Consider the following 51,330-nt stretch of genomic DNA (forward strand, 5'->3'; position numbering starts at 1 on the left):
AGGTCCAGCGTGGCCTCGATCGCCGCGCGCAGCGAACGGTGCCGGGCGGGCAGGTCGCGTGGCCCGTCGGTGAGGTAGCGCAGCCGGTGCGTGAGGCGCTTGGCCAGGTCCGCCGGGCTCATCAGCCGCACCCAGCCCGCCGCCAGTTCGATCGCCAGCGGCAGGTGCTCGACCTTCTGGCAGATGGTGTGCACCGCGTCGTCGGCGAACTCCAGCCCGGCTCGTCGCACGAACAGTGCGGCCGCCGCCTCACGGGACAGGCCGCTCAACGCGAGCACGTGTTCGTCGCGCACCCGCAGCGGCCGCTGGCTCGTGACCACGACGGTCAGGCCGGGGCAGCGGCGCGGTAGCGCGGCGAGTTCCGCTGCGGCGTCCACCAGTTGCTCGAACCGGTCGACCACCAGCACCACCCGCCGGTCGCGCAGGTGCGCGGCCACCCGGTCCGGCGGCGCCAGGCGGGACGGACCACAGCCCAGCGCGTCCGCCACGAGATCACCGACCAGCGCCACGTCGCTGACGGCGGACAGGTCGAGCGTGCACACCACCAGATCGGTGCGCCCGCCGAGCAACGCGGCCAGTTCGGCGGCGAGGCGCGACTTGCCGGCGCCCGCCGGGCCGGTGATCGAGACGAACCGGTGCCGTGCCCTCAGCACCAGGTCCAGCAACGACCGCAGCTCGTCCTTCCGCCCGACCAGGCCGTCCGTGCCGGCAGGTACCGAGGAGGCCGACGGCGTCGAAGGACGTGCCGCGGCGAGGAACGCGGTCAGATCGTCGCCGGTCAGCTTGAGCGCCGTTGCCATCAGCCGCGCCGACTGCGGTCGCGGAGCCCTCCTGCCCCGCTCCAGGTCCCGCAACGCGCGGTCGCTGATCCCGCTGAGCCGCGCGAGTTCCACCTGGCTCAGCGCGGCGGCGGCCCGGTGACGGTGCAGCAGTTCGGCGAACGCGGACACCGGGCCGACCGTAGCGGAAGTTCACCGGAAACTCCGGCGGATTAACTGGCTTCCGCCCGGACCTGGCAGTCATCGTCGGTGCCGGACGTCGGGGGACATGTCCAGGATTTCGTTGGGGAGGACGGAATTGTCGTACTCATCAAGACGGGTGGTGCTCGCCCTCGCCGTAGCGGCGCTCGCTTCCGCGGGGCTGGCCACACCCGCGACGGCGGCACAGGGTGAGATCCGCGTGGGCACGGGGGCGAAGACCATCGCGGGCCGATACGTCGTGGTGCTCAAGGAGAACGCGGACGCCGCCGACATCGTCACCGAGAACGGTGGCGGTGAGGTGCGGGAGACCTGGCGGCACGCGCTCAAGGGGTTCGCGCTCGGGGCCGGCGAGACCACGGCCAGGCGGATCGCGGCGGACCCGCGCGTCGCCTACGTCGAACAGGACGCCGAGATCACCGCGGACGCGACCCAGCCGACGCCGTCGGCATTGTGGGGCCTCGACCGGCTCGACCAGATCACCGGGAGGTCCAACGGCCAGTACGTCTCCGCCGGTGCCGGTGCCCGCGACGTGCGCGCATACGTGATCGACAGCGGTGTCCGCACGACGCACACCGACTTCGGCGGCCGCGCGAGCTGGGGCACGAACACCACCGGCGACAACAACAACACCGACTGCAACGGCCACGGCACCCACGTGGCGGGCACCATCGGCGGCACCACGCACGGCGTCGCGAAGTCCGTGCGGCTGGTGGCGGTGAAGGTCCTCGACTGCTCGGGTTCGGGCACCATCGCCGGTGTCATCAGCGGTGTCAACTGGGTGACCCAGAACGCCGTGCGCCCTGCCGTGGCGAACATGAGCCTCGGCGGCGGTGCCAGCGCGGCGCTGGACGCGGCGGTCGAAGCCTCGATCGCCGCGGGCATCACGTACACGGTCGCCGCGGGCAACTCGAACCGCGACGCCTGCCAGACCTCGCCGGCCCGCGCGCCGAACGCGATCACCGTCGGTGCCACCGACCGCAACGACGTGCGACCGACGAACTGGACCAGCGGCGGCAGCAACTTCGGCAGCTGTGTGGACGTCTTCGCCCCCGGCGACGACATCACCTCGGCGTCGAACACCAGCGACACCGCCACCAGGTCGCTCAGCGGAACGTCGATGGCCGCGCCGCACGCGGCCGGTGTCGCCGCGCTGTACCTGCAGCGCAACGCGAACGCCTCGACGACCACCGTGTGGTTCGAGATGGCGCTCGTCGAGGCCACCAGGGACGTCGTGGTGAACCCGGGCCCGGGCTCGCCGAACCTGCTGCTCAACTCCCGCTACACCTTCGGCGGGCCGGACGGCGACTACAACGACGACCAGCGCACGGACACCACCGTGTGGCGTCCGTCGACGGGCCAGTGGTTCGTGCGCAACCAGTTCACCCAGCTCTGGGGCCAGCAGGGCGACGTCCCGGTGCCGGGTGACTACAACGGTGACGGCGCGTCCGACGTGGCGGTGTGGCGTCCGTCCACCGGTCAGTGGTTCGTGAACGGCCAGTTCACCGTCGCGTGGGGTCAGCAGGGTGACGTTCCCGTGCAGGGCGACTACAACGGCGACCAGATCACCGACGTGGCGGTGTGGCGTCCGTCGACGGGCCAATGGTTCGTGCACAACCAGTTCACCCGGCAGTGGGGTCAGCAGGGCGACGTCCCGGTGCCCGCCGACTACGACGGTGACGGTGCGGCGCAGGCCGCCGTGTGGCGTCCGTCCACCGGGACCTGGCACTACATCGGCGCGTTCGGTGTCGTCGTGTCCGTCCAATGGGGACAGAACGGTGACGTTCCCGTGATAGGCGACTACAACGGCAACGGCGGGTTGGACCTGACGGTGTGGCGTCCGTCGACCGGTGAGTGGCACGTGCGCGGCGTCAGCTCGACGCAGTGGGGCCAGCAGGGCGACGTCCCGGTGCCCGGCGACTACAACGGCGACGGGGTGGGTGACCTGGCGGTCTGGCGTCCATCGACCGGGCAGTGGTTCGTGCGCAACCAGTTCACCGTCGCGTGGGGCGTGCAGGGGGACGAACCCCTGGCGTCATGACGACGGAGCCGGGGCCGCCTTCCTCGTGAAGGCGGCCCCGGCCGACGTCAGCGTGCCGTTCTGGCGTGAGGTCGTCTGACTGGTCCCGGTCCTCACCTCGTGTGCGAGCTGGTTGCCGCCGCGTCGGGTGGTGTTCGCCCGGAAGAAGCACTCTTTCCACCGGCGGCGGCTAGACACTGTGCGTGCCCACCGCTCGCGCCGGCGTGGGTTCGCGTGTGAGCGCAGAGAAGGGGATCAGATGAAGCGATCGACGTTGTCCGTTGTGCTGGCATTGCTCGTGACCGTCGTGGCGAGCCCGCTGCCGGGTGCCGTTGCCGCGCCAGGCCGGGTGCAGCCGCTCGAACGCGCGCACGCGCACAACGACTACGAGCACGACCGCCCGCTGGCCGACGCCCGCGACCGCGGGTTCACGTCGGTGGAGGCCGACGTGTGGCTGGTGGACGGCGAACTCCGGGTGGCGCACGACCTGGTCGACGCGCGGCCGGGCCGCACGCTGAGCAGCCTCTACCTCCAGCCGCTCGCCCAGGTCGTGCGCGCGAACGGGGGTGGCGTCTACCCGCACTGGCGCGGTTCGTTCCAGCTGCTCGTCGACATCAAGAGCGACGGTCCGGCGACCTACAAGGCCGTGGACGAGGCGCTGCGCGAGTTCCGTCCCATGCTCACCCAGTGGGTCAACGGCCACGAGCGACGTGGCGCGGTCGAGGTGGTCATCAGCGGGAACCGGCCGCGTGAGGACATGCTCGCCCAGCGGATCCGGCGGGCCGGGTACGACGGGCGGCTGAGCGATCTGGGCAGTGGTGTTCCCGCCACGTTCATGCCGCTCGTCAGCGACAACTGGACGAAGAACTTCACCTGGCAGGGAGTCGGCGCCATGCCCGTGGCCGAGCGGGAGAAGCTGCGCCGCATCGTGTCGCAGGCACACGCCGCCGGCTACCGGGTGCGGTTCTGGGCAACCCCGGACGTGGCGGGGGAGGCGCGGAACGCGGTGTGGCGTGAGCTGCTCGCGGCCGGTGTCGACCACATCAACACCGACGACCTCGCGGGGTTGCGGGAGTTCCTCCTCGCGAACGACCCGGCTGAGCGCCGCAGGGGCTGAACCGGGGGCAGGGCTGCACCGATCCGGCGGGGCCCTGCCCACTGCGCGGCCGGCAGTGGGGTCAACGCGCTGCGGCGGGATGAGAAACGTCGGAAACTGGCCGCGCCACGCACACCTCGTGACTGGAGCCCGCTCAGGCTCGAGTGCGCGACATCGGACATTCGCACAGGTGGCGAGCGTCTGTGCCTACGGCTGCCCGTCCGTCAGGTGCACGTGCTCGAAGCCCGGCGAGAAACCGGCGACATGATCCGGTGTGCCGTGGTGCGGCCGGGCCGGGGTGAATCGGCCTTCGGCAACGGCCACGTCGTACGCGCCGCCGATCGGGTACTCCGTGAGGATTCCGGTGACGCGGTGCTCGGCTGCCCAGGCGAGCCCTGCTTCACGGCTCGTGAACGCGCCTGCGGCATGACGTGCGCGGTCCCCGTGGAAGATCCAGATCATCGGCTGCGGATTGCCGCCATCGCTCGTCCCGATGCCACCGTCGTTCATTGCCCAGTCATACCTGGACACCTGTGAACGCAGCCAGTGGGTACTGCGAGGCGGAGCCGTGCGCGCGGCATCGCGGTGGCGCCCAGTTCAGCTGGAAGGTCACCGCTCCGCGGTACCAGCGGGCGTCAACGACCCGCTGATCGCGGAGACCAGCTCGTAGCTGCGACGACGGTCCGCGTGGTGGTAGACCGGCGAGGTGATCATCAGCTCGGACGTGCCGGTCTCGTCGAGAACGCTCTGGAGCTTGCGCGAGATGGTCTCGGGCCCGCCGACCAGCACGCGGCCGTCGTCGGGGAGCGCGGCCGCGTCCTGCGGGCTGGGCAGCAGGATCCGGTCGCCTTCCCGGCGGCTGCGCACCTTGGTCCTGATCGGCCCGGCGAGCCACTCGGCCCGTTCGCCGTCGTCCGCGCAGATCACCGCGACGCTGACCAGATCGGCCTCGCAGGTCAGTCCAGGGCTGAGGTGCCGGGCGAACGCGAACCGCACGCCCAGCTCCGCGGCCAGCACCGAGGTGCCCGGCGACGAGCCCAGCAGCCACGGTTCCTGCACGTTGCCGCCCTGCACCGGCACCGCGGCGGTGTCCGCCGGGTTCAGCAACGCCAGCAGTTCTGCTAGTTGCGCGCGGTACGGCCGGTCGGTGCGGCGCAGTGCCGCGACCACCGACGACGGACCGCCCGGCGCACGTCCGATGCCGAGGTCTATCCGGCCGGGGTGCAGGGCCGCTAGCGTGCCGAACTGCTCGGCCACCACCAGCGGCGGGTGGTGGGGCAGCAGCACGCCGCCCGCGCCGATTCGCAGGCGTTCGGTGACGGCCGCGAGGTGGGCCACGAGCACGGCTGGTGCGGAGCTGGCGACCCCTCGCATGCCGTGGTGCTCCGGTACCCAGTACCGGTGGAACCCCAGCTCTTCCGCCAGCTCCGCGAGATCGGTGGTGTTGCGCAACGCCTCGCGCGGCGTCGAACCCCGCACGACCGGAGACGTGTCCAGCACCGACAAGCGCAGCCCCATGTCTCCAACGTCAGGGCACTAACAGCGTTCGTCGGTCTGTCCGGAGTAGACGTTGCCGTCGCCCCATACCTCGCCGTAGGCGCGAGTGCACTTGGTGAGCGTGCTGGTGCCCTTGGACCAGACGTGCTGCTTGTTGCGCCCGTTGACGTTGCTGCCGTAGTCGCGGTCGCCGTTCACGACCATCGCGGCGCTGGAGCTGAAGCCACCGGGCTGCGCGGCGTAGGAGTCCCACACGTAGGTGTACGCCCAGTTCTTGCCGCAACCCTTGAACTGCTTGACCGAGGCGATGGTCGTGCCGTTCTTCTTCACGTACCCGGTGGAGCCGATCTGCACGGTGCTCTCGCATCCCGGCGCCGACTCGGCCTGGGCCGTGCCCACGCAGGCCAGTGCCGACAGCGCCACCGCGGGAAGGAACAACATCACTTTGCGCATGCCCCACGGTGGCGCGAGCCGGTTAGCCGGCGGTAAATCGTCATGGCTGGGCCGCGAGATCCGAGGGATGCGTCGCCAGCGGCGTCACCTGCACCCGCATGTACTCCCACAGCGGTAACGACGACAGGAACGCGTGCAGCTCGTCGTTGGACGGCACGTCGAAGACACCGATGTCGCTGTGCTGTCCGACGACGCGCCACAGGTGGGGCCAGACGCCCAGCTTCTGCAGCTCCAGCTCGCGGTCCTTCTCGGCGCGCACCAACTCGGCGCGGTCGTTGGGATCCATGTCGTGGGGCAGGGAAACGTCCATCCGCACGTGGAAGAGCACGGTCACCTCCTGGTGAAGGCCGCGACGGCTGCGGGATCCAGCTCGAGCCCTGGGCCGACCGGCGGGTGCAGGTAGCCGCCGTCTGGCGCAGCGGCATGGCAGGCGGCTCCTCATGCCGCCGTCGTGACGGGGAATACCCGCAGCGGCCGCGTTCGAAGCGATGCCTCAGGCCCCGGTGACGCCGTCGATGCCCTCGCGCAGGAAGTCCGCGTGGCCGTTGTGCCGCGCGTACTCGTGGCAGAGGTGGTTCATCACCAGCCGCAACGACACCTGCTCGCCCCAGCGCGGCTGGTAGCCCGAGACGTCCAGCGACTCGGCCTCGCGCTCGATCCGGCGCGAGTGCCCGACCTCTGCCTGCCAGGCCTCGAACGCCTCGGACCTCGTCGAGCCCGAAGCGTCGTAGGCGACCTGGTAATCGCCCTCGTCCGACCACACGAGCGGGATGTCCTCGCCGTTGATGACCTTGCGGAACCAGGTGCGCTCCACCTCGGCCATGTGCCGGACGAGGCCGAGCAGCGTGAGCGTGGACGGGGGCATCGAGCGGCGGCGCAGGTCGTCGTCGGACAGGCCCTCGCACTTCATCGCGAGGGTGGCGCGGTGGAAGTCGAGGAACGCGCGCAGGGTCTCGCGTTCGCCTGCGCGCAGCGGAGGGCTGGGGCGTTCGGTGGTCACGTGATCAGTCTGCCCTGGGCCGTTCGGGTGACGCGGGCAACCGGCGGCAGCGGTGCCGCGTGGTCGTGACGTCTTCAGCTGATTCGGGGGGATCATCATGCGCGGACGCGCTTTCATCACGGCGATCGGCTTGGCCGGCACGGTTCTGGCGGCGCCGGGGGTGGCCGCGGCGGACCCGGCGCCCTGCACCTGGGCCGTGTCCAAGGTGGCGGTGCCCGATGGGTACGAACCGACCTTCACCAGGGTGAGGGGCACGGACAGCCACGGCAACTACGCCGGCATCTCGTTGCGGATGTCGGCCAACACCGACGACCTGATCATCTGGACCGGCGGCGTGCCGCGGGTGGTCCACGAGCTGCGGCACCTGCTGTGGTTGTCGATGGCCGGCCAGAACTCGTCGGGCACCGTGCTGGTCAGCGGCCGGATCGTCGCCGAGGAGCGGTGGGCGGTCGCGACGTACTCGTCTTCGGGCGTGATCACCGAGTACGCGGCTCCGGACGGCTACCGCCTCTCCGCTGCGACCGCCATCAACGAACGTGGTGACGTGCTCGCCTCAGGCGAGCGGATCTCGGACGGTCAGGAGGTCGGGATCCTGTGGTCCACGATCGCGGTCGCGCCGCAGATCGTCGACACGTCCGCCGGCACGCCCCAAGACCTGGACGACGACGGCACCGTGCTGCTGCGCGGCCGCGAAGGCAAGCCGGGAGCTCTGTGGCGGTCCGGAAAGGTGACGCTGCTCGCCGACGAGGGCAAGCCCACCTACGTCCAGGCGCTCCGGGGTGGCAAGGCGGTCGGCTACCAGGTCGACGGCACGTGGCCGGAGTCGCAGGCCCTGCTGTGGGACCGCGACGGCGCCGTCCGGCACGTCGAGGACGGTGGCACCGCGTTCGCCATCAACGCGAACGGGCTGATCACGGGTGAACGGTCCACAATGGTCGGACGAGCGTCGGTCTGGCGGGACACGACCTTCCTGGGTGAACTGCCTTACATCACCGACATCCCGTACATCTCCGAGTTGGTCGTCGTGGGTGACGACAACGATCTCTTCGGCGACGCGGGCTACTACGGGCCACTGCGCTGGACGTGTGCCTAGTCCCGTGTGAGGCGCCACATCACCACCCCCTCCGATCGGCGCTAACGTTGCCGTGAGGAGAGGGGTGGCTGATGACGCAGCAGCTCGACGAGGCCGAGTCGGTGTTCGCGGCGGCCCGCCCGAGGCTGTTCGGCATCGCGTACCGCATGACCGGCAGCGTGGCCGACGCCGAGGACCTGGTGCAGGAGGTGTGGGTGCGCTGGCAGCTCGCGAACCGCGCCGCCGTGCTCAACCCCGAGGCGTACCTGGCCACCGCGATCACCCGGCTCGCGATCAACGAGTCGCAGACCGCGCGGGCCCGCCGCGAGACCTACGTCGGGCCGTGGCTGCCCGAACCCGTCGACACCTCCGCGGACCCGCAGGTCGGGGCGGAGCAGGGCGCGGTGCTCGAACTCGCGGTGCTGATGCTGCTGGAGAAGCTGACCCCGACCGAACGTGCCGCGTACGTGCTGCGCGAGGCGTTCGACTACCCCTACCGGGAGATCGCCGAGATCGTGCAGACCAGCGAGGTCGCGACGCGGCAGCTGGTCAGCAGGGCGCGCAAGCACCTCGCGGACGAACGCCGGGTGCCCGTCGGGCGCGCGGACCAGCGCAAGCTGCTGGAGGCGTTCGTGGCGGCGGCGCAAGCCGGTGACCTGGCGGCGCTCGAGAAGCTGTTCGCGCAGGACGTCGTGAGCTACTCCGACAGCAACGGCGCGATCCGCGCGGCCGGTCGCCCGCTGTTCGGCGCGGCCTCCCTGGCGAAGATCATCTCGGGCTGGGCGCCGTCGTTCTGGGCCGGTGCGGAAGCGTCGTTCGTCGAGGCGAACGGGCTCACCGCCGTGCGGCTGCGCAAGGACGACGGCACCTACGCGGTGATCACCGTGACGGCGTCCGCGGAAGGCATCGACCAGGTGTTGTGGCTGGTCAACCCCGAGAAGCTGGCCGCGTTCCAGTAGGCCTGTCACAACTTCAGGGCCTGTCCTGTCTTAGCTCGTGAACACCCGCACAGGGAACACGAGAGGGATGGAACCCATGAGGATCGTTGTCATCGGCGGCACCGGTTTGATCGGCAGCCAGGTCGTGAAGCGGCTCGGTGAGCACGGCCACGACGCCGTGCCCGCGTCCCCGAACAGCGGCGTGAACACGCTGACCGGAGAGGGCGTCGAGGAGGTGCTGAAGGGCGCCGACGTGCTGGTCGACGTGTCGAACTCGCCGTCGTTCGCCGACGACGACGTCATGAACTTCTTCACCACCGCCACGACGAACCTGACGAAGGCCGCTGCCGAGGCGGGCGTCGGCCACTACGTCGCGCTGTCGATCGTCGGCACGGACGAGCTGCCCGAGTCCGGCTACCTGCGCGCGAAGGTGGCGCAGGAGAAGCTCATCGAGGAGTCGGGTCTGACGTACTCGATCATCCGCGCCACCCAGTTCTTCGAGTTCGCGGGTGCCATCGCGAACTCCGCCGAGCGGGACGGCGCCGTGCACCTCCCGCACGGTGGCGTCCAGCCGATCGCCGCGTCCGACGTCGCCGCGGTGGTCGCGCGGACGGCCGCGACCGAGCCGGTCAACGGTGTGCTGGAGATCGGTGGTCCGGAAGAGCTCACAATGGACGGTTGGGTTCGCACGGTGCTGACGCAGCGCAAGGACCCGCGCGAGGTCATCGGCGACCCGAAAGCGCAGTACTTCGGCACGTTGCTGACCGGCAAGCAGCTCGTGCCGAACGCGGGCGCGCAGCTGCAGCCGACCAGCCTGCGGGACTGGCTCGCCGCGGGGAACTGACGCGTGTTCGCGGCGGGTGGGGATCGGGCCCACCCGCCCCGTGCGTCTCAGAACTTCGCGTCGCGCAGCTGGCGGCGCGAAGTCACCCCGACCTTGCCGAACACCTTGCGCAGGTGCCATTCCACGGTCCGAGGGCTGATGAACAACCGCGTGCCGATCTCCGGGTTCGAGTAGCCCTCCCGAGCCAGCCGCGCGATCTGGTACTCCTGCGCGGTCAGTTCGTCCGTGGGGTCGGCGGTCCGCTTGCGCGCCGTCTCGCCGGTCGCCTGCAGTTCCCGCATCGCGCGGTCGGCGAACGTCGGCATCCCGCACGCCGTCAGCGTTTCGTGCGCGGTGCGGAGGTGCTCGCGGGCCTCGACCCGTTGTCCCTCACGCCGCAACCACTCGCCGTACAGCAGGTGTGCGCGGCCCAGTTCACCGCGCAGGGCCGTCCGCTCGAAGCAGGCGATCGACTCGGCGAACGCCGAGGAATCCCCGTTCAGCGCCCGTAGACGGGCCTTGACGCCCAACGACCACTGCGTGTCGACCCACGGCGCCGAACGCTCCAGAGCCTCGGCGACCAGGGCCGTGTCGCCGGTGCGGGAGGCGGCCTCGGCCAGTTCGGACGCGACCAGGCAGCTGTAGACCAGGGTGTCGGACGCCCACACGCGCAGCGCGGCGGCGCGGGCGAGGTCGTGGCGGCCCAGTCCGTTGTGGAGGATCGCGGCGGTCCAGTCGGCGATCACGGCCAGCCGTCCCTGGCCCGCCGCCAGCGCTTCCGCCCGCGCGGTTGCCATGTCCTCACCGCGGTAGGCGGCTTGCAGCAGCACCGCGTAGCCGACCGGCGGGGTGCCGGTGACCTCCGAGATGCGCTGGTCCTCCTCGATCAACGCCTGCGCGGCGGCGGGTTCGCCGGCGAGGAGTTCGTTGTCCGCCAGGAAGTTCAGTGCGAACTGCAACTGCACGAGCGCGCCGGCGTCGCGGGACAGCCGGACCTGCTGCTGGGCGAACGCCCGGCGCGTGTCGAAGTCCCACAGCTCGGTCGCGACGATCCCGCCCGCGCGGTTGCCGAACAGCCAGGGCACGCGGCTGATGTCGTCGGCGCCGACCTTCAACGCGCGCAGGTCGTCCAGCGCACGGGTCATGGGCGCGACGGCCGCCGCGTAGCCGGAGGTGATGCGGGTCGTCAGCGCGTCGAGCACCAGGTCCATGGCGCAGGGCGGGGTGCGGGCCGGGGGAGCGGTGCGGGCGGCGTCGGCCAGCGGCGCGCCGGCCCAGATCGCGGCCGAGAGGGCCTCCAGGTGCGTCTCGCGGGCCAGGTCGGCGTCGAACGGCGCGAGCCTGCGGGCCGCGCTGAACAGCAGCGGCGCGGCGTCGGCGACCCGGCGCTGGTCGAACGCGATGTGCCCGCGCAGGTGCTCGACCTGGGCGCTGCGGTGCTCGTCCGGTGGTCCCGCGTCGACGGCGGACAGCAGTCGCAACGAGGCGTCCAGCGCGCCCGCGTCACGCTTGGCCCGCGCGGCGGCGAGCTCGCGGGAAGCCCGGCGGCCGGGTTCCGGCGTCAGCACGGCGGCCTGTTCGAGGAACGCGGCGGCGGCCAGCAGCCCGCCACGGGCCTGGGCACGACCGGCCGAGTTCTCCAGATCGGCGGCGACTTCTTCGTCCGGTGCGGCGGTGCCCTGCGCCCGGTGCCACGCACGCCGGTCCGGGTCGATGGCCGGATCCGTCACGTCGGCGAGCGCCCGGTGCACGCGCAGCCGGTCCACCGCGGACGCCGAGCGGTAGACGGCGGAGCGCACCAGCGGGTGCCGGAACTGGACGCGGGCACCGAACTCGATCAACCCGGTGCCCAGTGCGGCGGCCGCCGGGTCCGCACCCAGCCCGAGCAGGCCCGCCGCCTGCCACAGCAGGGTCGCGTCGCCGAGCGGCTCGGCCGCGGCGGTCAGCATCAGCAGCCGGGTGTCGGCGGGCAGCGGCGCGATCTGGCGGACGAAGCTCTGCTCGATGCGGCTGGTCAGCGGCCCCGGGTCCAGCCCGTCCGCCGCCTCGCGCGGCAGTTCCAGCAACGCCAGCGGGTTGCCGCGGGCCTCGGCGACGATCCGGTCGCGCACCCGGCCGTCCACCGGTCCCTTGATCACCGACTCCAGCAACGCGCGGGCGTCGGCGTCGTCCAGGCCGCGCACGAACAGCTCGGGCAGCCCGTCGAGGTAGTCGTTGCCCTCGCGCAGCACGAAGACCAGCGCGATCCGTTCGGCGAGCAGCCTGCGGGCGACGAACCCGAGCACCGCCGACGACATCGGGTCGAGCCACTGCGCGTCGTCCACCAGGCACACCAGCGGCTGCTCGTCGGCGACCTCGGCGAGCAGCGTCAGCACCGCCAGACCCACCATGAACCGCGTCGGCCGCGGCCCGGAGGCCATCCCGAACGCCGTGCCGAGTGCCTCGCGCTGCGGTGCCGGGAGCCGGTCCAGCCGGTCGAGGAACGGCACGCACAGCTGGTGCAGCCCCGCGTACGGGAACGCGCTCTCGGACTCGACCCCGGCGGCCCGCGTCACGCGGAAACCCGAGGCCCGCGCCGACACCCGGTCGAGCAGCGCGGTCTTGCCGATGCCGGCCTCACCCCGCAGGACCAGCACCTGACCGGCACCGGACCGCGCCCGCGTGAGCAACCGGTCCAGCGTCTCGCCCTCAGCACGTCTGCCGAGCAGACCTTCGTCCGACACGGGTCCGAGCCTACGGGCCAGGGGGTGACCAGGGTGTTCCACGGGTTCGAGCGACCCCCTTGCGGGAGCAGTCTCATGTCATCGACAGAACGAAGGAGATGAACCCCGATGGACTACAAGCTCGAGGTGACCGTCATCCCGGTCAGCGACATCGACCGGGCCGTTCACTTCTACAAGGCGCTGGGCTGGCGCTTCGACGCCGAGTTCGCCGACGACGAGGGCTACCGCCTGGTCCAGTTCACGCCGACCGGCTCACCCGCGTCGATCATCTTCGGCACCGGCGTCTCGAACGCCGCACCCGGCAGCGTCGAGGGCCTGCACCTGATCGTCGAGGACGTCGAGGCCGCCCGCGAGGACCTGATCGGCCGCGGCGTGCAGGTCAGCGAGGTCTTCCACGACAAGACCGGCGTCTTCCACCACGCCGGCACCACCGGCCGGGTCGCCGGCCCGGACCCCGCCCGCACCAGCTACGGCTCGTTCGCCTCGTTCAGCGACCCGGACGGCAACGGCTGGGTGCTCCAGGAGGTCACGACGCGCCTCCCGGGACGTGTGTGATGACCTCGCACTACGACGTGATCGTCATCGGCGGCGGCTCACCCGGCGAGCACTTCGCCGCCGCCGTCGCCGAGGGCGGGCTGCGGGTGGCGGTGGTCGAACGCGAGTTGCTCGGCGGCGAGTGCTCCTTCTGGGCGTGCATCCCGTCCAAGACCCTGCTGCGTGCCGGTGAGGCCGTGGCGGCCGCGAAGGAGGTCCCCGGCGCCAGTGAGGCGGTCACCGGCGGCATCGACGTGAAGGCCGTGCTCGACTGGCGCGACTTCATGGTGTCGTCCTACGACGACACGGGCGGCGAGAAATGGGCCGAGAGCGCCGGAATCGACGTGCTGCGCGGCCACGGCGAGATCGCCGGACCGGGGACCGTCGCGGTCGGCGACCAGACCTACACCGCCGACCACATCGTGATCGCCACCGGCTCGTCGGCCTTCCTCCCGCCGATCCCGGGCCTGAGCGACCTGGAGGTGTGGACGAACCGCGAGGCCACCGGCGTTCGTGAGATCCCGCGCCGGCTGCTGGTCCTGGGCGGCGGACCTGTGGGAGTCGAGATGGCGCAGGCGTTCCTGAGCCTCGGCTCCGAGGTCGCCCTGGTCGAGGGCGACGACCGGCTGCTGCCCCGCGAACCGGAGGCAGCCGGCCGGGCGCTCACCGAGGCACTGGCCGCGGACGGCGTCGAACTGCACCTCGGCGTGCGCGCCACCGCGGCCCGGTTCGAGGACGACGAGTACGTGCTCGACCTCCCGGACGGCACCCGGCTGCGCGGCGACAAGCTCCTCGTCGCTACCGGCCGCCGCCCGCGGGTCGACGGCATCGGACTTGAAACCGTTGGTGTCGAGGCGAATCCACGCGGCATCGCCACCGACGGGCGGATGAACGTGGCGGACGGCATCTGGGCGGTCGGCGACGTCACGGGCCAGTGGAACCTGACCCACGTCGGCAAGTACCAGGGCCGCGTCGCCGCCGCGAACATCCTCGGCACGCCGGCCGAGGTCGACTACAGCGCCGTTCCTCGCGTCGTGTTCACCTCTCCGGAGGTCGCTGCGGTCGGTGCGGCAGAAGGGAAGTACACCGCGACCGCCCACTTGTCCGGTGTCGCGCGCACAGCCACCTACACCCGTGAGTACGCCACGAAGCCCGGATTCCTGACTCTCGTGTCCGACGGCGAAGTCCTCACCGGCGCCTACGCCGTCGGCCCGGAGGCGGGCGAGTGGTTGCAGCAGGCCACCGTCGCGATCCGCGCGAAGGTCCCGCTGTCCGTGCTGCTCGACGTCATCCAGCCGTTCCCCACCTTTTCGGAGGCGTTCCTCAACGCACTCCGCGACCTCGCGAAGGAAGCAGCGAAGTGAAGAAGCTCGAACAGATCGACATGAAGCTCGAAGTCACCGTCATCCCCGTCACGGACGTGGAGCGCGCCAAGGAGTTCTACCGCGGCCTCGGCTGGCGCCAGGACGTCACCCCGCCGTGGGTCGTGCAGTTCACCCCTTACGGATCCGGCGCGTCCATCCACTTCGGCGAGGGCGTCACGACCGCGGAACCCGGCTCCGGCAGACACTTCCTGGTCGTCGCGGACGTCGTCGAGACGCACGAGGCCCTGCTGGCGGCGGGGATCAAGGTCGGCCCGCTGTTCCACGGCGGCCCGGACGGCCCCGTCGAAGGCGCGGACCCCGAGCGCCGCAGCTACTTCACCCGCGCCGAGTTCGCCGACCCGGACGGCAACACGTGGATCCTGCAGGAGGTCACGACCCGCCTGCCCGGCCGCGTCGACTCCGACGACACGTCCTACGGCTCGATCACCGACCTGGCTGCGGCGTTGCGCAGGGCCGCGGTGGCCCACGGCGAGCACGAGACGCGCAACGGCGGCGAGTACGACGAGAACTGGCCCGACTGGTACGCCGAGCACATGGTCAAAGAGCAGACGGGCGAACAGCTCCCGCAGTAGGTTCGGGCGGGTGGACGAGGAAATCGCGAGAGCGCTGCGCGGAACGCCGAGCACCTTGGCGTTCCGCGCGCTTTGTGCTGCCGTGACGAGGTCCGGCGAGGATCTTCTTGCGTGGTGCGAAGAACAGCTGGCCTCCTGGCCGGACGAGACCCGCCAGGCTCCGTACCCGTGGATCGCCGCACTGGAAGCCGGTTTCATCAGACCGGTGTGGCCGCTGGTCCGCTCGCTCGACCTCGGCAGCGGTGTCCGTCAGGGGATGCGCGCACTGGCGCTTCCCGATCCGCGGACCTGTGCCGAGGTGCGTGCGGTCACCGACCTGAAGCTCGCCCCGTTCGGCCACCGCCAGGTGGCGGCGTTCGCCGAGACAGCGGACCACTGGCGGAACCTGCGTTCGGTGGAGGTCGCGGGACTGTGGGAGTTCGACGCGGAACCGATGGCGCGGTTCGCGGCGAGCGACGCGGTGGCCCGGCTGGAGTCGCTGACGGTCGTGCGGGTGCGGGAGAGCCTGTGGGGCCTCGACAACCCACCACTGCGCATCGAGCGGCCGACCGGGCTGAAACACGCGGGTCTGCTCGCGGATGACCTGCTCCACCTGCTGCGCAACGGTTTCGCACCGGACCTGACCTCCGTCACCGTGCTCGTGCGGAGCGTCGGCGAGGCAAGCGAGCTGGCCGGGTTCGAAGGACTCGCCGCACTGGAGCGGCTCGAGATCGGGTTCCGCTGCGGCAAGGACGCGGTCGAGCAGGACGAGATCGCGTCCGAGGAGTTCTTCTCCCGCGCGCGACTGACGAACCTCCGCAGCCTCACCGTGCACGGGTCGCACCTGAACAGGGGTGGTGCGCGCGGCCTGATCGCGGCCGAAGCCGTGCTGCGGCAGCTCACCGAACTGACCCTTGCGGACCTGCCGGGCGGCGACGACGTGATCGCTCTTGTCCTGGGCGCCACCGACGCCGCGATCATCGAGAAGCTCGCCCTGACCGGCCTCGTTGCCACCGACCGCAGCGCCGACGCGTTCGCCGCCGAGTACCCGAGGCTGCGGCACCTGGACCTGAACGGGAACTACCTCGGTCCCGCAGGTGTGCGAAAGCTGCTCGCCGCCCGCTTGCCCGTGCTCGAACACCTCGACCTCGGTTGCGTGAGCGGGACGCCGCACTACAGCCGTGCGCGGCCACAGCCGATCGGCGACGCGGGCGCTCAGGCCGTGGCACGGCACAAGGGCTTGAAGCGGCTGAACCTCGCGGCCACGGGTCTCACACCAGCGGGCCTCCGTTCGGTGCTGGAGCTGCCGCTCGAGTTCCTGGACGTGTCGAGCAACCCGCTGGGCGACCTGCCGTCGTTGCCGGCAGCGCCCGCCTAGCGCACCCTCCGGACGCTGGTGCTGGACGACTGCGCGTTCGGTGACCCGGCGTTGCTGCCGCCGAACGCTCCGCTGCTGGAAAGCCTCTCCCTGGCGCACAACAACATCGGCTCCGATAGCGCGCGTGCACTCGCCGCCTGGCCGGTGCTGCCGCAGCTGTGGGAACTGAACCTGCACGAGAACGTCATCGGTGACGACGGCCTGGTGGATCTGGCCAGATCCCGCGCGGCACAACGACTTCTCGAACTGGACCTGGAACAGGACGTCTGGACCGCGCACCGCCGCCGCCACAGCGCGCCGCTTCCCGCCGAGGTCGTGGCGCCGGAGTCGTTCCCGAACCTGGACGCGCTGTACCTGGGCGTGATCGACGACTACCACGGCCATCGCAGCTCGTGCGGCTTTCCCCGTGACCGGCTCGAAGAACTGATCAGGACCGGACGTCCCGAGCTGGCCGCGTTCCTCTCGCACGTCGACCTCATCGCGTACCTCCCCGGCGAGAACGAGGACTGGGACCCGAGAACGGAGGACTACCGCTCCGAACGCCTGGCCCGGTACGCCGAGGCGTTCGCCGCCGCCGAGCAGTTCGCCCGCGAGGTGATGCCGGGTGACCCTAGGGGTCGTCCCTGATGTGCCAAGGTGTCGCCGCCGCTTACCTTCCTGCACAAGCGAGGGAGGCCGCGATGAAGGCGATCGTCCAGGACAGGTATGGCTCTGCGGACGTGTTGGAACTGCAGGAGGTCGAACGCCCCGTGCCCGCCGCCGGCGAGGTGCTGGTGCGGGTGCGGGCGTCGTCGGTGAACGCCGCCGACTGGCACATCATGCGCGGTGACCCGTACTTCGCGCGGCTGTTCCTGGGCTTGAAGGGGCCGAAGACGCGGATCCGGGGGATGGACTTCGCGGGCGTGGTCGAGGAGACCGGGCCGGGTGTGGGCGGCATGGTGCAGGTCGGGGACGAGGTGTTCGGCGAGGTCGAGGGGTCCTTCGCCGAATACGTCCGGGTGCCCGCGAACCTGGTCCAGCACAAGCCGTCCAACCTCACGTTCGAGCAGGCGGCGACGCTCCCGCTGGCGGGCAACACGGCGTGGATGGGGCTGAAGGACCTGCGGGCCGGGCAGAAGGTGCTGATCAACGGCGCGTCCGGCGGGGTGGGGCTGCTGGCGGTGCAGGTCGCCAAGGCGCGCAAGGCGGTCGTGACCGGGGTGTGCAGCACGCGCAACGTCGAGCAGGTCCGCTCGGTCGGCGCCGACCACGTCGTCGACTACGAGACCACGGACTTCACGCGTTCCGGGCAACGCTACGACCTCGTCTTCGACCTGGTGGGGAACAGGTCCATGGGCGAGTTGCGGGCGCTGCTCGCCGACGACGGCACGCTGGTGCTGTCCGGCGGCGGCAGCTTCACCGGGGGAGTGCTGTTCGGGCCGTACCGGCTGATCATCCAGGGCAAGCTGCTCGCGTCGTTCTCGCGGCAGCGGCTCGTGGTGCTGGAGGCCAAGCCCAGCAGGGACAACCTGGCCGCGCTGGCGGAGCTCGCGCAGTCGGGGCAGCTCGTGCCGGTGATCGAGCGGACCTACCCGCTGACCGACGTGGCCGACGCCATCCGGCACGTCGAGTCGGAGCACGCGCGAGCGAAGGTCGTCGTCACGGCCTGAGCATCTGTCCGGACCGCTCAGCGGTAAATCCCTGGCTTTTTCGCGGGCCGTGCGCCGACCATTCGGCCATGGTCGAGGTTCGAGTCACCGGCGGCACGGTTCGCGGCACCGCTGAGCAGGGGATGGCGGTGTTCCGCGGCGTCCCGTTCGCGGCGCCGCCGGTCGGGGAGTTCCGTTTCGCCGCACCGCAACCGGTCTTGGCGTGGGACGGCGTGCGAGAGGTGCTGGCGTTCGGGCCGCCGCCACCGCAGGCCGCGGTGTTCGGCATGGACGGCATGGGCGCCGCCGGTGACGAGTGGCTGACGGTGAACGTCTGGTCGCCCGACGTCGCCGGCGACCTGCCGGTGATGGTGTGGATCCAGGGCGGCGCCTACACGGTCGGCATGTCCGGCCTGCCCGAGTACGACGGCGCGCGGCTCGCGTCCGGCGGTGTCGTCGTGGTGACGTTCAACTACCGCGTCGGCATCGAGGGGTTCGCGCTGATCGAGGGCGCCCCCGCGAACCGCGGCCTGCTGGACCAGGTCGCGGCGCTCGAGTGGGTGCGCGACAACATCCGTGCGTTCGGTGGTGATCCGGCCCGCGTGACGGTCTTCGGCCAGTCGGCGGGCGGTGGTTCGGTGGCGGCGTTGCTGGCGATGCCCCGCGCCGCGGGCCTGTTCCACCGCGCGATCGCGAGCAGCGTGCCGGGCACGTTCTTCTCGCCGGAACTGGCCGCGGACATCGCTGCCGCGTGCGCTGCCGAGCTCGGGTTGCGCCCCACCGCCGCCGATTTGTCCACTGTGGAACCGGAACTGCTGCCCTCCGCGGGCGACGAGGTCATGGCCAAGATGCGGCAGTTCGAGCGGTGGGGCCAGGCCGCGCACAAGATGGTCCCGTTCGCGCCGGTGGTCGACGGCGACGTCCTGCCGATGACGCCGTGGGAGGCGCTGAAGTCGGGCTCCGGCCGCGATGTCGAGCTGATCACCGGGCACACACGCCACGAGCAGCGGCTTCTGTCCGTGTTGGAGGGTCTGATCGGCAGCGTGACGCCGGAGCAGGCGTCGGAGGCGCTGGAGGTGTTCGCGCCGGGCCTCGCGTATCCGGAGGTGGAGCCGGAGGAGCTGTTCGAGGTGGTCTGCTCGGACTGGCTGTTCCGGATGCCGTCGCTGCACCTCGCGGAGGCGCAGGTGGCGGCGGGCGGCCGCGCGCACGTCTACGTGGTGGCCTTCGAGCCGACCGAGGTGTTCCGCGCGTGCCACGGGGTCGACGTGCCGCTGGTGTTCGGCAACCTCGACCGCGGGCAGGCGGCCGCGGTGCTCGGCGAGATCACGCCGGAGGTGGAGGCGGTGTCGGCCCGGATGCGGGCGGCGTGGACGGGGTTCGCCGTGAACGGTGACCCCGGCTGGCTCGCCTACTCCGCCGACCGCACCACGCGGGTCTTCGACGTCCAGGACGAGGTCACCGCGTACCCGGAAGAACGTTCGCGGTTGATCTGGCAGGACCACACGTGGGAATACCTGCCCCTGCGAGGCGTTGTACGCGCCGGAAGGGAGGTTCGATGAACAACGAACTCTCGGTGCACGACAGCACGATGTTCAACGCCTACCAGCCGAACGGTGAGCCGGCGGCGGATCGCTGGGTGACGGCGATGCGCCTGTTCGACGCCGATCACGTCGAGACGCCTGCCGAGAGGTGGGAGCGCGCGCAGCTGCTGTTCGAGTCCCGCGACTACGTGAAGGCCGCGGAACTGCTGGCTGCTGTCGCCGGCGAGGTGCCGTTCCAGACGGACCTCCACCTGCTGCTCGCCCGCGCCTACTACCACTCGGCGCAGCTGAACAAGGCCGAGGCGCAACTCCGCGTGATCGTGGACCGCGCCCCCGTCGAGCACTACGCCCACCTGCTGCTCGGCCGCACGCTGGAGCGGCAGGGCCGGCCGGAGGAGGCCGCGCCCTGGCTCCGCCTCGCCGCCGCGTTCGGTGGGGAACTAGCCGAGGTCTAGCTTGGCGAACGTGCGCAGGAGGCCCGGTGCGACCCGGCTGGCGAGCCGGGCCGCCCTGGCCTCCGCCGTCACCGGCACGACGGGCTTGTTGCGGCGCACCGCTCGCACGATCTCGCGCGCCACGCCTTCGGGGCCGAAGCCACGCTGGCCGTAGATCCGGGACGCTCGGTCCTGCTTGCGGCGCTCCTCCTCGGAGCTGACACCGGAGAACGTCGTGGTCGCGGTGATGTTCGTGTTCACCACTCCCGGGCAGATCGCGCTGACGCCGATGGCGTGCGGCGCCAGCTCGGCTCGCAGGCAGTCCGACAGCATGAACACCGCCGCCTTGCTGGTGGCGTACGCGGAGAGGATCTTCGACGGCAGGTAGGCCGCCGCCGAGGACAGGTTCACGATGTGGCCGCCCTCGCCGCGTTCGACCATCAGCTCGCCGAACGCCCGGCAGCCGTGCACGACACCCCACAGGTTGACGTCCAGCACCCGTTGCCACTGCTCGGTCGAGGTCGACAGGAACGACCCGGAGTGGCCGATGCCGGCGTTGTTCACGACCACGTCGGGCACTCCGTGCTCGTCCGCGACCTGCCGCGCCCAGGCCCGTACCGCCTCCTCTGAGCGCACGTCGACCTCGTAGGCGTGGCCGTCCACCATGCCCGCCGTCTCCTTTGCCGCGGCGAAGTCCACATCGGACACCACGACCCGAGCACCCGCCTTGGCGAACGCCACCGCGGTCGCCCGCCCGATGCCGCTGCCACCACCCGTGATCACGACGAGTTCGCGCTTCGGCGTGGAGTCCGAGACGAACTCGCTGATCATCCGGGCGAGCGGCTCCGGGTGGCTCAGCGGCGCCCAGTGCCCGGCCGCGATCTTCCTGCGCGTGAGCGACGGCACCCAGCTTTCGAGGTCCAGCGGTTCGGTGCGGATGTAGCGGTCGTGGACCGGCTGGACGACCTGCACCGGCATGGGTGCGAAACGCTGCCGCGGCGACCGCATGACCTGCCGGATGTTGGCTCGGTACAACGAGATCCCGCGCACCGCGTCGGAGGTGATCGTGCGCGCGGGCTTGACCTCGACGCCCTCCAGCCGCCGCAGCACGCCTCCCCAGCGCGGGCCGAGGTAGAGCCGCCAGAACAGGGGCGCGACCACCGGCAGCTGGAACGCGCCGATGTACCAGGATCGCAGCAACTGCCGGAGGCGGGCGATCGACAACCCCTTCCGCGACCAGTGCGCCATGTGGTCGAGGCACGGTCCGGAGATGGAGGTGAACGTGGCGATCCGCGCGCCGGGCGTGGTCACCGCCTCCCAGGACTGGATCGACCCCCAGTCGTGGCCGACCAGGTGCACCGGCTCGTCCGGGCTGACCGCGTCGATCACCGCGAACAGGTCCGCCGCCAGCCGTTCGAGCCGGTAACCGTCCTCAGTGGACGGCGGCGTCGACTCACCGGCGCCGCGCACGTCGTACGTGACGACGCGGAAGTCCTTCTCCAGGAAGGCGGCCACGCGGTCCCAGACCTCATGCGTGTCCGGATACCCGTGCACCAGGACCACCGTCGGGCCGGACGTGCCGCGCACCTGCACGGCGAGTTCGACTTCCCCGGAACGCACCTTCACATGTCCTCCAAGACGAGTCGGTCACCGGTGGGCCGGTCCACGCAGATCCGCACGCCGCCGACGTCGCACGTGCCGCAGAACCCCTGCCGGCAGGAGTAGGCGACCGACGGCCGGAAGTCCCTGATCACGTCGAGCGCCGACCGGTCGGCCGGCACGTCGAGGGATACCCCGCTGCGCCGCAGCTCGACCGCGAACGGCCGCCCGTCGACGATCGGCGGAGGGCTGAAGCGTTCGAAGTGCAGCCAGCGCGACGAGAACTCGGCTCGCACCTGGTCGAGCATCGACGCCGGTCCACAGCAGTACACGGCGCCTCGCGGCGATGCGTCCCCGAGCAGCGCCGGGCCGCGTCCGATCCGCACGTCGACGCGGCCGGCTGGGAGCTCGTCCAGGAACGGCATCGCCGCCGTCGACCGCCCGCAGTACACGAGCCGCCAGTCGAGGCCCGCCCGCGCGGCCGCGTGCACCATCGGCAGGATCGCGGTGATCCCGATGCCGCCCGCCACGAACACGACGGGCCCGATCCCGGCGAACGGGAAGGCGTTGCGCGGTCCCCGCACCTGGATCCGGTCGCCGACCCGCAGGGCCTGCACCTCGCGCGAACCGGCGCCGACCTCGCGGACCGCGATCCGGTAGGTGTCCTCGCCCGGATCACCGCACAACGAGTACTGGCGGCGCAGCCCGGACGGCAGGTGCAGGTCGAGGTGGCAGCCGGGTTGCCAGGCGGGCAGTGCCGGCCCGCCGAAGCGGAGGGAGACCACGCCCTCCGCGACCTGTGAGCGTTCGACGACGTCGAGCCACAACGCATCGCGCGCGGCACCGGGTCGCGCCCGGCCGCCGAACCGCGTGACCGCGGCGTCGTAGAGGTTCCCGAACCGGGTCAGGCCGGTGAGCATCAGTGCGCCTCGCGGGCGGCGGGGGAGGAGGCGAGGTACGCGATCGCCTGCGCCGTCGACCCTTCCTGCTTCGGGTGGTAAGCCGGGTGGAAGTACCGCAGGAACGCCCGGAAGACCTCCGGCAGCTTCGGCAGCAAGCCGCGCCTGGCAGCCCGCGCGAACTCCCGCCAGGTGAGCCGCACCGTCGTGGTCCGGTCCGCGCGCACCATGAACCGCGCCCCGCGCACCCACAGCCAGAACAGCACCGGCGCGACCAGCAGCATCGCCCGCGCCCGCCGCACGTACCGGCGGTCGAGGTGGCACATCAGGTCGTACGCGACGCTGCGGTGCTCGACCTCCTCGGCGGCGTGCCAGCGCAGCAGGTCCAGCATCACCGGGTGGATGCCCGCCCGGTCGAGCGCGCCGGCGTTCAGCATCCAGTCGCCCAGGTAGGCCGTGAAGTGCTCGACGGCGGCGACGATCGCGACCCGTTCGATCAGTTGTTCGCGCGCCTGTTCCCCGGTCAGCCCGGCCTGGGGGCCGAGGATCCGCTGGAAGACGTGCTCCATCTGCCGGGTGAACGGCCGCGGGTCCAGTCCGTTGGCGAGCAGGTGGTCCAGGACCTCGCTGTGCGCCTCGGCGTGCATGGCCTCCTGCCCGATGAACCCGAGCACGTCCTCGCGCAGCGTGTCGTCGGAGATCAGCGGCACGGCCTGCTGGAACGTCCGCACGAACCACCGCTCGCCCTCGGGCAGCAGCAGGTGCAGGACGTTCATGACGTGCGTGGTCACCGGCTCGTCCGGCACCCAGTGCATCGGCAGGGTCGACCAGTCGAACTGCACGTCACGCGGCTGCAGAACGAGGTTGTCCGGCTCCATCGCAGTACCTCCGCCAATTACTACGCCTGCGTAGCTTTGTGAAAGCTACGCCACCGTAGCAATATGGCGGGGTGAACACAACGCGTCGCAAGTACGCCCGCCGCCTGCCGCCGGAGCAGCGCCGCGAGCAGCTGCTGGACGCCGCGCTGAGCCTCATCCCGGCCGGGTTCGACACCGTGACCATGGAGTCGGTCGCGAAACACGCCGAAGTCACCAAGCCCGTGCTCTACGACCTGTTCGCCAACCGGGGCGAGCTCATCAGCGCCCTGCTCGAACGCGAGGCCGGCCGCGCCACCGAACAGGTCCTGGCCGCCCTGCCCACGGACTTCGCCACCCGGACCCCGGACGACGCCTTCGCCGACGCCGTCCGGGTCTTCGTGAACGCCGTGGTCGAGGCCCCTGACCGCTGGCGCCTCGTGCTGCTCCCGCCGGAGGGCACCCCGCCCGAGTTCCGCGACCAGGTCGAGCTGGTCCGCGCCGGCGTGCTGGCCCAGATCGAGGACCTCGCCGCCCTGGGCCTGAAGGAGCTCGGCCGCCTCGACGACCTCGACTCGGCCCTGCTGGGCCACGCGATGCTCGCCCTCGCCGAGATGTCCGGCCGCCTCGTGCTCACCGACCCGGAGAAGTTCACGCCGGACCGGCTGGCGGCCTTCGTGACCCGGATCGCCCACGGCCTGCGCTGAGCGTCCGGGACGTCGTCACCGCCTGGTGCGCACGTGCGTGAGCAGCGCCAGCCCGGTCGGGTCGGGGCCCGCGGACACGTCGCAGCCCGGCAGCAACGCCCGGACGGCGCGCTCGTCGCGTTCGACCACCGACCAGTCCATCAGGTACTCGAGCGACCACCGGAACGGGTTGCCGGTCGTGCTGCTGGAGAAGTAGAACGTGCCGCCGGGACGGCAGAGCCTGGTCAGCACGGCCTCGGTCAGCCGCACGGCCGCCTTGTCGTTGAGGTAGTCGTACAGGCCGTTGACCAGCACCAGGTCGAACGGCCCGAGCTCGGCGAGCTTCGGCAGCGCGCGGAACACGTTGCCGGGAACCGCGGTCGTGACCTCGCCCAGCAGCCCGAGCCGCTTCTGCGCCAGTTCCAGCGCGTCCGGGTCGACGTCGGTGAGCACGAACCGGTCGCCGGGCCGCAGGATGCCCGGCGGGATGAGCCGCAGGTCGGGGGCGGCGCCGGACGCGATCAGCAGCACCGAACGCGGGCCGCCCCGCGGCGCGGTCAGGCAGTCGCTGATCAGCCGGGCCTGGTGCATCACCCGGTTGCGCTGCTGCTGGGTGATCGCGGAGCCCTGCAGGTGCGCCTCGACGTGCCAGCCGAGCGTGCCGGCCTGGGAGTTGTTCGCCTGCGCCATCACGTGTTCGACCAGCTGGAAGTCACTCGGATAGCCGCGCGCCCACTCGTTCTCGTCACGCGTGAAGGGGGAGCGTGAACACTTCGAGCGCGCGGGCTGGACGATCGCGGCGATGTCCTCGTCCGGCACGCCCGCGAGCACGGCCGCGCCGATCTGCGTGCTGAGCGTGCGCAAACGGCCACCGACCAGCATGTGCGCCGACGGGTCCGCGAGGTCGAACTCCCTCTCACTGCGCAGGAAGCCGTCGACGGCGTCGTTCAGCCGGTGCAGGACGTCGGTGCTGTGCGGGAGCACGGTCATCAACCACTTCCTCGGTGCGGCAACGGGTTCCAGAGACTGTCAGGCCGAGCGGCTGATCAACAGGGTCTTTCGGGTAATACGGGGAAAACCCCGACCCGGTTCGCCGGAGATCGCCCAGTCGCGTGACGTCAGCGACTCGCCGCGGTGACGGCCTCCGCGATCGCCTGGTGACCGGCGGGCGTCGGATGAACGTCGGTGCGGTCGCAGAAGTAGGTGAGCGTGCACACCTTGGCGACCGAGGCCGGGATCTGGCCGTACTTCGGGTCCTGCGTCAGCTCGGTCAGCGCGCCGTAGCCGCCGGTCGAGCTCGTGACGTCGGCGAACTTCGCGCCGAACCTGCCGTACTGGGCCGCGATCTTCGTGTTGAAGTCCTGGAACATCGTGACCGACAGCCGGGCGAGGTTCTTGCCGTTCGGGAACGACGGGTTCACCCAGGCGCCGAGGAAGACGTCCGGGTAGGTCAGCCCGACGATCTTCACGTCCGGCGCGGCCTCCCTCAGTTCGGTGAGCGCGCCGGCGACGTTGGTCTGGATGTCGGCGACGGTCCTGGTCGCGCACTCCAGCGGTTCCTGCGACAGCGCGCACGGCGCCAGGTCGTTGCCGCCGATCACCACCGTGACCAGGCCGGTCTTGCGGCCGCGCAGCGCGTCGACCGCGGCGTCGAGCTGGGTCTTGCCGCCGGCGTCGGGCCCGCAGGCCGGTTTGGAGGCGAGGTCGGCGGACGTGGCGCCGTTGCAGGCCAGGTTGATCAGCTCGAGGCCCGACTCCCTCGCGACGATCTGCGCGAAGCTCTCAGCGGTGCCGCCCGGCCCGAAGCCCGTCGCGTAGGAGTCGCCGATCGACACGTGGACCTGCTGCTCGTCCGGCGGCTGCTCGCTGCCGGACGCAGGCGCCGGGACGGGCGCGGGTGGCGGCGAGGAGCACGCGCCCAACGCCACCAGTAGCGTCAAGACCAGCGCAAACCTCGGCACAACCGCTCCTCCTGTCCGGAACTGATGTGCCGAGGCTACGAAACCGCCCGTGAGGGTCCTGTCAGCGGAAGGCGCGCAACCGCAGGCTGTTGCTCACCACGAACACCGACGAGAACGCCATGGCCGCCCCCGCGATCATCGGGTTGAGCAGGCCCAGCGCCGCCAGCGGCAGTGCGGCGACGTTGTAGGCGAACGCCCAGAACAGGTTGCCCTTGATCGTGCTGAGCGTGCGCCGCGCCAGCCTGATCGCGTCGACGGCGGCCCGCAGGTCACCGCGCACCAGCGTGAGGTCGCTGGCCTCGATCGCGACGTCCGTGCCGGTGCCCATGGCCAGGCCCAGATCGGCCTGGGCGAGCGCGGCGGCGTCGTTCACGCCGTCCCCGACCATCGCCACGACGCGTCCCTCGTCCTGCAGGCGCTTCACGACGTCGACCTTGTCGGCCGGCAGCACCTCGGCGATGACCTCGTCGATGCCGACCTCGGCCGCCACCGCTTCCGCCGCGGCCCTGTTGTCGCCGGTCAGCAGCACCGGACGCAGCCCGAGCCGCCGGAGGCCCGCGATGGCCTCCTTCGACGTGGGCTTCACCGTGTCCGCGACGACCAGCACGCCCCGGGCCTTGCCGTCCCACGCGACCAGCACCGCCGTGCGCCCCTGCCGTTCCGCCGCCTCCCGGGCCTCGGTGAGACGGGGGTCGAGCTGCACGCTCCAGTCGCTGAGCAGGCGTTCCCGGCCCACGAGCACCGCGTGAGCGTTCACCACGCCCTGCACGCCGAGACCCTCGACGTTCTGGAAGTCCTCGACGGCGGGCACGTCGCCCGCGGCCTGGACGATCGCTCTGGCGATCGGGTGCTCGGACCCGTTCTCCAGCGCCCCGGCGAGCTTCAGGACCTCGTCCTCGTCCTCACCCTCGGCGGTGTGAACGCTCACCAGGCTCATCCGGCCCGTCGTCACCGTGCCGGTCTTGTCGAGCACCACGGTGTCGACGCGGCGGGTGGACTCCAGCACCTCCGGGCCCTTGATCAGGATGCCGAGCTGGGCACCCCGGCCGGTGCCGACGAGCAGCGCCGTCGGCGTCGCCAGGCCCAGCGCACACGGGCAGGCGATGATCAGCACCGCGACCGCGGCCGTGAACGCCGCTCCCACGCCGCCGCCCATGCCGAGCCAGAACCCGAGCGTGCCCACCGCGAGAGCGATGACGATCGGCACGAACACGGCCGAGATCCGGTCCGCGAGGCGCTGCACCTCGGCCTTGCCGTTCTGCGCCTCCTCGACCAGCCGGGCCATCTGCGCGAGCTGCGTGTCCGACCCGATCCGCGTGGCGCGCACGACGAGCCGCCCGCCGGCGTTGACCGTCGCACCGGCCACCGCGTCACCGGGCCGCACCTCCACCGGCACCGACTCACCGGTGAGCATGCTCGCGTCGACAGCCGAGGTGCCTTCCTCGACGACGCCGTCCGTGGCGATCTTCTCGCCGGGACGGACGACGAACCGGTCGCCGGCCTCGAGCTCGTCCGCCGGGACGCGGACCTCACGGCCGTCCCTCAGGACCGCGACCTCCTTGGCGCCGAGTTCGAGCAGCGCCTGCAACGCCGCCCCGGCCCGCCGCTTGGACCGCGCCTCGAAGTAGCGCCCGGCCAGGATGAACGTCGTGACGCCCGCCGCGACCTCGAGGTAGATGCTGCCGGTCCCGGCCATCCGCTCGATGGTGAACGTGAACCCGTGCGTCATGCCGGGCGTGCCCGCCGTGCCGAGGAACAGCGCGTAGAGCGACCACAGGAACGCCGCCCCCACGCCGATCGAGATCAGCGTGTCCATCGTGGCGGCGCCGTGCCTGAGGTTCGTCCACGCCGCCTTGTGGAACGGCCACGCGGCATACGTGACGACCGGCGCGGCTAGGGCCAGCGACAGCCACTGCCAGTACGTGAACTGCAGGGCCGGGACCATCGCGAGCACGACCACCGGCACCGACAGCACGGCCGACGTGATCAACCGCTCCCGCAACGTCCTCACCGGGTCGTCGCCCGGCTTCTCGGCCGGGGCTGCGGCGGGGAGTTCGGCGGTGTAGCCGGTGTCCTCGACCACCTTCACCAGGTCGGCGGGCGTGAGTTCGCCCGCGTAGCTGATCCGCGCCTTCTCGGTCGCGTAGTTCACCGACGCCTCGACGCCGTCCAGCTTGTTGAGCTTGCGCTCGATCCGGGCCGCGCAGGATGCGCAGGTCATGCCGCCGATCGAGATCTCGATGGTGTCAGTGGCCATGACCGCCCTCCTCGTGCGTCGTGAGCGTGAACTCCGCGGTGCGGACCTGGTCCTCGTGCTGGAAGTCCAGGAACAGCCGGTACCTGCCGGCCGTCGGGACCTCGACCGCGAACTTCACCTGGTCGCTCTCCTCCGGGTGCACGTGCAGGTACGCCAGGTCGGACGCGCGCAGCGCGACCAGGTGTCCCTTGGCGCCCAGGTAGTTCTGCAGATCCGTCACCGGTCTGCCGTTCTTGCTGATCTCGATGGTGACGGTCGACGCCTTGCCCGGGTTGAGCTCACCCGTGAGGGATACCTCGTAGCCGTCTGCGGTGAACGTGCGGCTGTCGGCGTAGGTCTTCGGGCGGTAGTCGCCTGGTGTGTGGACGTCCGCGCCCAGGGTGGTCTTGGGGCCGTCCTCCGGCTTGAAGTCGGCGAACACCCGGTAGCTGCCTGCGTCGGGGAGGCCCAGGGGGATCGACCACGTGCCGTCCGGTGCCATTTCAGGGTGGACGTGCTGGAAGTTCGAGCCGTCGCGGCGGACCACGATCAGGTGCAGGCGCTTCTCGTGTTCGACCTCGAACTTCGTCGCCGGCTGACCGTCCGGGCCTTCTATGTGGAAGGCCAGCGACTTGTTCTCGTTCAGGCGCAGGGTGTAGCCGTTGTCTGAAACGGACAGTCCTGGTGGGATCTTGACCGGGGTCACCTCGTGGCCGCCGTGTGTGGTTTCGTCGCCGTGCGTGGCTTCCTCGCTGTGGGCCGCGGGTGTTTCCGGTGGTCCGGTTGCGGCGCCTGCCGCCCAGGTTGCGCCGAACACCACTGCCAGTGTCGCGGTGTAGAGCGCGACCTTGTATCCGGTCTTCACTGGTCAGCCCGCCAGTTCGTCGCGCTGGCGGTGTGGACGGACTCGGTCATGGTCGTATTCCTCGCAGGTCGCGGGTTAGGAGCGGACCAGGCGGGCGATGGCGTCGCTTGCCTCCGCGATCTTCGCGTCGGCTGTGGTGCCGCCCTCGGTCATGGCCTGGCTCACGCAGTGCTTGAGGTGCTCGTCGAGCAGCCCCAGTGAGACTGCCTGCAACGCCCTGGTGGCCGCGGAGATCTGGGTGAGCACGTCTATGCAGTACTCGTCCTGGTCGATCATCCGTTGCAAGCCGCGGACCTGGCCTTCGATTCTGCGTAGGCGGCGCAGGTGGGCGTCTTTCGTGGTGGCGTAGCCGTGCATGTCTCGCTCCGTTCCTGCCATCGCTCGGCCGGGTGGTTGTCCGGGGGTGCGGTGGGCTCGTCACATTTATACCCTAGGGGGGTATGGGTATGTCAAAGGTGCGGGCGGTGCGCGACTCTTGTGGGTGGTCACCTTGCGGGCAGCGGGCTTGCGGTTGCGTGCGTTTTCCTGGGGCTCTGCCCCAGACCCCGGCAATCTGATCGGGGGGTGACGCCGTGGGTGGGTTGATGGCACGCCTGTTGCGTTGAGGGTGCGTTGTGGCGGTGGGGTCTCGTCACGAGCCGCACCAAGAGCGGGCCACATGCAGGTAGGGGTGTCAACTCGACGAAAGCGTGTCGAGTTGACACCCCTACCTGCATGCAGCAAGAGCTATGGCGCGACTCGTGACGGGACCCACCGCCCTTGCCTTGCGGTAAGGACGGCTCGCCTTCGGCTTCGCGAATGCGTGGGCATTCGGTGCGGGGTCTGCGGTCAACAGGGGAGACCGCAGACCCCGGGATTGTGGGCGCTAGGCGCTTTCTGCTGCGGCTGCTCGGCCTGCTGCTCGGCCGGAGAACAGGCAGCCGCCCAGGAACGTGCCTTCCAGGGCTCGGTAGCCGTGTACGCCGCCGCCTCCGAAGCCTGCTACTTCGCCTGCTGCGTAGAGGCCGCGGATTGGTTGGGCGTTCGCGCCCAGTACGCGGCCCTGCAGGTCGGTTTGCAGGCCGCCCAGGGTTTTGCGGGTCAGGATGTTCATCCTGATTGCGATCAGTGGGCCGGAGCCCGCGTCCAGGAGTTTGTGCAAGCTCGCTGTGCGGGCGAGGCTGTCGCCGCTGTAGGCCAGGGAGTTGCGGATGCCCATCACCTGGACGTCCTTGGAGAACGGGTTGTCCGTTTGCTGGTCCCGGATGGTGATCTGGCGGCGGAGATCGTCCAGGTTGATCAGGTTCTGGCCGGTCAGGGCGTTCATGCCCGCTACCAGGTCAGGCAGGTTGTTCTTGATCACGAAGTCGACGCCCTTGTCCATGAACGCCTTCACCGGCGGTGGCGTGCTGTTCAGCAGGCGCATTGCCAGGTAGGCGATCAGGTTCTTGGCGGTGATCTCCGGATTCTGCTCTGAGCCGGAGAGCACGAACTCCTTGTCGATGATCTTCTTGTTCAGGACGAACCACGAGTAGTCGTAGCCGGACCTGCCGATCAGCTCCAGGGTGCCGAGCGTGTCCAGTGACGGGATGCCCGGGTTGGGGAAGCGCTTGCCTCGGGCGTCGAGCCACAGGGACGACGGTGCCGCCAGCACGCGGATGCCGTGGTCCGGCCAGATCGGCGTGTGGTTGATCATGCCCTCGGTGTAGTGCCACATGCGGTCTCGGTTGACCAGGCGGCCGCCTGCCAGTTCGGTGATCGCCAGCATCCGGCCGTCCACGTGGGCCGGGACGCCGGTGACCAGGCGCTGTGGTGCCGGGCCCAGGCGGGCCGGCCAGTTGCGGCGCACCAGGTCCTTGTCGGCGCCGATGCCGCCGGAGGTGACCACGACCATCGGTGCGTGCAGCTCGAAGTCGCCGATCTTCTTGCGGGAGCTGGGGGTGCCGCGCGCGGCGCTGCTGGCCTCCAGGACGCTGCCGCGCACGCCGGTGACGGCGCCGTTGGAGGTGATCAGGCCGTCCACCTGGTGCCGGAACTTGAAGGTGACCTTGTTGTCGCGAACGGCGTCGCGCACCTTCTTCTCGAAAGGTTCCATCACGCCTGGGCCGGTGCCCAGCGTCATGTGGAAGCGCGGCACCGAGTTGCCCGGGCCGTCCGCCAGTTGCCCGCCGCGTTCTGCCCAGCCGACGATCGGCACCCAGCGGACGCCCAGCCCGTAGAGCCAGTCGCGCTTCTCGCCGGCGGCGAAGTTCAGGTACGCCTCGGCCCACTTCGCGGCCCAGTAGTCCTCGCCCAGGGGGTCGTTCACGCCGCGGTCGAAGCCAGCGGTGTTGAACCAGTCGGCGCGGGCCAGCTCCAGCGAGTCCTTGATGCCCGCGGTCCGCTGCTCCTGCGAGTTCACGAAGAAGAGGCCGCCCAGCGACCAGAAGGCCTGTCCGCCCAGGCTGGCCTCGGGTTCCTGGTCCAGCAGCAGCACCTTGCGGCCCGCCGCGGCCAGTTCCGAGGTCGCCACGAGGCCCGCCAGGCCGTGTCCGATGACGATGACGTCCGCGTCGACTCGCGGCGCCGCTCCGGCGACTGCCTGCCCCAGGGTCCCGCTCGCGGCGATCGCGCCTATCGCGCCGCTCGCGGCCAGCAGGTTGCGGCGGCTGATGCTCCGTTCTGACATCCCAGGGCCTTCCTCGTTGAAGGGTGGTGCCAACGCGAATTATTCTCGCGTAAAGCAACTAACCAGTAACCGGAGAGCGGGGGATAGGGTCCCGCCGCCAACCAGCGACGGCTGTGTTGTGGCCGTCACACAACGTGGTGTTCGGGAGACGACGTGCCGGGTATGTCCGCGATGGTCCGGCGGGTGCTCGAAGCGGTCGCCGCCGACGACAAGGTCGTCGAACGGGTCGTCGACGCGGCCCGCGGCAACTCGCCGGAGGTCGCCCTGCTGCCCGCGGAGGAGAACCGCCGGCACATCGCGTTCCTGCTGTCCGAAGGGATCGCGCACCTCGAACGCGGCGGCTCGCCCGACGACGGCGACTTCTCCGCCGCGTTGTCGCTGGGGTCGGACCGCGCTGCCCAGGGCGTGTCGATGGCGGGACTGCTGCGCGGGGTGCACGCCGGGCGCACCGAGTTGATCAGGGCGAGCGTCGAGCTCGTGCGGTCACTGGAGGTCGACGACGGCACGATCCTCGACTTCATGATCGACCTGGACCACTACGTCGGCGCGGTCGAGCGGCACATCATCAGCGGCTAGCACACCGCCGAGCTGCAGCTGTCGCGCACGGCCCGCGACCTGAACGCCCAGGTGCTGCGGCGGTTGCTGGTGTCCGGCGAGTTCCCGGACGTGTCCGAACTCGCTCGCGCCGGCCTGCGCCCCGACGGGCGGTACCACTGCGTGGTCTCCGGGGTGACCGACCCGAGCCACGCCCGGACGCTGGAACAGCGGCTGCACGCGTTCGGCGGCGTGTACGGGCTGGTCGAGGGGCGCTTGGCGGGACTCACGCACGCGGCGCCGTCGTGGTCGGACGACCTTCTTGTGGTGTCACCCGCGACGGCGCTGAAGTCGTTGCGGGGCACGTACTCGATGTGCACGCGGGCGTTGGCGGCCGCGGGTGCCTCGCTGGGTGTGCGGCTGCTGACCGACCTTGCCGGTGAGACCGCTCTCGCGGCGTTCCCCGGGCTGGCGGACACGCTCGCCGACGCGTTGCTCGGCCAGCTGGACCCGAAGAGCACGTTCCACCACGAGATGGTGGTGACGGCGTTGTGCTACCTGGACAACGGCGGCCGGCTCAGCGCGACGGCCACCGCGCTGCACATCCACGCGAACACCGTGCGGTACCGGTTGGACCGGCTGGTGGAGCTGACCGGCGCCGACCTCGGAGAGAACCCGGACGCGGGACGTTCACACGTGCTGACGACGCTGCACACCTGGTGGGCGCTGCGGTCGTGGATCGACCGCAGCGCCGGGTGAACCCCTAGAGGCGGTAGAAGTTGCCGTAGTGGTCGGGGGAGAAGTAGACGGTGCCGGCGGTGCGGTCGACGATGATCCGGTACGCGTCCCGGGACGCCCCGCACGCACGCGGGTAGACGTCGAACTCCAGGTAGCTGTGGCCCGCGGGCAGCTGGCCCTCGCGGTTCTGGTGAACGCCACCGGCGTAGTTGCACAGGCTGCCCGACCAGTTGCTGACCCAGCCGCGCGTGCTCGGGTAACCCTTGCTCGACCAGGTCGAGTTGGCGGTGCGGGCCGCGGAACAGCGCGACTGAGTGCAGGAGTTGTAGACGGCGGCATCGGCCGCGGGTGCCACGGCCGTGGTCACGCCGAGGACGGACGCGACGACGGCGAGGGCGGCGAACAGGCGACGTGTCCGGTGCGGTCGCAGGGTGTGCACTTCAGACCTCCATCGGCAGGGAACGAGGTACGTCGTGATCCTTGCTGTTGATCACCACGAGCTGATGAACGGCAGGGAACCATCCGCGCAACTGTGGCCACCCCAAGCTCGCACATCCGGCGCCCCGGCGCACGGCCCGGACCGATCACGACTCTGAACGCCCGAGTTGATCAACTCCGAACAGCCGATTGCGGACGCGGCCTCCAGCGATAGATTTGTCCAATGGCAGCACGAAAGCACTTGTTGGTGCTGTTGACCTTGCTCGTGGCCGGGTGCACGGCTCCGCAGGACGGCAGGCCCTTCCCCGCACCCCGAGCCTCTTCCCCTGACACAGCAGCGAAAGAGCCGTCCACAAAGGTGCGCACCGTTGTGGACGGCCGCACCGTCGAACTGGCCGACGGCACCCGTGCCCGCATCTCGCTGCTGGCCGAACCGCCGCCGTGCGCCGCCCCCGCTGCCCTCGACTTCGCCACGAAGGCGTTGCTGGACAAAGAGGTCCGGGTGAGCAGCATCACTCCGGGCGAGATCTCGCTAACGTTGCCGGACGGCACCGACTACGCGTTGCTGGCCGTGCAGTACGGCTTCCTGCGCACCTCCGGCGTGGACGGTGGCCCGCTCGTCGAGGCGGAGAGCAAGGCGGAGAAGGCGAAACTCGGCCTGTGGGCCCAGGGCGGATGTCCCGCGCCGCCGCCCTCGTCGACCAGCGCCCCGGCTCCGCCGCCCGCGGCGCCGTGCATCGTGGTCTACCGGATCAACAACCAGTGGCCCGGTGCCTTCCAGGCCGACGTGACCATCCGCAACGTCAGCGGCGCGCTGGTGGAGGCCTGGACGGTCCGCTGGCGGTTCGCCGACGGAGAGACCGTGACGCAGCTGTGGAACGGCACGGTGTCCCAGTCCGGCGCCGATGTGAGCGTGACCAACGCCGGCTACAACGCGCTGATCGTCCAGGACGGCTCGGTGACGTTCGGCTTCAACGGCGCCGTCACCGGGCCCATCTCGGCGCCGAGTTCGTTCAGCGTCAACGGGACGGCCTGCACCACCGGTTAGTGCTGTTGCCACCACTCGGTCACGATGCGGGCGTACTCGTCCGCGTTCTCCTCCCACACGAAGTGCGCGGCGTCCACGACGTCCAGCCTGCTGTTCGGCAGCCGCTCGTGCAGGTACTCCATGTTGGAGACCGGCACGACCGTGTCGCGCTTGCCGTTGATCAGCTGGACGGGTGTGGTGATGCCCGGCAGCAGCTCGCTCAGCGTGAGCAGCTCTGCCGGGTAGGCGCGCACGTACGCCATCTGCTCGACGAACCGCTGGCCCTGGTAGGCGGCGAGGTAGTCCTGCCGCACCACGTCGGGCAGCTCGTAGCCCTCGATGAAGTCCATCGCGACGTTCACCACGTCCTTGGGGCCCATCGCCCGGTACGGCGCGAGGTCCTCGTCGTGGACCCACTCGTGCAGTGGTGAGCCGAGGTCGGTCGGGGAGATCGAGCCGCCGCTGCCGATCACGAGGCTGCGGAACCGGCTCGGCGCCTGGGCTGCGGCGAACAGGGCCGCGCTGGTGCCGACGTCGGGGCCGACGACATGGGGCCGGTCGAGTTCGAACGCGTCGGCGACGCGCAGGACGAAGTCGCCCATCCGGCTGGGGGACAACAGGTCCTGGCGCAGCTCGGAGTGCCCGAAGCCGGGCAGGTCGACCGCGATCAGGTTCGCGTGCTCGGCGAGCTTCGCCCAGACCTGGTCGAAGGCATAGATGCTCTCGGGCCACGGACTGAGCAGCAGCGCCGATGGCTTGCTGCCGGCGCTCACGGCGTAACGGATCGACAGACCGTCGATGGTGCGGAACCGGGGTTGGATGTCGCTCATGAATCCAATATGACCGGTCGTCTTAGATTTCGTCAAGGGGATCGGCGGACGGGTTCTGTCTGACCGGTCTCAGGGCAGGACGACCTCGAAGACGACCGTGAAGAACGCTGCGAACGACGACCCGTCCTTGGCGGCGCGTTCGCCGACGATGGCGCCCTCCCAGGAGTTGAGCAGGAACCTGGCCAGGGTCTCGGGACTCTGGGCGGTCGTCACGGACCCGTCGTCCTGGGCCTCGCGGATCGTGGCGGCGATCGCGTCCGCCCAGTGGCCGAAGGCGGCTTCGACGCCCGCGCGGATCGCGGGGATGTGGTCGGCCGCCTCGGTGCTGAAGTTGCCGAAGACGCAGCCGCGTTCGTAGCCGAGGTCCACGATGTCCTGCGCGAGGGCCTCGAAGTGGTGGCGCAACCGGGCCAGTGGCGCGGTCTTCGGGGTCTGGAGCTTGTCGAGGTGCCGTGTCTGGCCGTAGCGGTCCATCACGACGAGAGCGAGTGCTTCCTTGCTCTCGAAATGGTTGTAGAACGACCCCTTGGGAACCTTGGCGCTGTCCGTGATCAGCTTGACGCCGCACGCGTTGTAGCCGTGCTTGTGGAACTGCTCGAACGCGGCGTCGACGATCTGCTCTCGCACACTTGCCCTTGCCATACCACCAATATGAGCGGTCGTCTCACAGCCGTCAAGTTAACGCCAACATTTCCGTTCAGCGGAAAGGTTCGGTCGACTCCGATGCGACGGTTGCCTAGCGTTCGTTCGCGTGACGACCAGCCAGCACACGATCAGCGACGAGATCGCGAAGATCCAGGCCGACTCACCGGGAGGTGCGCCGCTGCTGGACTTCGCGCCGTACCGCAGCACGACGTTGCGCCACCCGACCAAGGACCCCCGGCCCGTCGACCCCGAGGGCGCCGAGCTGCTCGCGCCCGTCTTCGGCCACTCCGACGTCGCCGCGATCGAGGCCGACCTGACCGTGCAGGGCGGCGGCGAGCCGATCGGCGAACGCATCCGCGTGCAAGGCCGCGTGCTCGACGGCGACGGCCGTCCGGTGCGCCGCCAGCTCGTCGAGGTCTGGCAGGCCAACGCCGCCGGCCGCTACTCGCACCAGGGCGACCAGCACCCGGCGCCGCTGGACCCGAACTTCACCGGCGTCGGCCGTTGCCTCACCGACGACGACGGCTGGTACTCGTTCACCTCGATCAAGCCGGGCCCCTACCCGTGGCGCAACCACCACAACGCCTGGCGGCCCGCGCACATCCACTTCTCGTTGTTCGGCACCGACTTCACGCAGCGGCTGATCACGCAGATGTACTTCCCCGGCGACCAGCTGCTGGCGCTGGACCCGATCGCGCAGTCGATCACCGACCCCGCCGCCCTGGCGCGGCTGATCGCGTCGTACGACCACTCGCGGTCCGAGCACGAGTGGCTGCTCGGCTACCGCTGGGACATAGTGCTGACCGGCAGCCACGCGACCTACCTGGAGCCGTCCGATGACTGACTCGACTCCCGGCCAGACCGTCGGCCCGTTCTTCCACCACGCGCTCGCGTTCCCCGGCGACTCCGAACTGGTGCCGTTCGGCTCGGCCGGATCCGTTGTGCTGCACGGCTACGTCCACGACGGCGCGGGCGATCCGGTGCCGGACGCGATGATCGAGATCCGCCAGGCCGACGCCTCCGGTGCCGTGCCACGGGTCGGCGGGTCGCTGCGGCGGCGCGGTGCCGGCTTCACGGGCTGGGGCCGGTCCTGCACCGACGGCGCCGGGCACTACTGGTTCAGCACCGTCGAGCCCGGGCTGCCATTTTTCGCGGTGACGGTGTTCGCCCGCGGGCTGCTCGACCGGCTGTTCACCCGCATCTACCTGCCCGGTGCCGAGGACGCGGTCGACGGGCTGGTCGCCTCGCGGGAGGCCGACGGGCGCCTCCGGTTCGACATCCACCTGCAGGGGCCGTCCGAGACGGTGTTCTTCAAGTTCCCGCGGACGTGATCGTGCTGCCTGGTTCCCATCGTGCCGCCGGCCTCGTCGACGACACCGCGCTGGTGCGGGCGATGCTGGAGGTCGAAGTCGCCTGGGCGCGCGTGCTCGGGACGTCGCTCTCGCTCGGAGACTGGGTCCCGTCGCTGGACCCGGCCGAGGTGGAGGCCGCCGGCAACCCGGTGCTGCCACTGGTCAACGCCCTGCGGGCGCGCGTCTCCGACACCGTCCACACCGGACTCACCAGCCAGGACGTGCTCGACTCCGCGTTGATGCTGCTGGCTCGCGGGGCTTTGGAACGGATGTCGGCGGACCTGGGCCGGGTCGCCGGTGCGCTGGCCGGGCTCGCGGACGAGCACCGGTCCAGCGTGATGGCCGGCCGGACGTTGACGCAGCACGCCGTGCCGATCACGTTCGGGCTCAAGGCCGCGCGGTGGCTGGTGGGCGTGCTCGACGCCGTGGACGAGCTTGAGGTCGTGGCGCGCACCCTGCCCGTGCAGTGCGGGGGTGCGGCGGGGACGTTGTCGCGGGTGCCGGACCCGGTCGCGGCGGCATCGGCGTTCGCCGGCCACCTGGGGCTGGTGTGGCCGGGCATGCCCTGGCACACCTACCGTGCGCCGGTCACGCGGCTGGGTGACGCGGTGGTGCGTTGTTGCGATGCCCTTGGGGTGATGGCGGCGGACCTGCTGACGTTGGGGCGGCCGGAGATCGGTGAGGTCCGCGAGGGGTCGGTGGCCGGGCGGGGCGGGTCGTCGACCATGCCGCACAAGCGGAACCCGGTGCTGTCGGTGCTGGTGAACAGCGCGGCCCTGCGAGCACCTGGGCTCGGTGCGCAACTGCACCTGTGCGCGGCGCGGGCGGTGGACGAGCGGCCGGACGGGGCCTGGCACGCGGAGTGGCCGGCGTTGCGGGCGTTGCTGGAGCTGGCGGTGGTGGCGGCGTCGCAGGCCGCGGAACTGGCCGAGGGCCTCGAGGTGCACGCGGACGTGATGGCGCGCCGGGCCGCCGAGGCCGCACCGGAACTGCTGGCGGAGCGGGGCGGCGGCACCGATCCGGCCTCGTACCTCGGGGCGGCCGAGGTGTTCGTGGACGAGGCGCTTCGTCGGAATCGATCCCGACTGGATCCCCTCCGGGGGACGCGGAGGCCCCCACTCCAATCGTCTCAGAGAGGTCCGACAGAAAATGACGACTGAGCTGAGCCTGACGCGGCTGGCGGGGGTCGAGGGTGCCGGGCAGCTGCTGGTGGTCGGGCCCTCGCTGGGCACGTCGGTGAGCCTGCTGTGGCGGGACTGCGCGAAGGCCCTCGGTGACGGCTTCGAGGTGATCGGGTGGGACCTGCCCGGGCACGGCAACGGTGCGCCGGCTGAGGAAGCCTTCACCGTTCCGGGCATCGCGGACGAGCTGACGGAACGCGCCGAGGCCTTGGCCGGCGGGCGGCCGTGCGCGTATGCCGGGGTGTCGTTCGGCGGGGCGGCCGGGTTCGAGCTGGCGACGCGAGGCGAAGGGCCGTTCGGGGCTGTCGTGAGCATCGGGGCGGCACCGCGGATCGGTGAGCCGGAGATGTGGCGTGAGCGGGCCGCGCTGGTGCGGCGGGCCGGGACGCCGGTGATGGTGGACGGGTCCGCGCGGCGCTGGTTCGCGCCGGGGTTCGTCGAGCGGGCGCCGCGGGTAGCCGGAGGATTGCTCACGGCACTGGCGGAGACCGACAAGGAGTCGTACGCGCTGGCGTGTGAGGCGCTGGCGGTGTTCGAGGCCGGTGAGGCGGTCAGGCCCCTGCGGGTGCTGGTGGGGGAACACGACGTCGTGGTGTCACCGGACGGGGCGGACGTGGTGCTCGCGGGATGTGGGCATCTGCCGCCCGCGGAGGACCCGGCGGCGGTGGCGCGGACGTTGATCGAGCTGCTCAGGGAGATGCGGTGTCCTACGACGACGGCATGAAGGTTCGGCGTGAGGTGCTCGGGGACGCGCATGTGGACAGGGCGACGCCGGACGAGTTCACCCGCGACTTCCAGGAGTTCATCACCAAGTACGCCTGGGGTGAGGTCTGGACGAGGCCCGGTCTCGACCGGCGGACGCGCAGCGCGATCACGCTCACGGCGTTGATCGCGCATGGGCACTGGGACGAGCTGAAGCTGCATGTCGCCGCGGCGGTGCGGAACGGGCTGAGCGAGGCGGAGATCGGCGAGGTGATCCTGCAGAGCGCGATCTACTGCGGGGTGCCGGCGGCGAACCACGCGTTCTCGGTGGCACGCCAGGTCCTGAAAGAGGGCGTGTGAACGTTCACCCGGTGGCGCCGTGGACCTCGCCACCTCCAGTCCCGCTCACGAAGGAGCTTTGATGACGCGCACCCAGGTCGGCATCGTCGGTGCGGGACCGGCGGGGCTGATGCTCTCGCACCTGTTGTCCCTCAACGGGATCGACAGCGTTGTGATCGACAACAGAACACGAGCCGAGATCGAGAACACGGTCCGCGCGGGCATCCTGGAAGCCGACAGCGCGCGACTGCTGGCCGGCACCGGGGTTTCGGACCGCGTGCTGCGCGAAGGGCATCCGCACGAGGGCATCGACCTGCGGTTCGGCGGCGAGAGCCACCGCGTCGACTTCCGCGCCCTGGTGGGCGAATCGGTCTGGCTCTACCCGCAGACCGACGTGTTCGTGGACCTGGCGAACGCACGCGAACGCGACGGCGGCGACGTGCGGTTCGGTGTCAGTGACACCTCGGTCGACATCAGCCAGCCCGCGATCCGGTTCACCGACAGCGCCGGTGTGGCTCAGGAGGTGCGCTGCGACCTGCTCGTCGGCGCGGACGGCTCCCGCTCGATCTGCCGCGCCGAGGTGCCGGAAGCGTTGCGCAGGCACAGTTCCCGCGAGTACCCGTTCGCCTGGTTCGGCATCATCACCGAGGCGCCGCGCAGCGCCCCCGAGCTCATCTACGCGCACTCGCCGCGCGGGTTCGCGTTGATCAGCCAGCGCACCGAGACCCACCAGCGCATGTACTTCCAGTGCGCTCCGGAGACCAAGGCCGCGACGTGGTCCGACGACCGGATCTGGGAGGAGCTGCAGGAACGGGTCGCCGGGCCGGACGGGTTCACGCTCAACGAAGGCCCGATCACCGAGAAGACGGTGCTGCGCTTCCGGTCGTTCGTCGCGGAGCCCATGCGCCACGGCAACCTGCTGCTCGCGGGCGACGCCGCCCACACCGTGCCGCCGACCGGCGCCAAGGGCCTGAACCTGGCGCTGGCCGACGTGAGCGTGCTCAGCGAGGTCATCGAGCGCGCCCTGCTCAAGAACGACCCGGACGCGCTCGACGAGTACGGTCCGCGCGCACTGGAGCGGGTGTGGAAGGCGCAGCACTTCTCCTACTGGATGACCACGATGCTGCACGCCCTGCCCGCCGCGACGGACTTCGACGTGCGCAGGCAACTCGGCGAGCTGGCCTCGGTCGTCGGGTCGGAGGCCGGCTCGAGGTACCTGGCCGAGGGCTACACCGGCTGCTGGCCCGCTTGAGCGAGGCTGGAGCGCCGTCGCCGAGACTGTCCTGATGGACATCGCGGCACTGCGCCTCGGCAACATCGGGCGGCTCCGGTCGGCGGAGGACGTCGTCCGCTCGCTCGGGGCCGTGCAGGGCCAGGACTACGGCCAGTCGTTGTGGGCGATCGGGCTGCGCACCGCCGCGGCCCGCATCACCGACGTCGAGGAGGCGCTGCAGGCCGGACGCGTCGTCCGCACGTGGCTCATGCGCGGCACGATCCACTACGTCCTGGCCGAGGACGTCCGGTGGATGCTCGGCCTGTTCGGCGCCCGCGACCTCGCCCGGCTCACGCCCAAGGCGTGGCAGTACCACCACATGACCCCCGAGCTGATGTCGTTGGCGCGCAAGACCTTCGTAGAGGCGCTGACGGGCGGTGGCTGCCTCACCCGGCGCGAGATGATCGATCTGATGGCGGGTGTCGGCATCCCGGACGACCGGCAGCAGAGCTACTTCACGTTCATCCACCTCGCCCAGGAGGGCCTGGTGGTGCCGGGACCGCCGCGCGGCAAGGAGCAGACGTTCGTGCTGCTCGACGAATGGGCGCCGAAACAGCGTTCGCTGGAGGGCGACGAGGCGATGGCCGTGCTGGCGTCGCGGTTCTTCGGCAGCCACGGCCCGGCAACCCTGGCGGACTTCGCGAACTGGTGCGGCATCGGCGTGCGCGAGGCCTCCCGCGGCCTGGAGGCGGTCAAGGACTCGTTGGTGCGCGAGGAGTTCGACGGCAAGGAGTACTGGCTGCCGCCGGACCTCACACCGGGCTCGGGCGCGTTCCTGCTGCCCGCCTACGACGAGCTGCTGATCGGCTACAAGGACCGCGGCGCGTTCTTCACCCGGTACGACGAGATCCCGATCTCCACCTACAACGGCATGTTCTACGCGACGATCATCGAGGACGGCCAGATCGCGGGACTGTGGCGGCGGGTCATGAAGAAGACCTCGGTGGACGTGGAACTGCGGCCGCTGCCGGGCTTCGACGTCGACCGGCTCGCCGAGCACACCGCGCGGTTCGGCGACTTCCTCGGGCTGCCGGTGCGGACCGTCGTGAAGGACGCGCCCGAGGCCGGCTCGTCGAAGGTCAGCTGGCGCTCCCGCAAGTGAGCACCTCCACCTCGCCGCCCCGGTGACCGGGCGGCACGACCGCGAACGCGTCGGCGAGCGCAGCGCCCCACAGTGAACCGGGCCGGTCGTGGCCCACGGGAACGGCCAGACCGCCGGATCGGGTGACCGGGACCAGGCGGGTGTCGGTGCGGTGGGAACCGGAGTCGGGAAGCCAGGCCGTGACCGGTGGACGGACGGCATGACCGCCGAGGGCGTCGAGCAGCGGGTGCAGCAGGGTCAGCACGGCGGCCAGGGCGGCGAACGGGTTGCCGGGCAGGCCTGCGACGCAGCGGCCGTCGGGCAGGACGGCGAGCAGCATCGGGTGGCCGGGGCGGCAGGCGACGCCGCTGATGAGGATCTCGGCGCCGAGACCGGTGAGCACCCGGCGCAGGTGGTCGGCCGGGCCGGCCGAGGTGGCGCCGCACGTGACGAGGACGTCGGCCTGGCTGGACGCGAGGGCGTCGGTCAGCGCGGAAGGATCGTCGTGCAGGTGGGTGGTGCCGACGAGGTCGGCCCTGGTGAGCAGACCGGGGAGCATCGGGCCGATGGCGTCGCGGACTCGACCTGGGCGGGGGAGACCCGCGTGGAGGAGCTCGTCGCCGGTGACGATCACGGCGACCCTCGGGCGGCGGTGAACCAGGAGGGTGTCGTGGCCCGCTCCGGCGGCGAGGCCCAGGACGGCCGGGGTGACGAGGGAACCGGCCGGGACCAGTTCGCCGCCTGCCGGCCAGTCCTCGGCCCGGCGGCGGATGTGCTTGCCGGGCACGGCGTCGGCGACCAGGAGGGCGCCGCCGGCCGAACAGAGCTCGACCGGGACGACCGCGTCCGAGCCGTCCGGCACCGGCGCTCCCGTGGCCACCCCGAACGCCTCGCCTGGACGCAGGAGCACCTCGGGCACCGGGTCTCCGGCAGCCACCCGGCCGACGACGCGCCACGGGCCGGGGCCCGCCACCGCGTAGCCGTCCATGGCCGAGGTGGCGCAGGTCGGCTGGTCGGTGAGGGCCCGCACGCCCGACGCGAGCGCAAGGCCCAGGGCGTCGGGCAAGGCGAGTTCGGTCGCGTCCAGCGGCTTCGCGGCGTCGCGGGCCGTCTGGCGGGCGAGCGTCCAGGGCATGTTCATCTTCGCTCCCGTGGTATAGCCTACCGGATACTGTATGCAATCCGCGGGACGGGGTGAAGGGCATGCCAGTCGCGACTTACGTCCGTGACCACGCCGGCAGGCTCTACCGGGTGGGGGAGACCGACGTCGAGGCGTCGGGGCGTTCGCGTCGCACGGTGCTATGGGCCGCTTGGGCGGCGATGCTCGCGGCCGGCATCGGGCAGTACGGGTTCGGGGCGCTGATCCCTCAGTTGCAGGACCGGTGGAGTGTGCCGGAGTTGTTCTGGGCACTGGCGCTGTGGACCGTGTGCCAGGCGGGCACGGCGTTCCCGGCGGCCTGGTTGAGAGAGCGGAAGAGGCTCACGTCCACCGGTGCGATGTGGATCGGGGCGGTTCTGTGCGGCGCCGGGCTGCTGACGCTGGGGCAGGGTCAGTTGGTCGGCTACGCGATCCTCGGTGGCATCGGCGCGGGGCTGGTCTACGCGACGTGTCTCGGCGTTGTCGTGCGGTGGTATCCGGAGCGCGTCACGCGGAAGGTCGCGTTCGTCAGCGGGGCTTTCGCGTACGGGTCGGTGCCGTTCGTGCTGGCCGCCGGGCTGTTCTTCGGTGGTGGTTTCCTCCTGCAGGCCGGGATCGTGATCGCCGTCGTCGTGGCGGTGGCGGGCGCGCTGATGAAGGAACCGCCCGAGCACTGGTGGCCGCCGCACGTCCCGCCGCGTGAGTGGGCGCTCGACCGGGCGCGCGTGCCGAACCGGTCCGCGCTCAAGGAGTTCCGCACGCACGAGGCCATGCGGTGCGGCACTTTCTGGTGGCTGTACGGCGGTGTCGCGTTCGCGGCGGCGGTGTCGCTCTACGACCTGGTGTACCTGCCCCTGTTCGTCGGCGACAAGGTGCTCGGTGGTGTCGCGCTGGCCACGCTGGCGGCGGCGACGGGCACCGGGCGCGTGCTGGTCGGGTGGATCTCGGACCGGGTCGGACGCAGGAAGGCGCTGGTCTGGACGCTCGCGACGGGCGGACTGGCGCAGTTCGTGCTGCTGTACTCCCAGAACGTCGCGGGGCTGCTCATCGGCGCCACGCTCGCGGGCCTCGGCACCGGCTGCTGCTACTCGCTGCTGGTCGGCGTGACCAGGGAGTACTTCGGCGAGACGAACGGCGCGCAGAACTTCGGCGTCCTCTACACCGCGAAGGCCGCGGGCGCGTTGCTGGCCGCTGTTGTCCTTGCCTCGCAAGGGCCCGCGTTCGCGTTCATCGCGGCGGGCGTGCTCGGGCTGGCGGGCGCGGTGCTGACCGCGCACCTGTCGCAACCGGGGAGGCCGCGCCTGTGAGCCGCGTGCCGCGGCTCTCGACGGGCTGGCACCGGACGCCGGCGGACGGCTGTTGCCTGATGGAACTGACGTCCGTGCTCGCGGGCGAGGTGTGGTCGGACCGGCCCGCCTGCGTGCACCCGGTGCTGGCGTGCGTGGCGCGGTGCGTCAACGACCAGTCCACAGAGGAGGGGCGGAGGAGGCTGCTGCCGTTCGCCACCAAGGTGATCGGCACGGAGCAAGCGCCTGCCGAACGCCTGATCGTGCACTGTACGAGGAGAGCCGGGATCGTCGCGCCGAAGTGGTGGCCGCGCGACTGGGTCGTGGCCAGGGCCGTCAGGGCGATGTCCGGGGACGATGTGTTGCGGCGGCTGCTCGACGAGTGCGTCGCGATCTGCTGGGAGGCACGGCATGGGACGAGTGACGAGCAGGCGGCGCGTGGTGCGACTGGTGGACGACGCGGTCACCGTGCGGCCGGACACGCTGGCGGTCGAGGAACCGCTGGAGATCCGCGTGCGGGGCAAGTCCCTCGCCGTGACCATGCGCACGCCGGGTGACGACTTCGACCTGGCCGCGGGCTTCCTGGTCAGCGAGGGCGTGGTGCGCGCGCCGTCCGACATCGTGTCGATCCGCTACTGCGCGGGCGCCACGGCCGACGGCGGCAACACCTACAACGTGCTCGACGTCGGTCTGGGGGAAGGCGTCGCGTCACCCGACCCGTCGATCGAGCGCAACTTCTACACCACCTCGTCCTGCGGCCTGTGCGGCAAGGCGAGCCTGGACGCCGTGCGCACCGTGGCGACCTGGCAGGTGGCGGCCGACCCGATCCGCCTCGACCCGAAGACGATCACGGAGTTCCCGGCCAAACTCCGCGCCGCGCAACGGGTCTTCGACCGCACCGGCGGCCTGCACGCGGCCGGGCTGTTCGACGCCGGGGGCGACCTCCTGTGCCTGCGCGAGGACGTCGGCCGGCACAACGCGGTCGACAAGGTCGTCGGCTGGGCGACGCGCGACGGCAGGCTGCCGCTGACGAGCACCGTGCTGATGGTGAGCGGCCGGGCGTCGTTCGAACTGGTGCAGAAGGCGGTCATGGCCGGGATCCCGGTGCTCACCGCCGTGTCCGCGCCGTCGTCGCTCGCTGCCGACCTGGCGGAGGAGATGGGTGTGACGCTCGTCGGGTTCCTGCGCGGAACGTCGATGAACGTCTACACGGGCGGGCACCGGCTGGGCATCACGGCCACGGCTCGCTAGTGCTGGACCAGTCCGCCGACCTCGACGGGACCGACGTGCCCGGTCGGCGGCATCCCCAGGGCGAGCGCGAGGCCGACGTCGACCAGCGATGAGCGGCGCAGTCCCGCGACGTCGGAGAGCAATGTCCACACAGGATCTGCGGTCGCCCCGTTCGGCTCCGGCCGCGGTTCACCGGTGATCCGGACCTGGTAGAAGATGCCGACGTTCTGGTGCGGCCCCTGTTCGGACAGGTGGCGTTCGTCCGCGGGGACGACCCGGGAGTCCACGCCCAGCAGCCGCTCGACCTCGCCCGTGCAGCCGGTCTCCTCGGCGACCTCGCGGACCACCGCGTCGAACGGATCTTCGCAATGCTCCACCGCACCGCCGGGCAACGACCAGTGGTCTTCGCCGTACGTCGTCACACAACGAACGAGCAGCACGCGGTCGTTCTCGATGCTCACGGCGTACGCGGCCAAACGGAAGGTCATGCAAGCACGTTAGCCCGTAAGGGGTCCTCCGCGAGGATGATGCCGCACGACGGACGCGATCTTGAACGCGACGACCTACCGTTCCTCCCATGTTGACTGTCAGGGGGATCAGCCGGAGCTTCGGCGATCACAAGGTGCTCGACGAGGTGAGCTTCGACGTCCGGCCCGGCCGGATGACGGGCTTCCTGGGGGCCAACGGGTCGGGCAAGACGACCACGATGCGCATCGTGCTGGGGGTGCTCGCCGCGAACGCGGGAACGGTGAGCTGGCAGGGGCAGGAGCTGACGCCGCAGACGCGGCCGGACTTCGGGTACATGCCGGAGGAACGCGGGCTCTACCCCAAGATGAAGGTGCGCGACCAGATCACGTGGCTGGCGCGGCTGCACGGCGTCGACCGCGAGACCGCGCAGCGCAACACCGACCAGTTGCTGGAAGAGCTGGAGCTCACCGGCCGGGCGGGGGACCGGCTGGAGGAGTTGTCGCTCGGCAACCAGCAACGCGTGCAGATCGCCGCCGCGCTGGTGCACGAACCGGCCGTGCTGATCCTGGACGAGCCGTTCTCCGGCCTCGACCCGATCGCCGTCGAGACCGTGCTGGACGTGCTGCGCAAGCGGGCCGCCAGTGGCGTGCCGGTGTTGTTCTCGAGCCACCAGCTGGCGATCGTGGAACGGCTCTGCGACGACGTCGTGATCATCTCGAAGGGCCGGGTCGTGGCCAACGGGTCACGCGAGGAGCTGCGTGCCAAGCACGCGGGCAGCCGCTACGAGATCGTCGTCTCGCAGGACGCGGGCTGGGTCCGCGACGTGCCCGGCGCCAGGATCCTGGAGCTCGACGGGCCGCGCGCGGTGTTCGAGGCGGAACCCCAGCAGGTGCTCAGGGCGGCACTGGAACGCGGCGAGGTCCGCTCGTTCACGCCCGTCGTGCCCACGCTGGACGAGATCTTCAGGGAAGTGATCTGACATGGCTCGCGCCTCCTTCAGCCAGGCGACGTGGCTCGTCGCCGAACGTGAGATGAAGACCTTGGTCACCACCAAGGGCTTCTGGATCGGTTTCGCCTTCACGATCGTCGGGTTGTTCGCGCTCACCGTGCTGCCGACGGTGTTCGGCGGCGACGACCCCAAGGTCGCCGCGGTCGGCTCGGCCGTGCAGGTGGTGCAGGGCAAGGAACTCGACGTGCGGGAGGTCGGCACCGTCCAGGAGGCCGCCGACCTGGTCAGGGCCGACGACGTCGAGGCCGCGATCGTGCCGGACGGCGCCGGGATCAAGGTCCTCGCGCTCAACGACGCGCCGGGCGACGTGGTCAGCCAGCTCGTCCAGGCGCCCCCGGTGGAGCTGCTGGACGCCTCAGCGGTGAACTCCGGCCAGCGGTTCGTCACGGTTCTCGTGTTCGGGCTGGTGTTCCTGATGTTCGGCATGGGCGGCGCGGCGATCGCGCAGAGCACCGTGACCGAGAAGCAGACGCGGATCGTCGAGATCCTCGTGTCGACGGTGCCGGTGCGGGCCCTGCTCGCCGGCAAGATCCTCGGGCACACGATCCTCACGCTGGGACAGGTCGTGGTGCTGGCGCTCGCGGCACCGATAGCGCTGCGGGTCGCGGGACTCGGCGAACTGCTGGGGGTGGTGGCACCCGCGCTGGGCTGGTTCATCCCGTTCCTGATGCTCGGGTTCGTGCTGATCTCGTCCATGTGGGCGGTCGCCGGCGCGCTGGTCAGCCGCCAGGAGGACCTCGGCTCGACCATGGGCCTCGTTATGATCGCGGTGATGGGACCGTACTTCGGCGTGCAGTTCTTCTTCGAGAACCCCGTGGTGCTGAAGTGGATGTCGTTCGTGCCCTTCACGGCGGGCGTCGCGATGCCGGTGCGGTTGTTCGCCGAACAGGCGAAGCCGTGGGAGGCGCTGCTGTCCCTCGGCATCCTCGCGGTGACCGTGGTGACGATCTTGCTCGTCGCGTCCAGGCTCTACACCAACTCGTTGTTGCAGACCGGCGCACGGGTGAAGCTGTCCAAGGCCTGGGCACCTGCAGAATAGGGCCATGATCGCTGATCCGATTCGCCTCGCCGTCGTCGGCCTGGGAGCCATGGGCACCCGGATGCTGACGGCGGCGCGGCAGCATCCCGGCTTCACCGTGGTCGCCGGCGTCGACGTCGTACCCCGCACGCTCGACATCCCGGTCGTCACGACGCTGGACGCCGTGTTGTCCGATGTGGACGCCGTGTACATCTCGACGCCGCCCGCCTCGCACGCCGAGCTCGTGCTGAAGGCCTTCGGGGCCGGCAAGGCGGTGTTCTGCGAGAAGCCGCTGGCCGTCGACCTCACCGAGGCCCGCGCGATGGCCGAAGCCGCGAAGGGCCGCCCGAACGCCGTGAACTTCGCGCTGTCGGACATGGTGGCCACCATCGAGATCGAACGGCGGCTGCCCGAGCTCGGCACGCTGCGGGGCGTCGAGGTCCGGCTGCAGTTCCCGCGCTGGCCCAGGGCGTTCCAGGCGGAGGCGACCTGGTTGTCGCGCTCCGAGCAGGGCGGGTTCGTCCGGGAGGTGCTGTCGCACTTCGTCTACCTGACCGACCGGGTGCTCGGGCCACTCGCGGTCGAATCCGTGTCGTCGGACTTCCCGGAGCCCGGCGCCGCCGAGGTGGCGGCCCGCGGTGTGCTGCGGGGCAGCGGCGTGCCGGTGCACGTGTCCGCGTTCTCCGGCCTCGCCGGGCCCGAGGTCTACGAGTGGACCGCCTGGGGCACCGAACGATCGCTGCGCCTGGACCAGTGGGCCCTGCTGTCCACTTCGGACGGCGGTCCGTGGGAACCGGTGGCGCTGGAGCAGACCGGTTCCGACTACTCGCGGCTCACGCTGTTCGCCCAGGCCGTGCGGGGCGAGCACCCGCGTGACCTGGCGGACTTCGCCAGCGGACAGCGGGTGGCCGAGGTGGTCGAGGCCTTCCTGCGTTAATCGCTTGCGCGCGTTCGGCAGGATCGGAGCAATGGGGATCTTGTTCGTCACGCTCGCAGGACATGGCCACGTCACGCCGACCCTCGCGGTCGTCGAGGAACTGACCGGACGCGGTGCCGAGGTCGAGTACGCGACCGGCGCCGAGCACGCCGAGGCGGTGACCGGAGCGGGCGCGCGGTGGGTGGAACTCCCCGCGCTGCCCGCCTTCCGGCCCGTCACCGACAACCCGATCGACGAGTGGTTTCCGCACTACTTCAGGGCGATGGCCGCGACCTACCCGGTCCTGCTCGACCACTGCCGGGTCACCACACCCGATCTAATCTGCTACGACTCGACGAACTGGCCCGCCAGGCTCGTCGCGCACGCACTCGGTGTACCGGCCGTGCGCACCGTGCCGCACACCGCGTCCAACGCCCACTACAACCTCATGGACGCGAGTCTGGCGCGCCACATCGCCGACGACCTGGCGGAGTTCACCGCCCGGTACGGGGTCGAACTCGACGTCCCGGGCACGATCGAGGCGCCGGAGGAGTGCAGCATCGTGTTCGTGCCGCGCGAGTTCCAGCCTCGTGCGGAGACCTTCGACGAGACGTTCCACTTCGTCGGCCCGGTGCTGGGCAGCCGGCTCGACGAGGAGTGGTCACCGCGGCGCGACGACCTGCCGCTGCTGTTCGTCTCGCTCGGCTCGGTCATGAGCGACGCCGCGTTCTACCGGGCGTGCGTGGACCAGTTCGGCGACGGCGCCTGGCAGGTCGCCATGACCGCCGAAGGCGTGGAGGGCACGGACCTCGTCGACGTCCGGCCCTGGTTCCCGCAACCCGCGGTCCTCAAGCACGCCAAGGCTTTCATCAGCCACGGCGGCATGAACTCCACGATGGAGGCGCTGCACCAGGGCGTGCCGCTGGTCGTCGTCCCGCAGACGCCGGAACAGGCCGCGAACGCCGACCGCGTCGCCGAACTCGGCCTCGGTGAACGGGCCGGCGACCACGCGGACCTCAGGGCGGCCGTCGAACGGGTGGCCGCCAGCGGCACGATCCGGCGCAACCTCGACCGGATGCGTGCCGCCATCGCCGGCGCGGGAGGCGCTCACCACGCGGCCGACGTCGTCCTCAGCCGAGCACTTCGCGGAGCTTGACGGCGAACTCCTCGGGCTTGCCCGCGTAACCGAACTCGCCGCCGATGAAACCACCGTGGTGGCTGGGGAACACCACAGGCTCCTGGCCGAGCAGGCGTGCCGTGTGGACGGCCGTGCGCGCGGTGAACGCGTCACCGGTCTCCTCGCCGACGGCGATCACGACTCGCGTGGGCGCGGCGGCCAGCGCCTGCACCCGCGGGGCGTAGTCGGTGATGGCGAGCGAGGACGTCCCGAGCAACGGGTCGTCGCGCTTGCCGTCGTCCTCGGCCGGCATCCCGAACTGCGCGGGATCCGGCAGGGGCAGCGCGAAGTACTCGTCGGTGTACTCGCCCTGCCACGAGCTCATCTGGATGAACGCGGCCATGCCGGCGCCGCCGCCCTTGGCCTGGTAGGCGTCCATGAACGCGTCCCGCGCCCGGCGGGCGGCGGCCGCGTCGGGCAGCACGCCGATGATCGGCGGCTCGTGCGCGACGAGCGTGACGACGTCGTCCGGGTACGCCGCGACGAGTTCGAGAGCGGTGACCGCGCCACCGCTCGACGCGAACAGGTCGACCGGACCGCCGACGGCCTCGATCACCGCGTGCACGTCCGCGGCCTGGGTCTCGGGGGTGTTGTCGGTGCGACCGTCCGAACGGGTGCTGCGACCGAGTCCGCGCGGGTCGTAGGTGATGACCGTGCGATCCGGGAACTGCGCGCGCAACGCGACGAACCCGCTGGCGTCCATCGGCTGCCCGATCATCATCAGCGGACGGCCACCGGAGCCGCTGACGTCGTAGGTGATGGCGGCGCCATCGGTTTCCAGAACGTGAGTTTGCATGCTGTCTCCCCAGTGGAGTCGGGTCTGAGCAGCCTAGATGACTGATTCCAAGGGGTCAGTGGTCGTAGGCGGTCAATGACCGCATGACTGGCTGCCCGGTCTTGTCGTTGTGCCAGATCGCGGTGGTCAGCGCCAGAACCCGTTGCAGGACACGGACTATGACTCCGGCTGGAGTGCGTCCGCCGTGCTGCTCCAGGTCGAGCTGTCCTTTGAAGGTCTGGTTGATCGACTCGATGGTCTGGCGCAGTGGCTTGAACAACCGTGCGCCAGGCCGCTCGGGCTCGCCCTTGCGAGCCGGTCGCAGCAACTCGATCCCTGCCTCGGCCAGGTCGCGTTCGAAGGCCTTGCCGTA

At 70.7% G+C, this 51,330-nt stretch carries 52 protein-coding genes and 1 pseudogene (1 of these 53 only partly in view); 30 read left to right on the plus strand and 23 right to left on the minus strand.

Annotation, left to right across the window (positions count from 1 at the left end; genetic code table 11):
- Positions 1-950, minus strand: partial view of an ATP-binding protein gene (locus LX88_RS33275; RefSeq protein WP_258951747.1) — the 5' portion only. 649 nt of this gene lie to the left of the window's left edge; the window shows 950 of its 1,599 coding nt (coding positions 1-950); its start codon is at positions 948-950; its stop codon lies beyond the left edge, outside the window.
- Positions 951-1,077: 127 nt separating this feature from the next.
- On the opposite strand from LX88_RS33275, the gene LX88_RS33280 reads away from it, so the two are divergent.
- Both LX88_RS33280 and LX88_RS33285 read left to right on the plus strand, forming a co-directional pair.
- On the plus strand, positions 1,078-3,018 hold the full coding sequence (locus tag LX88_RS33280; protein WP_258951748.1) for a S8 family serine peptidase: 1,941 nt from the start codon (positions 1,078-1,080) through the stop codon (positions 3,016-3,018).
- Positions 3,019-3,256: 238 nt separating this feature from the next.
- Positions 3,257-4,114 carry a phosphatidylinositol-specific phospholipase C/glycerophosphodiester phosphodiesterase family protein gene (locus LX88_RS33285; RefSeq protein ID WP_258951749.1) on the plus strand — a complete coding sequence of 286 codons (858 nt, stop codon included), beginning with the start codon at positions 3,257-3,259 and terminating at the stop codon, positions 4,112-4,114.
- Positions 4,115-4,300: 186 nt separating this feature from the next.
- Here the strand turns inward: LX88_RS33285 and LX88_RS33290 are convergent, their stop codons facing one another.
- From LX88_RS33290 to LX88_RS33310, 5 genes are all read right to left on the minus strand, one after another.
- Positions 4,301-4,603 carry a DUF7710 domain-containing protein gene (locus LX88_RS33290; protein WP_258951750.1) on the minus strand — a complete coding sequence of 101 codons (303 nt, stop codon included), beginning with the start codon at positions 4,601-4,603 and terminating at the stop codon, positions 4,301-4,303.
- A gap of 99 nt (positions 4,604-4,702) precedes the next feature.
- A complete protein-coding gene (locus LX88_RS33295; RefSeq protein WP_258951751.1) occupies positions 4,703-5,611 on the minus strand; it encodes an MsnO8 family LLM class oxidoreductase in 909 nt (302 codons plus the stop codon).
- 18 nt (positions 5,612-5,629) lie between these two features.
- On the minus strand, positions 5,630-6,043 hold the full coding sequence (locus LX88_RS33300) for a hypothetical protein (RefSeq protein ID WP_258951752.1): 414 nt from the start codon (positions 6,041-6,043) through the stop codon (positions 5,630-5,632).
- A 40-nt stretch (positions 6,044-6,083) separates the two neighbouring features.
- Positions 6,084-6,371 carry a muconolactone Delta-isomerase gene (locus LX88_RS33305; protein WP_258951753.1) on the minus strand — a complete coding sequence of 96 codons (288 nt, stop codon included), beginning with the start codon at positions 6,369-6,371 and terminating at the stop codon, positions 6,084-6,086.
- Between the two features lie 165 nt (positions 6,372-6,536).
- Positions 6,537-7,043, minus strand: a complete 507-nt coding sequence (locus tag LX88_RS33310; RefSeq protein ID WP_258951754.1) for a DinB family protein — start codon at positions 7,041-7,043, stop codon at positions 6,537-6,539.
- A gap of 97 nt (positions 7,044-7,140) precedes the next feature.
- Here LX88_RS33310 and LX88_RS33315 point away from each other — a divergent pair, with 97 nt between their 5' ends.
- From LX88_RS33315 to LX88_RS33325, 3 genes are all read left to right on the plus strand, one after another.
- The gene (locus LX88_RS33315) at positions 7,141-8,136 is read left to right on the plus strand and encodes a hypothetical protein (protein ID WP_258951755.1); all 996 of its coding nucleotides are present in this window, start codon (positions 7,141-7,143) and stop codon (positions 8,134-8,136) included.
- Between the two features lie 71 nt (positions 8,137-8,207).
- A complete protein-coding gene (locus LX88_RS33320; RefSeq protein WP_258951756.1) occupies positions 8,208-9,074 on the plus strand; it encodes an RNA polymerase sigma-70 factor in 867 nt (288 codons plus the stop codon).
- A 76-nt stretch (positions 9,075-9,150) separates the two neighbouring features.
- The gene (locus LX88_RS33325) at positions 9,151-9,897 is read left to right on the plus strand and encodes an SDR family oxidoreductase (RefSeq protein ID WP_258951757.1); all 747 of its coding nucleotides are present in this window, start codon (positions 9,151-9,153) and stop codon (positions 9,895-9,897) included.
- A 47-nt stretch (positions 9,898-9,944) separates the two neighbouring features.
- Here LX88_RS33325 and LX88_RS33330 read toward each other — a convergent pair whose 3' ends face one another.
- Entirely contained in the window at positions 9,945-12,599 is a 2,655-nt protein-coding gene (locus tag LX88_RS33330; RefSeq protein ID WP_258951758.1) for a helix-turn-helix transcriptional regulator, read from the minus strand.
- A 108-nt stretch (positions 12,600-12,707) separates the two neighbouring features.
- Here LX88_RS33330 and LX88_RS33335 point away from each other — a divergent pair, with 108 nt between their 5' ends.
- The 8 genes from LX88_RS33335 (at position 12,708) to LX88_RS33370 (ending at position 20,074) form a co-directional block, all read left to right on the plus strand.
- Positions 12,708-13,154 carry a VOC family protein gene (locus LX88_RS33335; protein ID WP_258951759.1) on the plus strand — a complete coding sequence of 149 codons (447 nt, stop codon included), beginning with the start codon at positions 12,708-12,710 and terminating at the stop codon, positions 13,152-13,154.
- Entirely contained in the window at positions 13,154-14,497 is a 1,344-nt protein-coding gene (locus tag LX88_RS33340) for a dihydrolipoyl dehydrogenase family protein (protein ID WP_258951760.1), read from the plus strand. The genes LX88_RS33335 and LX88_RS33340 overlap by 1 nt, the downstream gene beginning before the upstream one ends.
- Positions 14,494-15,090, plus strand: coding sequence for a VOC family protein (locus tag LX88_RS33345; RefSeq protein WP_258951761.1), 597 nt, complete (start codon positions 14,494-14,496; stop codon positions 15,088-15,090). Before LX88_RS33340 ends, LX88_RS33345 begins: the two co-directional genes overlap by 4 nt.
- A 10-nt stretch (positions 15,091-15,100) precedes the next feature.
- Positions 15,101-16,447 (plus strand): leucine-rich repeat domain-containing protein, encoded by a 1,347-nt coding sequence (locus LX88_RS33350; protein WP_258951762.1) that lies wholly within the window; start codon positions 15,101-15,103, stop codon positions 16,445-16,447.
- An 18-nt stretch (positions 16,448-16,465) separates the two neighbouring features.
- The gene (locus LX88_RS33355) at positions 16,466-17,074 is read left to right on the plus strand and encodes a leucine-rich repeat domain-containing protein (protein ID WP_258951763.1); all 609 of its coding nucleotides are present in this window, start codon (positions 16,466-16,468) and stop codon (positions 17,072-17,074) included.
- A gap of 53 nt (positions 17,075-17,127) precedes the next feature.
- Complete coding sequence (locus LX88_RS33360) at positions 17,128-18,096, plus strand: NAD(P)-dependent alcohol dehydrogenase (RefSeq protein ID WP_258951764.1); 969 nt, start codon at positions 17,128-17,130, stop codon at positions 18,094-18,096.
- Between the two features lie 68 nt (positions 18,097-18,164).
- Positions 18,165-19,637 (plus strand): carboxylesterase/lipase family protein, encoded by a 1,473-nt coding sequence (locus LX88_RS33365; protein WP_258951765.1) that lies wholly within the window; start codon positions 18,165-18,167, stop codon positions 19,635-19,637.
- On the plus strand, positions 19,634-20,074 hold the full coding sequence (locus tag LX88_RS33370) for a tetratricopeptide repeat protein (protein WP_258951766.1): 441 nt from the start codon (positions 19,634-19,636) through the stop codon (positions 20,072-20,074). The genes LX88_RS33365 and LX88_RS33370 overlap by 4 nt, the downstream gene beginning before the upstream one ends.
- Here the strand turns inward: LX88_RS33370 and LX88_RS33375 are convergent.
- Genes LX88_RS33375 through LX88_RS33385 form a run of 3 tightly spaced genes read right to left on the minus strand, consistent with a single transcriptional unit; the run spans position 20,060 to position 23,429 of the window.
- Positions 20,060-21,673 carry an SDR family oxidoreductase gene (locus tag LX88_RS33375; RefSeq protein ID WP_258951767.1) on the minus strand — a complete coding sequence of 538 codons (1,614 nt, stop codon included), beginning with the start codon at positions 21,671-21,673 and terminating at the stop codon, positions 20,060-20,062. The two genes, LX88_RS33370 and LX88_RS33375, sit on opposite strands and share 15 nt — an antisense overlap.
- A gap of 2 nt (positions 21,674-21,675) precedes the next feature.
- Positions 21,676-22,572 (minus strand): PDR/VanB family oxidoreductase, encoded by an 897-nt coding sequence (locus tag LX88_RS33380; protein ID WP_258951768.1) that lies wholly within the window; start codon positions 22,570-22,572, stop codon positions 21,676-21,678.
- Positions 22,572-23,429, minus strand: a complete 858-nt coding sequence (locus tag LX88_RS33385; RefSeq protein WP_258951769.1) for a metal-dependent hydrolase — start codon at positions 23,427-23,429, stop codon at positions 22,572-22,574. Before LX88_RS33385 ends, LX88_RS33380 begins: the two co-directional genes overlap by 1 nt.
- Positions 23,430-23,500: 71 nt before the next feature.
- Here LX88_RS33385 and LX88_RS33390 point away from each other — a divergent pair, with 71 nt between their 5' ends.
- Entirely contained in the window at positions 23,501-24,112 is a 612-nt protein-coding gene (locus LX88_RS33390; protein ID WP_258951770.1) for a TetR/AcrR family transcriptional regulator, read from the plus strand.
- A gap of 15 nt (positions 24,113-24,127) precedes the next feature.
- Here LX88_RS33390 and LX88_RS33395 read toward each other — a convergent pair whose 3' ends face one another.
- From LX88_RS33395 to LX88_RS33420, 6 genes are all read right to left on the minus strand, one after another.
- A complete protein-coding gene (locus tag LX88_RS33395; RefSeq protein ID WP_258951771.1) occupies positions 24,128-25,081 on the minus strand; it encodes a class I SAM-dependent methyltransferase in 954 nt (317 codons plus the stop codon).
- 128 nt (positions 25,082-25,209) lie between these two features.
- Positions 25,210-26,031 carry an SGNH/GDSL hydrolase family protein gene (locus LX88_RS33400; RefSeq protein ID WP_258951772.1) on the minus strand — a complete coding sequence of 274 codons (822 nt, stop codon included), beginning with the start codon at positions 26,029-26,031 and terminating at the stop codon, positions 25,210-25,212.
- Positions 26,032-26,113: 82 nt separating this feature from the next.
- On the minus strand, positions 26,114-28,309 hold the full coding sequence (locus LX88_RS33405; RefSeq protein ID WP_258951773.1) for a heavy metal translocating P-type ATPase: 2,196 nt from the start codon (positions 28,307-28,309) through the stop codon (positions 26,114-26,116).
- Complete coding sequence (locus LX88_RS33410) at positions 28,299-29,153, minus strand: DUF8832 domain-containing protein (protein ID WP_258951774.1); 855 nt, start codon at positions 29,151-29,153, stop codon at positions 28,299-28,301. Before LX88_RS33410 ends, LX88_RS33405 begins: the two co-directional genes overlap by 11 nt.
- Before the next feature lie 75 nt (positions 29,154-29,228).
- Positions 29,229-29,510: a metal-sensitive transcriptional regulator gene (locus tag LX88_RS33415; RefSeq protein ID WP_258951775.1), complete on the minus strand. Its 282-nt coding sequence runs from the start codon at positions 29,508-29,510 to the stop codon at positions 29,229-29,231.
- A 508-nt stretch (positions 29,511-30,018) separates the two neighbouring features.
- Positions 30,019-31,800 (minus strand): FAD-binding dehydrogenase, encoded by a 1,782-nt coding sequence (locus LX88_RS33420; protein WP_258951776.1) that lies wholly within the window; start codon positions 31,798-31,800, stop codon positions 30,019-30,021.
- Between the two features lie 162 nt (positions 31,801-31,962).
- On the opposite strand from LX88_RS33420, the gene LX88_RS33425 reads away from it, so the two are divergent.
- Positions 31,963-32,376, plus strand: coding sequence for an RsbRD N-terminal domain-containing protein (locus LX88_RS33425; RefSeq protein WP_258951777.1), 414 nt, complete (start codon positions 31,963-31,965; stop codon positions 32,374-32,376).
- Positions 32,377-32,427: 51 nt separating this feature from the next.
- On the plus strand, positions 32,428-33,093 hold the full coding sequence (locus LX88_RS33430; RefSeq protein WP_258951778.1) for a PucR family transcriptional regulator: 666 nt from the start codon (positions 32,428-32,430) through the stop codon (positions 33,091-33,093).
- Between the two features lie 4 nt (positions 33,094-33,097).
- On the opposite strand, the gene LX88_RS33435 is transcribed toward LX88_RS33430, so the two are convergent.
- Positions 33,098-33,511 (minus strand): ribonuclease domain-containing protein, encoded by a 414-nt coding sequence (locus tag LX88_RS33435; RefSeq protein WP_258951779.1) that lies wholly within the window; start codon positions 33,509-33,511, stop codon positions 33,098-33,100.
- A 357-nt stretch (positions 33,512-33,868) separates the two neighbouring features.
- On the opposite strand from LX88_RS33435, the gene LX88_RS33440 reads away from it, so the two are divergent.
- The gene (locus LX88_RS33440) at positions 33,869-34,558 is read left to right on the plus strand and encodes a cellulose binding domain-containing protein (RefSeq protein WP_258951780.1); all 690 of its coding nucleotides are present in this window, start codon (positions 33,869-33,871) and stop codon (positions 34,556-34,558) included.
- Here the strand turns inward: LX88_RS33440 and LX88_RS33445 are convergent.
- Together LX88_RS33445 and LX88_RS33450 are read right to left on the minus strand one after the other, a co-directional pair.
- Entirely contained in the window at positions 34,555-35,367 is an 813-nt protein-coding gene (locus LX88_RS33445) for an alpha/beta fold hydrolase (protein WP_258951781.1), read from the minus strand. The genes LX88_RS33440 and LX88_RS33445 overlap by 4 nt on opposite strands.
- 69 nt (positions 35,368-35,436) lie before the next feature.
- Complete coding sequence (locus tag LX88_RS33450) at positions 35,437-36,009, minus strand: TetR/AcrR family transcriptional regulator (RefSeq protein ID WP_258951782.1); 573 nt, start codon at positions 36,007-36,009, stop codon at positions 35,437-35,439.
- Between the two features lie 109 nt (positions 36,010-36,118).
- Here LX88_RS33450 and pcaH point away from each other — a divergent pair, with 109 nt between their 5' ends.
- The 7 genes from pcaH (at position 36,119) to LX88_RS33485 (ending at position 41,961) form a co-directional block, all read left to right on the plus strand.
- Positions 36,119-36,856 carry a protocatechuate 3,4-dioxygenase subunit beta gene (pcaH, locus tag LX88_RS33455; protein ID WP_372511469.1) on the plus strand — a complete coding sequence of 246 codons (738 nt, stop codon included), beginning with the start codon at positions 36,119-36,121 and terminating at the stop codon, positions 36,854-36,856.
- Positions 36,849-37,343: a dioxygenase family protein gene (locus LX88_RS33460; protein ID WP_258951783.1), complete on the plus strand. Its 495-nt coding sequence runs from the start codon at positions 36,849-36,851 to the stop codon at positions 37,341-37,343. Before pcaH ends, LX88_RS33460 begins: the two co-directional genes overlap by 8 nt.
- Positions 37,340-38,524, plus strand: a complete 1,185-nt coding sequence (locus tag LX88_RS33465) for a lyase family protein (protein ID WP_258951784.1) — start codon at positions 37,340-37,342, stop codon at positions 38,522-38,524. The genes LX88_RS33460 and LX88_RS33465 overlap by 4 nt, the downstream gene beginning before the upstream one ends.
- Complete coding sequence (locus LX88_RS33470; RefSeq protein ID WP_258951785.1) at positions 38,514-39,269, plus strand: alpha/beta fold hydrolase; 756 nt, start codon at positions 38,514-38,516, stop codon at positions 39,267-39,269. The genes LX88_RS33465 and LX88_RS33470 overlap by 11 nt, the downstream gene beginning before the upstream one ends.
- A complete protein-coding gene (pcaC, locus tag LX88_RS33475) occupies positions 39,266-39,607 on the plus strand; it encodes a 4-carboxymuconolactone decarboxylase (protein ID WP_258951802.1) in 342 nt (113 codons plus the stop codon). Before LX88_RS33470 ends, pcaC begins: the two co-directional genes overlap by 4 nt.
- Positions 39,608-39,668: 61 nt before the next feature.
- Complete coding sequence (locus tag LX88_RS33480) at positions 39,669-40,838, plus strand: 4-hydroxybenzoate 3-monooxygenase (protein WP_258951786.1); 1,170 nt, start codon at positions 39,669-39,671, stop codon at positions 40,836-40,838.
- Positions 40,839-40,872: 34 nt separating this feature from the next.
- Positions 40,873-41,961 (plus strand): winged helix DNA-binding domain-containing protein, encoded by a 1,089-nt coding sequence (locus LX88_RS33485; protein ID WP_258951787.1) that lies wholly within the window; start codon positions 40,873-40,875, stop codon positions 41,959-41,961.
- Here LX88_RS33485 and LX88_RS33490 read toward each other — a convergent pair.
- Positions 41,939-43,081 (minus strand): molybdopterin molybdotransferase MoeA, encoded by a 1,143-nt coding sequence (locus LX88_RS33490; RefSeq protein WP_258951788.1) that lies wholly within the window; start codon positions 43,079-43,081, stop codon positions 41,939-41,941. The genes LX88_RS33485 and LX88_RS33490 overlap by 23 nt on opposite strands.
- Before the next feature lie 62 nt (positions 43,082-43,143).
- Here LX88_RS33490 and LX88_RS33495 point away from each other — a divergent pair, with 62 nt between their 5' ends.
- Entirely contained in the window at positions 43,144-44,385 is a 1,242-nt protein-coding gene (locus LX88_RS33495) for an MFS transporter (protein ID WP_258951789.1), read from the plus strand.
- A gap of 390 nt (positions 44,386-44,775) precedes the next feature.
- Positions 44,776-45,615 (plus strand): formate dehydrogenase accessory sulfurtransferase FdhD, encoded by an 840-nt coding sequence (gene fdhD / locus LX88_RS33500; RefSeq protein WP_258951790.1) that lies wholly within the window; start codon positions 44,776-44,778, stop codon positions 45,613-45,615.
- On the opposite strand, the gene LX88_RS33505 is transcribed toward fdhD, so the two are convergent.
- The gene (locus tag LX88_RS33505) at positions 45,612-46,082 is read right to left on the minus strand and encodes an NUDIX hydrolase (protein ID WP_258951791.1); all 471 of its coding nucleotides are present in this window, start codon (positions 46,080-46,082) and stop codon (positions 45,612-45,614) included. The two genes, fdhD and LX88_RS33505, sit on opposite strands and share 4 nt — an antisense overlap.
- An 89-nt stretch (positions 46,083-46,171) precedes the next feature.
- On the opposite strand from LX88_RS33505, the gene LX88_RS33510 reads away from it, so the two are divergent.
- Genes LX88_RS33510 through LX88_RS33525 form a run of 4 tightly spaced genes read left to right on the plus strand, consistent with a single transcriptional unit; the run spans position 46,172 to position 50,161 of the window.
- Complete coding sequence (locus tag LX88_RS33510; RefSeq protein ID WP_258951792.1) at positions 46,172-47,041, plus strand: ABC transporter ATP-binding protein; 870 nt, start codon at positions 46,172-46,174, stop codon at positions 47,039-47,041.
- 1 nt (position 47,042) lies between these two features.
- Positions 47,043-48,110 carry an ABC transporter permease gene (locus tag LX88_RS33515; RefSeq protein WP_258951793.1) on the plus strand — a complete coding sequence of 356 codons (1,068 nt, stop codon included), beginning with the start codon at positions 47,043-47,045 and terminating at the stop codon, positions 48,108-48,110.
- A 4-nt stretch (positions 48,111-48,114) separates the two neighbouring features.
- Complete coding sequence (locus LX88_RS33520) at positions 48,115-49,026, plus strand: Gfo/Idh/MocA family protein (RefSeq protein ID WP_258951794.1); 912 nt, start codon at positions 48,115-48,117, stop codon at positions 49,024-49,026.
- Between the two features lie 31 nt (positions 49,027-49,057).
- Entirely contained in the window at positions 49,058-50,161 is a 1,104-nt protein-coding gene (locus tag LX88_RS33525; RefSeq protein WP_258951795.1) for a macrolide family glycosyltransferase, read from the plus strand.
- Here LX88_RS33525 and LX88_RS33530 read toward each other — a convergent pair.
- Both LX88_RS33530 and LX88_RS33535 read right to left on the minus strand, forming a co-directional pair.
- Complete coding sequence (locus LX88_RS33530) at positions 50,136-50,978, minus strand: alpha/beta fold hydrolase (protein ID WP_258951796.1); 843 nt, start codon at positions 50,976-50,978, stop codon at positions 50,136-50,138. The genes LX88_RS33525 and LX88_RS33530 overlap by 26 nt on opposite strands.
- A 55-nt stretch (positions 50,979-51,033) precedes the next feature.
- Positions 51,034-51,330: pseudogene (locus tag LX88_RS33535) on the minus strand (IS982 family transposase); the annotation flags it as partial.

The organism is Lentzea californiensis, from assembly GCF_024648825.1.
GTDB classification, from domain to species: Bacteria; Actinomycetota; Actinomycetes; order Mycobacteriales; family Pseudonocardiaceae; genus Lentzea; species Lentzea californiensis.

Coding starts and splice junctions, on each gene's coding strand:
- LX88_RS33285 (WP_258951749.1), top strand. CDS start 3,257: ATGAAGCGATCGACGTTGTCCGTTGTGCTGGCATTGCTCGTGACCGTC.
- LX88_RS33290 (WP_258951750.1), bottom strand. CDS start 4,603: ATGAACGACGGTGGCATCGGGACGAGCGATGGCGGCAATCCGCAGCCG.
- LX88_RS33295 (WP_258951751.1), bottom strand. CDS start 5,611: ATGGGGCTGCGCTTGTCGGTGCTGGACACGTCTCCGGTCGTGCGGGGT.
- LX88_RS33300 (WP_258951752.1), bottom strand. CDS start 6,043: ATGCGCAAAGTGATGTTGTTCCTTCCCGCGGTGGCGCTGTCGGCACTG.
- LX88_RS33315 (WP_258951755.1), top strand. CDS start 7,141: ATGCGCGGACGCGCTTTCATCACGGCGATCGGCTTGGCCGGCACGGTT.
- LX88_RS33320 (WP_258951756.1), top strand. CDS start 8,208: ATGACGCAGCAGCTCGACGAGGCCGAGTCGGTGTTCGCGGCGGCCCGC.
- LX88_RS33325 (WP_258951757.1), top strand. CDS start 9,151: ATGAGGATCGTTGTCATCGGCGGCACCGGTTTGATCGGCAGCCAGGTC.
- LX88_RS33335 (WP_258951759.1), top strand. CDS start 12,708: ATGGACTACAAGCTCGAGGTGACCGTCATCCCGGTCAGCGACATCGAC.
- LX88_RS33340 (WP_258951760.1), top strand. CDS start 13,154: ATGACCTCGCACTACGACGTGATCGTCATCGGCGGCGGCTCACCCGGC.
- LX88_RS33360 (WP_258951764.1), top strand. CDS start 17,128: ATGAAGGCGATCGTCCAGGACAGGTATGGCTCTGCGGACGTGTTGGAA.
- LX88_RS33365 (WP_258951765.1), top strand. CDS start 18,165: ATGGTCGAGGTTCGAGTCACCGGCGGCACGGTTCGCGGCACCGCTGAG.
- LX88_RS33370 (WP_258951766.1), top strand. CDS start 19,634: ATGAACAACGAACTCTCGGTGCACGACAGCACGATGTTCAACGCCTAC.
- LX88_RS33380 (WP_258951768.1), bottom strand. CDS start 22,572: ATGCTCACCGGCCTGACCCGGTTCGGGAACCTCTACGACGCCGCGGTC.
- LX88_RS33385 (WP_258951769.1), bottom strand. CDS start 23,429: ATGGAGCCGGACAACCTCGTTCTGCAGCCGCGTGACGTGCAGTTCGAC.
- LX88_RS33395 (WP_258951771.1), bottom strand. CDS start 25,081: ATGACCGTGCTCCCGCACAGCACCGACGTCCTGCACCGGCTGAACGAC.
- LX88_RS33405 (WP_258951773.1), bottom strand. CDS start 28,309: ATGGCCACTGACACCATCGAGATCTCGATCGGCGGCATGACCTGCGCA.
- LX88_RS33415 (WP_258951775.1), bottom strand. CDS start 29,510: ATGCACGGCTACGCCACCACGAAAGACGCCCACCTGCGCCGCCTACGC.
- LX88_RS33420 (WP_258951776.1), bottom strand. CDS start 31,800: ATGTCAGAACGGAGCATCAGCCGCCGCAACCTGCTGGCCGCGAGCGGC.
- LX88_RS33425 (WP_258951777.1), top strand. CDS start 31,963: ATGTCCGCGATGGTCCGGCGGGTGCTCGAAGCGGTCGCCGCCGACGAC.
- LX88_RS33445 (WP_258951781.1), bottom strand. CDS start 35,367: ATGAGCGACATCCAACCCCGGTTCCGCACCATCGACGGTCTGTCGATC.
- LX88_RS33450 (WP_258951782.1), bottom strand. CDS start 36,009: ATGGCAAGGGCAAGTGTGCGAGAGCAGATCGTCGACGCCGCGTTCGAG.
- LX88_RS33460 (WP_258951783.1), top strand. CDS start 36,849: ATGACTGACTCGACTCCCGGCCAGACCGTCGGCCCGTTCTTCCACCAC.
- LX88_RS33470 (WP_258951785.1), top strand. CDS start 38,514: ATGACGACTGAGCTGAGCCTGACGCGGCTGGCGGGGGTCGAGGGTGCC.
- pcaC (WP_258951802.1), top strand. CDS start 39,266: ATGAAGGTTCGGCGTGAGGTGCTCGGGGACGCGCATGTGGACAGGGCG.
- LX88_RS33480 (WP_258951786.1), top strand. CDS start 39,669: ATGACGCGCACCCAGGTCGGCATCGTCGGTGCGGGACCGGCGGGGCTG.
- LX88_RS33485 (WP_258951787.1), top strand. CDS start 40,873: ATGGACATCGCGGCACTGCGCCTCGGCAACATCGGGCGGCTCCGGTCG.
- LX88_RS33490 (WP_258951788.1), bottom strand. CDS start 43,081: ATGAACATGCCCTGGACGCTCGCCCGCCAGACGGCCCGCGACGCCGCG.
- LX88_RS33495 (WP_258951789.1), top strand. CDS start 43,144: ATGCCAGTCGCGACTTACGTCCGTGACCACGCCGGCAGGCTCTACCGG.
- fdhD (WP_258951790.1), top strand. CDS start 44,776: ATGGGACGAGTGACGAGCAGGCGGCGCGTGGTGCGACTGGTGGACGAC.
- LX88_RS33505 (WP_258951791.1), bottom strand. CDS start 46,082: ATGACCTTCCGTTTGGCCGCGTACGCCGTGAGCATCGAGAACGACCGC.
- LX88_RS33510 (WP_258951792.1), top strand. CDS start 46,172: ATGTTGACTGTCAGGGGGATCAGCCGGAGCTTCGGCGATCACAAGGTG.
- LX88_RS33515 (WP_258951793.1), top strand. CDS start 47,043: ATGGCTCGCGCCTCCTTCAGCCAGGCGACGTGGCTCGTCGCCGAACGT.
- LX88_RS33520 (WP_258951794.1), top strand. CDS start 48,115: ATGATCGCTGATCCGATTCGCCTCGCCGTCGTCGGCCTGGGAGCCATG.
- LX88_RS33525 (WP_258951795.1), top strand. CDS start 49,058: ATGGGGATCTTGTTCGTCACGCTCGCAGGACATGGCCACGTCACGCCG.
- LX88_RS33530 (WP_258951796.1), bottom strand. CDS start 50,978: ATGCAAACTCACGTTCTGGAAACCGATGGCGCCGCCATCACCTACGAC.